Consider the following 48,155-nt stretch of genomic DNA (forward strand, 5'->3'; position numbering starts at 1 on the left):
ACGGCCTTCGTCGGCAGCGTCAGATGTGGAGAAGAGACAGGGCCGCGCCCGCCGCCCCGGCCGCGCCCACGACCGCCGTCCTGGCGCCCGTGGCCGGCGAGGTCGTCCCGCTCGCCGAGGTCGACGACCCGGTGTTCGCGTCGAAGGCGCTCGGCGAGGGCGTCGGCGTGGTCCCGGCGGACGGCGTGGTCGTGGCCCCGGTCGCCGGCGAGCTGCTCACGGTCGCCGACACCGGGCACGCGTTCGGGCTGAAGACCGCCGACGGCGTCGAGGTGCTCGTGCACGTCGGCATCGACACGGTGAAGCTGGCGGGCACCGGCTTCGAGGTCGCCGTCCGCAAGGGCGAGCACGTGGCGGCGGGGGACCGGCTGGTCACCGTGGACCTCGGCGTCGTCCGCGAGGCGGGTTACGACACCACGACGCTCGTCACGGTCGTCAACGCCCGGGCGCTCGCGCGCGTCGAGCCGCGGCCGGCCGGTACCGTCGCCCGGGGCGCGGTCGTCGTCGACGTCGAGCCCTGACCGTCCCCGCGGGGGCCGTGCCGGCGGCGCGGCCCCGCGGAGCGACGCACCCCGAACCCCGAGCCACCGGCGAGGAGCGACGTGGACATCCTCCGCGTGTTCAACAACAACCTGGTCCTCGCGCGCGACGACGACGGCTCCGAGGTGATCCTCACCGGCCGCGGCCTGGGCTTCCAGGCGCGGCCGGGCGACGCGGCGGACCCGGAGCGGATCGTCCGCGTGTTCCGCCCCGACGACGGCCGCGACCCGGACCACCTGGCGGGGCTGCTCGCCGGCATCCCGCCGGAGCACGTCCAGCTGGTGGGGGACGCGCTGGCCGAGGTCGGTCTCCAGGCGGTCGCCGCCCGCCCGGCGCTGGTCGTCGCGATGGCGGACCACGTCAGCTTCGCGCTGGCGCGGGCCGAGGCGGGGCAGGCGGTCGAGTACCCGCTGCTGGCCGAGGTCACCAACCTGTACGCCGACGAGCACGCGCAGGCCCTGCTGCTGCTCGACGCGATCAACGCGCGGGTGCGGACGCCGCTGCCGCCGACCGAGGCCGTCGGCCTGGCGCTGCACCTGGTCAACGCCGGGTTCGCGACCGGCGACCTCGCCTTCAGCTACACGATGACCGGGCTGATCCAGCAGTTCCTCGACGTCGTCGCCGGCGCGCACGGGGTCGCGCTCGAGGCGGGCGGGGTGAGCGTCGGGCGGTTCGTGACCCACTTGCGGTACCTGTTCGTGCGGGTGCACCAGCGCCGGCAGCTCGACGATGCGAAGCACTCGGCCGTGGGTGACGCGATCCGCGCGACCTACCCGGAGGCGGTCGACACGGCCGACCGGCTCGCGCGGCTCGTCGAGGTCCGGCTCCAGGCGTCGCTCACCCCGGACGAGGTCGCGTACCTGGCGCTGCACGTCGCGCGCGTGGTCCAGGACGCGCAGCAGCCGGCCTGACACCTCGCCCGTGAGTGGTGTCGAGTGGAGCGTTCTGCCCGGCACGCCGGGGCGTGTCGGGCAGAACGCTCCACCGGACCGGCTCCGGCGGCGCCGTCAGCGGGCCGCGGGGAGCTCCACGTCGTCCGGGAGCTCCGGGTGCGGGTCGTGCGGGGCCTCGTCGCCGCGCCGCGCCAGCAGCGGCCGCGTGACCGCGGCGACCGCGTACAGCCCTATCGCGAGCAGCACGATCGTCGCGCCCGGCGGGATGTCCTCCCAGTAGGTGATCGACAGCCCGACGACGCTGACCGCGACGCCGATGCCCGACGCCAGGGCCATGACCCGGGTGAACGAGCCGGCCACGAGCTGCGCGACCGCCACCGGGACGATCATCAGCGCGCTCACCAGCAGCAGCCCGACGACGCGCATCGCGATCGTCACCGTGAGCGCCGACATCGCGGCGACCACCATGTTGAGCGCGGTCACCGGCAGGCCCGAGCCGCGGGCGAACTCCTCGTCGTGGCTCACGGCGAACAGCACGTGCCGCAGGCCGAGCCCGACGAGCAGCACGCCCACGGCGAGCCCCGCGGTCCACCACAGGTCGCCGGTCGACACGGTCGAGATCGAGCCGAACAGGTAGGACACCAGGTTGGCGTTCGTGCCGCCGGCGAGCTTGATCAGCAGCACGCCGCCGGCGATGCCGCCGTAGAACATCAGCGCCAGCGCCAGGTCGCCGGAGGTGCGGCCGCGGGCGCGCACCCACTCGATCGCGACCGAGCCGATCAGCGCGGCGACCACGGCGCCCGGGATCGCGAGCGCGTCCTGGGGGACCAGGCCGGCCCAGGTGCCGACCAGCCAGCCGAGCGCGACGCCGGTGAGCGCGACGTGGCCGAGCCCGTCGCCCATCAGCGCGAGCCGGCGCTGCACGAGGAACGTGCCGACCACGGGCGCGGCGGCGCCGACCAGCACGGCGGCGATCAGCGCGCGCTGCATCAGCGGGGACGACAGCATCGCCCCGAGCGTCTCGAACCACGTCACGGCAGGACCTCCATGGACAGCCCGGTGCCCGGGTCCGGCGGGGGCGGGTCGGCGTGCGGGTGGGTGTGCTCGTGCTCGGGGCCGGCGTGCTCGCCGCGCGGGGTCGGCGGCGGGCCGTCGTAGACGACCCGGCCGTGCCGCAGCGCGACCGCGCGGTCGATCAGGCCCGCGAACGAGCCCAGCTCGTGCAGGATCACCAGGACGGTGCCGCCCTGCTCGTGCAGCCGGCGGACCGTGGCGACGAACGTCTCCTGGGTCGGGAGGTCGATCCCGGAGGTCGGCTCGTCGAGCACCAGCAGGTCGGGCTGCCGGACCAGCGCGCGGGCGATGAGCACCCGCTGCTGCTGGCCGCCGGACATCTGGAGCACCGAGCGGCGCGCGTGCCGGGCCATGCCGACCTCCTCCAGCGCGGCGAGCGCCCGCTTCCGGGCGTCGCGCGGCGGACGGAGCGTGCGGCCGTGCACCAGGCCGGACATCACGACCTCGAGCGCGGTCGCCGGGACGCCGCCGCCGGCGGGCAGCCGCTGCGGGACGTAGCCGACCCGCTCCCACGGCACGCCGTCACCGAGCGCGCCACCGAGGAGCCGGACCTCGCCCGCGGTGCGCGGCGCGATGCCGAGCAGGGCGCGGACCAGGGTGGACTTCCCGGAGCCGTTCGCGCCGAGCAGGGCGACGACCTCGCCGCGCTCGACCCGCAGGTCGACCCCCTGCAGGATCTGGTGCCCGCCGAGGACGACGTCGACCCCGGTGGCGAGGACGGCCGGCTCGGGCGCGGTGGTGTCGGTCACGAGCACGAGAGTGCCGTACGGAGCGTCTCGAGGTTGGCCCGGGCGACCGAGACGTAGTCCTGCGTGTCGTCCGTCAGGCCCTCCAGCGGGTCGAGCACCGCGGTGTCGACGCCCAGCTCGTCGGCGAGCGTCTCGGCGACCTTCGGGCTGGCCAGCGTCTCGAAGAAGATCGTGGACACGCCCTCGTCCTGCACGACCTTCCCGACCTCGGCCAGGCGCGCCGGCGACGGCTCGCCCTCGGGGTCGACGCCGGAGATCCCGACCTGCTCCAGGTCGTACCGCTCGGCCAGGTAGGAGAACGCCTCGTGCGTGGTGACGATCGTGCGGCTCTCGCACGACGCCAGTCCGGTGGTGTACTCGGCGTCGAGGTCGGCCATCTGCTGGGCGAACGCCTCGGCGTTGGCCTGGAACTCGTCGGCGTGGTCGGGGTCGATCTCGGCGAGCTGCGCGGCGACGTCGTCGGCGACGGACGGCAGGCGGGTCGGGTCGAGCCAGAAGTGCGGGTCGAGGGAGCCGTGGTCGTGGCCGTCGTCCTCGGCGTGCTCGCTGTCGGCCCCGTCCGCTCCGTCCTCGCCGTGCTCGGCGGCGTGCAGCTCGGTGTCCTGCGCCGCGTCCACGACGTGCGCCGGCGGGTTGGCGTCCACCGCGTCGTCCACGGCGGCCTGGAACTCCGACAGGTACACGACCAGGTCGGCGCGGCCCACCTCGTCCACCTGGGCGGGGGAGAGCTCGAGGTCGTGCGGCTCGGCCCCGGGGGGCGTCAGCGTGTCGACCTGCACGAGGTCGCCGCCGACCTGCTCCGCCACGTACTGCAGCGGGTAGAACGAGGCCAGCACCGCGATGCCGTCGCCGTCGCCGGAGCCGCCCGAGCCCGGGGAGGAGCAAGCGGACAGGGCGAGGACGACCCCCGCGGACACGGCGAGGGGCAGGGTGCGACGACGGGGCATGCCTCCATCATCGGACTGTTGAGAACGAGTGTCAAAACCGCGAGGCCGCCTGTCCGTCCGCGGTGCGGCGCCGCCGGTCACGGGAGGTCGCGGCCCGGTAGCCTGTCGGACGATCCCTCCCTCCGCGCCACCCAGGCGCGCAGGACCCCGGCACCAGGAGCACTCACCGTGGCAGCACCGTCCCGTCTCGACTCCGTCGTCTCCCTCGCCAAGCGGCGCGGCTTCGTCTTCCAGAGCGGCGAGATCTACGGCGGTTCCCGCTCCGCGTGGGACTACGGGCCCCTCGGCGTCGAGCTCAAGGAGAACATCAAGAAGCAGTGGTGGCGCACGGTCGTGCAGTCGCGCGACGACGTCGTCGGCCTCGACTCCGCCGTGATCCTGCCCCGCCAGGTGTGGGTCGCCTCGGGCCACGTCGGCGTGTTCACCGACCCGCTGACGGAGTGCCTGCACTGCCACAAGCGGTTCCGCGAGGACCACATGCTCGAGGAGTACGAGGAGAAGAAGGGCCGCGCGCCCGAGAACGGCCTCGCCGACATCGCCTGCCCGAACTGCGGCACCCGCGGCCAGTGGACCGAGCCCCGCGACTTCAACATGATGCTGAAGACGTACCTCGGCCCGGTCGAGGACGAGTCCGGCCTGCACTACCTGCGGCCCGAGACCGCCCAGGGCATCTTCGTGAACTTCGCCAACGTGCTGACCACGGCCCGCAAGAAGCCGCCGTTCGGCATCGGCCAGATCGGCAAGTCGTTCCGCAACGAGATCACCCCCGGCAACTTCATCTTCCGGACCCGCGAGTTCGAGCAGATGGAGATGGAGTTCTTCGTCGAGCCCGGCACCGACGAGACCTGGCACCAGTACTGGATCGACCAGCGGACCGACTGGTACGTGGACCTGGGCATCTCCCGGGAGAACCTGCGGCACTACGAGCACCCGGCCGAGAAGCTGTCGCACTACTCGAAGCGCACCGTCGACATCGAGTACAAGTTCGGCTTCAGCGGCTCCGAGTGGGGCGAGCTCGAGGGCATCGCGAACCGCACCGACTTCGACCTGTCGACGCACAGCAAGCACTCCGGCCAGGACCTGTCGTACTTCGACCAGACCAAGGACGAGCGCTGGGTGCCGTACGTCATCGAGCCGGCCGCCGGCCTGACCCGGTCGCTGATGGCGTTCCTCATCGAGTCCTACGCCGAGGACGAGGCGCCGAACGCCAAGGGCGGCGTCGACAAGCGCACCGTGCTGAAGCTCGACCCGCGCCTCGCGCCGGTCAAGGCCGCCGTGCTGCCGCTGTCCCGCAACGAGGCCCTGTCGCCCAAGGCGCGCGACCTCGCCGCGGAGCTCCGGAAGTCGTGGAACGTCGACTTCGACGACGCCGGCGCCATCGGCCGCCGGTACCGCCGCCAGGACGAGATCGGCACGCCGTTCTGCATCACGGTCGACTTCGACACCCTCGAGGACCAGGCCGTGACGATCCGGCACCGTGACGACATGACCCAGGAGCGGGTCGCGCTCGACCAGGTGACCGGCTACCTCGCGCAGCGGCTCGTCGGGGCCTGACCCCTGGGCCTGGAGCACGGCCACGCGCACGGCGCGGGTCCCGCCGACGTCACTGTCGGGCGGCGGGCCCGCGCCGTCGTCGTCGTGCTGCTCGGCGTCGCGCTGCTGGCGACCGTGGCCGGCCTCGTGGCGCTCTGGCCCCGCGAGGACGCGCCGACGCTGCAGACCACGCCCGACGGGTCGTCGTACGTCGAGGTGACCGCCACCGACGTCGACCTCCTCGCGGACGCGGAGACCGGGCCGGCGCTGCTCGCGGAGACCGACGACGGCGAGTCGATCACCGTGCAGGTCGCCCCCGAGTACCTCGACGTGATCGAGGCGGGCGACCGGATCCGCGTGCTCACGCTCCCGCAGGCCGGGGGTGCGGCGCCCTACGTGTTCGTCGACCTGGTGCGCGGGCCGCCGATGGCCCTGCTCGCCGCCGTCATGGGCGTCCTGGTGCTGGCGGTGGCGCGGCTGCGCGGGCTGGGCGCGCTGGCCGGCCTGGTGGTGTCGGTCGGCGGGGTGCTGTGGTTCACGGTGCCCGCGCTGCTGACGGGCGGCCCGCCGCTGCCGATCGCCCTCGTGACGGCATCGGCGCTCATGTTCGTGCTGCTGTACCTCGCGCACGGGGTGTCGATCCGGACGTCGACCGCGCTGCTCGGGACCCTCGGCGGGCTGCTGGCGACGGGCGCGCTCGCCGCCTGGGCCACCGGGGCCACGCACCTCACCTTCCTGAGCGGCGAGTACGCGCTCGACCTGCGCGCCAACGCCCCGCTGGCGGACCTCCAGGGGATCCTGCTGTGCGGCATCGTGCTGGCCGGGCTCGGTGTGCTCAACGACGTGACCATCACGCAGGTGTCGGCGGTGTGGGAGATCCGCGCGCTGTCGCCGGCCGCCTCCCGGCGGGACCTGTTCCGCGGCGGCATGCGGATCGGGCGGGACCACATCGCGTCGACCGTCTACACCGTGGCGTTCGCGTACCTCGGGGCGGCGCTGCCGCTGATCCTGCTCGTGGCGATGTCCGACCGCACGCTGCTCGACACGCTGACGTCCGGGGAGATCGCGGAGGAGGTCGTGCGGACGCTCGTCGGCTCGATCGGCCTGGTGCTCGCGATCCCGCTGACGACCGCGATCGCGGCGGCCCTGGCCCCGGCCCCGGCGGTGGCTGGGGAGCCGGCGAGCGACCAGGACACCGCCGCCGCCCCGACGGCCTGACTCCGACGGCCTGACTCCGACGGCCTGACCCCGACGGCCTGACCCCGACGGCCTGACTCCGACGGCCTGACCCCGACGGCCTGACTCCGACGGCCTGACCCCGACGGCCTGACCTGGCCCTCCCGGCCCGCGCCCGCTCTTCGCCGAGACGGCAGCTCTCGGCTGTGCGAGGCGCCCCGGTCACAGCCGAGAGCTGCCATCTCGCTGGATGTGGTCCTGGACGATAACTCTGGTGGTGCTAGTAGTTGATCTGTTACGGTACTCGACATGACACAGGCACTCGATCGCTCGGCCGCGGGGTCGGACGCGTTCGCCGCCGACCTGCTGCGAGGGCACACCGACACGATCGTGCTCGGGGTGCTGCGCCGCACCGACCGGTACGGCTTCGAGGTCTACAAGGCGATCCGCGACGCCACCGGCGGTCAGCACGAGATCAAGGAGGCGACGCTGTACGCCTCGTTCCGGCGGCTCGCCCGCGACGGCCTCGTCGAGGCCTACTGGGGCGACGAGTCCCAGGGCGGACGGCGCAAGTACTACCGGATCACCGACGCCGGCCGCGCCGTGTACCGCCGCAACGTGGCCGACTGGCGCGCCACCCAGCAGATCATCAACACGCTCCTGGACCTCGAGGAGGGCCCGCGATGAGCACCACCGTCGACACGAGCATCCACCGCGCGCTGGACCGCGCGTTCGCCGCGGCGCCGGCCTCCGCCGAGGCGCAGGATCTCAAGGAGGAGGTGCGCGCCAGCCTCATGGCCCGCGCCGCCGACCTCGAGGCCGCCGGCGCGGCCCCCGCGGAGGCGGCCCGCACGGCCCTGGCCGAGATCGGCGACCTGAGCGACGTCGTCGCCGCGGTGTCCGACGCCCCGGCGGACGACGCGGGCCACGCCGCGCTGCTGTCCGCGCACCGGGTCCGGCCGCAGCCCGCGTTCGTCGTGCGGGTCACGCTCGCCGCCGTCGTGCTGGCGGGTGCGGCGGCTCTGGTCGCGCTGGTCGCGACCGGGGTGCTGGCGTGGTCGGCCGGGGCGGGCGCGGCGCTCGCCGTGGTCGCCGGGCTCGCGGCCGGGGTCGTCGTCGCCGACGCGCTGCGCCAGGAGACGACGCAGAACTACCTGCTGCCGGGCGGGCGCGCGCTGGGCTTCGGCGCCGCGAGCGCGGCCGTGGTGACGGCGCTCGGGCTCGGCGGGCTGTTCGCGGCCGACCTCGGCCGCGTCTGGCTCGCGGTCGCGGCGGGGGTGCTGCTCGTCGCCGGCGTGCTCGGGTTCGTGGTCCTCGGCGTGACGCAGACCAACCGGCACAAGCCGTGGACCGTCGAGCTCGGGCGGCAGGCCGTGGGGCAGGACCGGTTCACGCGGGAGCCGGAGGCGGCCGCGCGGTTCGGGATCTACTCCGCGGCGCTCGGGCTCGTCGCGGTCCTGGCGTTCGTGGTGCTGACGATGACGGTCGGGCTGGCGTGGTCGTGGCTCGCCCTGGCCGCGGCGGTCCCGCTGTACTTCCTCCTCCTGGCCCGCATGCTCTTCCCGGCGCGCGCCGGCGCGCGCGGCTCCGCCACCTGACGTCGAGGTAGGACCTCCGCGGCGAGGTAGGACCGTCTGCGGCCCTACCTCGCGCGGGCGGTCCTACTTCGGCGGGTGGAGCGGGTCCGGGGCGTCAGCGGCCGTGACCGCGTGGACGTGGGCGTGGGCGTGGGTGTCCGCCGCCGCGTGCCGGGCGGGGGCCGCGCCCGCGCGGGTGACCACCAGCGCGGCGATGCCGGTGGTCAGGGGGATCGCCAGCACCAGGCCGATCGACGACACCATGGTCCGCACGATCTCCTCGGCGAACTCCCCGGAGGTCAGCGTCGGGCCGAGCGGCAGCCCGTACAGCTCGAGCAGCAGCAGCACCGGCAGCGCGGCCCCGGTGTAGGCGAACGCGATCGTGTACACGGTCGACGCGATGTGGTCCCGGCCGATCCGCATGCCGCCGCGGAACAGCTCGCCGCGCGACGCGGCGGGGGAGACGGCGCGCAGCTCCCACACCGCCGAGGCCTGGGTGATCGTCACGTCGTTGAGCACGCCGAGGCCGGCCAGCACGAGGCCGCACAGGAACAGCCCGCGCAGGGAGGTCGCCCCGCTCTCGCCCAGCAGCTGCGCCAGCCGGTAGGAGTCCTCGCTGCTCACGCCGGACAGCCGCGCCCACTCCGCGCCGAGGATGCCGAGCCCCGTGGTCGCCGCGAGGCCGGCCAGCGTGCCGAGCAGCGCGGCCGACGTCCGCAGCGACAGCCCGTGGGCGAGGTACAGCACGACGGCCATGATCAGCGTCGACGCGCTCAGCGCCACGACCACCGGGTTTTCCCCGCGGACCAGCGCCGGCAGCACGTACACGCCGATGACCGCGAACGCGATGAGCAGGCCGACCAGCGCGCGCAGCCCGCGGCCGCGGGCCACCAGGATGATCGCGAGCGCGAACACGAGCGCGATCGACACCAGCGGGAGCGTCCGGTCGTAGTCGTGCCAGGCCCAGACCTCGTCGTCGGAGCCGGTCGCCGGGTAGTGCTCGACCAGGATGCGGGTGCCGGCCGGCACCTGGTCGGCGGTGGTGGACGCCGTGGCCCACACCTGGACGTCGCGCCCCTGCTCCGGCCCGCTCGTGACGGTGGCGTGCACCCGGAGGCAGGCCACCTCGTCGGGGATCGTGCCGTCGGGCAGCCGGTCCTCGACGGTGCCCTGGCACTGCTCGACCGAGGTGCCGGTGACGGTCGCCGTCGGGTAGTCGATCGCGACGTCGCTGATCTGCCGGGCGGTCGACGGCTCGCCGTGCGGCCAGGTCAGCGCCATGCCGACGGCGGCGGCCAGCACGAGCGGCAGCAGGATCGCGGCGATGACACGGCGGGTGCGCAGGGCGGCGGGGGAGGGCACGGGGGCGATTCTGCCCGGTGCGGCCGGGTCCCGCCGCGGTGACGCCACGGCCCGGTGCCCGTCCCCGACGCGAGGTCCGCGCGCGTCGTGGGGGACAATCGAGGCATGACCGCTCCCTCCGCCGTCGACCCGGCCGCCCCCGCGGCCGAGGGGCACGTGCTCCCGCCGCTGCGCATCGGACCGCTCACGATCGACACGCCCGTGGTGCTCGCGCCCATGGCCGGCGTGACGAACGCGGCGTTCCGCCGGCTGTGCCGCGAGTCGGGCGCCGGGCTGTACGTGGCGGAGATGGTGACCTCGCGGGCGCTGGTCGAGCGCGGCGAGGAGTCGATGCGGATCATCTCGCACGCCCCCGACGAGAAGCCGCGCTCCGTGCAGGTCTACGGCGTCGACCCGGCGACGGTGGGCGCCGCCGTGCACCTCATCGCGTCCGAGGACCGCGCCGACCACGTCGACCTCAACTTCGGCTGCCCGGTGCCCAAGGTCACCCGGCGCGGTGGCGGCTCCGCGCTGCCGTGGAAGCGCGAGCTGTTCGAGTCGATCCTGAAGGCGGCCGTCGACGCCGCGCGGCCGTACGGGGTGCCGGTCACGGTCAAGATGCGCAAGGGCATCGACGACGACCACCTGACCTACCTCGAGGCCGGCCTGGTCGCGCAGGACCTCGGCGTCGCCGCGGTCGCGCTGCACGCCCGCACCGCCGAGCAGTACTACTCCGGCACCGCGGAATGGTCGGCGATCGCGCGGCTCAAGGAGACCGTCACCGACATCCCCGTGCTCGGCAACGGCGACATCTGGTCCGCCGAGGACGCGGTGCGCATGGTCCGGGAGACCGGTTGCGACGGCGTCGTCGTGGGGCGCGGCTGCCAGGGGCGGCCGTGGCTGTTCGCCGACCTCGCGGCCGCGTTCGCGGGCTCGTCCGAGCGGATCACGCCGGGCGCCCGGTACGTCGCGCAGGTCATCCGCCGGCACGCCGAGCTGATGGTCGAGGCGTTCGGCGACGAGGGCAAGGCGCTGCGCGAGCTCCGCAAGCACATGGCCTGGTACTGGAAGGGCTACGTGGTCGGCGGCGAGCAGCGCGCGGCGCTCGGCCTGGTGTCGAGCCTCGCGGAGCTGGACGACCGGCTCGCGGCGCTCGACCTCGACCAGCCGTACCCGGGCGAGGCCGCCGAGGGTCAGCGCGGCCGCGCCGGGAGCCCGAAGCGCCCGCACCTCCCGGACGGCTGGCTGGACAGCCGGGACCTCTCGGAGGACTTCCGCCGCGGCCTGGCCGAGGCGGAGCTGAGCGTCAGCGGCGGCTGACCCGCACCCGCCCCGCCAGCCCCGCCACCGCGTCCCGGGTCGCGTGCGGGGCGCCCAGGGACTCCGTCCCGACCGCCAGGGCGCCCGCCGCGGACGCCCACGCCAGGGCCTCCGGCGTCGGTCGGCCGTCCAGAGTCGCCGCGAGCAGGCCCGCGAGGAACGCGTCGCCCGCGCCGTTCGTGTCGACGATCTCCCCGGCCCCCGCCGCGCCGACCTCCCACAACCCGCCCGCGTCCAGCGCCAGCGCCCCGCGCGCGCCGCGGGTGCAGACCGCCAGGCGCGCCCCACCGGCGACCCGCGCCCGCAGGTACGCCACCGGGTCCGCGAGCCGCGCCTCGGACACCAGCAGCACGTCGGCCCCGTCGGCGAACGGTCGCTGGAACGCCGCCACCCCGTCGTCGTCGTGCACGTCGCACCAGACCGGCACCCCGGCCTCCCGCGCGGCGGCCAGCACCGGGACCGACAGCTCCGCGAGGTCGACGACGGCGGCCCGAGCCCCGGCGAGCCCCGCCGTCGCGTCCACGGGCCCGCCCGGCGACGGCAGCGTCAGGTACACCGACACCCGCCCGCCGTCCGCCGCCATGAGGTTGACGTGCCGCTCGGTCCGCCCGTCCCGTGCCGGCACCGCGTCGAGCGCGATCCGCGGGTGCGCCAGCGCGCCCCGCACCAGGTCGCCGAGCGCGTCCGCGCCCAGCACGGTCCGCAGCCGCACGTCGACCCCGAGCGCCGCGAGCGTGACGGCCTTGCCCGCGGACGTCCCGCCGAGCCCGTCGTGGTGCCCGGAGGCGAACAGCGTCTGCGACCGCGCCTCGGGCAGCGCGTCGAGGCGGACCAGGGTGTTCCAGGAGGCGGGCCCCGCGACGACGACGGGGCCGCCCCCGTGCGTGGGGACGGCCCCGTCGGGGTGCGTCATCGGGTCAGCGGGCCCGGAGCCAGACGGTGGTGTCGCCGGGCAGCTCGGCGCCGACCGGGGCGTCGCCCGGCAGGCCGGAGGCCAGCAGCACCTCAGCACCGGCGGGCAGCGCGACCGGGGAGGAGCCCAGGTTCGCGACGACGACGACCGAGCCGTTGCGCACGGCGATGACGTCCTCGTCGTCCTGGAACTCCGGCTCCCAGGACGCCCCGCCGAGGCCGAGCTTCTCGGCCCGGCGCAGGCGCAGCGCGGCGCGGTACAGCTCGAGCGTCGAGCCCTCGACGCCGTCCTGCGCGTCGGCGGCGAACGCGGCCCACTCCGCGGGCTGCGGCAGCCACGTCTTCCCGTTCGGCGAGTAGCCGAAGCCCGGCGCGTCGGCCTCCCAGGGCAGCGGGACGCGGCAGCCGTCGCGGCCCTTCTCGGCGCCCTGGGTGCGGAAGAAGGCCGGGTCCTCGCGGACCTCGTCGGCGAGCGCGGTGTGCTCGGGCAGGCCGAGCTCCTCGCCCTGGTAGACGTACGCGGAGCCCGGCAGGCCGAGCATGAGCAGCGACGCGGCGCGGGCGCGGCGCAGGCCGAGCTCGGCGTCGGGCTGCTCGTCCTCGGCGCCGATCCCGTTCGGGCGGGACGACGGGTCGGCGAGGCCCAGGCGGGAGGCGTGCCGGACGACGTCGTGGTTCGACATCACCCAGGTGGTGGGCGCGCCGACCGTGTCGTTGACCTGGTAGGACGCGGCGATGACCTTCTTCAGCGCGGGGGCGTCCCAGCCGGTGGCCAGGAACGCGAAGTTGAACGCCTGGTGCATCTCGTCCGGGCGGACGTACCGGGCCAGCCGGCTGAGCGGCTCGACCCAGGCCTCGGCGACGAGCATGCGGTCGCCGTCGTACTCGTCGAGGACCTTGCGCCACGCGCGGTAGATCTCGTGCACGCCGTCCTGGTCGAACATCGGGCCCTGGTTGCCGGACCCGGAGACGGCGTCGCTGTCGTCGGCCCCCTCGATCATCGACACGTGGCCGTCCCAGTCGGGCAGCCCCTCGGCCTTGACCATGCCGTGCGCGACGTCGACCCGGAACCCGTCGACCCCGCGGTCCAGCCAGAACCGCAGCACGTCCTCGAACTCGCGGCGGACCTCGGGGTTCGACCAGTCGAGGTCGGGCTGCTTGGAGTCGAACAGGTGCAGGTACCACTGGCCGTCGTCGACGCCGTGCTGCTCCGGGGTGAGCCGGGTCCAGGCCGGGCCGCCGAAGATGGAGCCCCAGTTGTTCGGCGGCTCGGTGCCGTCGACGCCCCGGCCCTCGCGGAAGAGGTACCGCGCGCGCTCGGGGGAGCCGGGCGGCGTCTTGAGTGCCTCCTGGAACCACACGTGCTCGTCGGAGGAGTGGTTCGGGACCAGGTCGACGACGACCTTCAGGCCCAGCTCGTGCGCGCGGCCGAGCAGGGCGTCGAAGTCGGCGAGCGTGCCGAACAGCGGGTCGACGTCGCGGTAGTCGGCGACGTCGTAGCCCGCGTCCGCCTGGGGGGACTTGTAGAACGGGGACAGCCAGACGGCGTCCACGCCCAGCGCCGCCAGGTGGTCCAGCCGCGCGGTGATGCCCGGCAGGTCCCCGATGCCGTCGCCGTCCGCGTCCGCGAAGGACCGCGGGTACACCTGGTAGATGACCGCGTCCCGCCACCACGGGCCGTCGACGGGGCCGGGCTCGTGCACCACCTCCGGGGCGGGGCGGGAGATCGGCTGCTGGTCGAGCTGGGTCACGCTGGTCCTCCGGGAGAAGCGGGTGCAGAGCTGGTGGAGCCGCGCACGATGAGCTCCGGGTGGAACAGGAGCTCGGTGCGCGACGTGGGGGTGCCGTTGATCTCCGCCATGAGCGCGGAGACGGCGGCCTGGCCCATCGCCTGGACGGGCTGGCGCACCGTCGTCAGCGGCGGGTCGGTGAAGCCGATCAGCGGCGAGTCGTCGAAGCCGACGACCGACACGTCCTCCGGGACGCGCAGGCCGCGGGACCGCGCGGCGCGGATCACGCCGAGGGCCATGAGGTCGGACCCGCAGATGATCGCGGTGTGGCCCGAGTCGATGAGCTCGTGCGCCGCGGTGGCGCCGCCCTCGACCGTGAACAGGGTGGTGTTGACGTGCGGCGCGGCGTCCTCGACGCCGAGCTGCGCGCGGAGCTGGTCCGCGAACGCCTGCCGCTTGCGGGCGGCCGGCACGAACCGCTCGGGGCCGATCGCGAGGCCGATGCGCCGGTGGCCGAGCGCGACCAGGTGCCGCACGGACAGCTCGATCGCGACGGAGTCGTCGGTCGCGATGCTCGGGGCGTCGACCGCCTCGGCCCGGCCGTTGACGAGCACGATCGGCAGCCCGCGCCCGCGCAGCGCGTGGTAGCGCTCCACCGACGCCTGCGTGTCCGCGTGCAGGCCCGAGACGAACAGGATCCCGGCCACGTCGTGGTCGAGCAGGATCTCGACGTACTGGTCCTCGGTGGTGCCGCCCGGCTGCTGCGCGCAGAGCAGCGGGGTGTACCCGCGCTGGGTCAGCATGGACTCCATCGCCTGCGCCATCGCCGGGAACACCGGGTTCGACAGCTCGGGCACGACGAGGCCGACGAGGCCCGCGGGACGGGTGCGGAGCTTCTCGGGCCGCTCGTAGCCCAGCACGTCGAGGGCGGCCAGCACGGCCTGCCTCGCCTGCGAGGAGACGCCGGGCTTGCCGTTGAGGACCCGCGAGACGGTCGCGGTGGAGACGCCGGCCTGCTCGGCCAGGTCGGTGAGGCGTGTGCGCACGGTCGCGAGCGTAGAGGGCACCGTCGCCTCCTCGTCGTCGTTGTCGTCATCCGATCGGGGCAGCTTCGTCCCCTCGGGTCGGAGAGCACTGTAACCGATGCCTGAAAGTTACCGTAACGGCTTGCAACGAGGCCCGGACGTTGATTACCGTCCGGGTCATCGAGCCAGCGCCGGCGGTGCCGGGGTCTGCTCGCACCGCCCCTTCTGACGCTGGGAGACACCCTGATGCGACGGAGCATCCCCGCCCTCGCCACGACGGCCGTCCTCGCGCTCGCCCTCGCGGCCTGCTCGAGCTCGGACTCGCCGTCCGACGCCACCTCCGACAGCCCCGCCGCCGACTCCGGCGCCGAGGGCACCCTGACGATGTGGGTCGACGACACCCGCATCGACTCCATGCGCCCTGTCGTCGAGGCCTTCACCGAGGAGTCCGGCGTCGAGGTCGACCTGGTCCAGAAGGCCACGGGCGACATCGGCCCCGACTTCGTGACCCAGGTCCCGACCGGCGAGGGCCCGGACATCATCGTCTCGGCCCACGACGGCCTCGGCGAGTGGGTCAACAACGGCGTGGTCGCGCCGATCGAGCTCGGCGACAAGGCCGACGCGTTCGCCGACTCCGCGGTCCAGGCCATGGCCTACGACGGCCAGACCTACGGCGTGCCGATCTCGATCGAGAACATCGCGCTGGTGCGCAACAACGCGCTGCTGGCCGACACCCCGGCCACCACGTTCGACGAGCTCGTCGCGCAGGCCCAGACCGCGGGCACCGACTTCTCCGTGCTGATCCAGCAGGGCGAGGAGTCCGACCCGTACCACCTGTACCCGCTGCAGACCTCGTTCGGCGCCCCGGTGTTCGAGCAGGCCGCGGACGGCTCCTACACCGACACCCTGGCGCTGGGCGGCGACGCCGGCCACGCGTACGCGCAGTACCTCGCCAAGCTCGGCCAGGAGAAGGTCCTCGACCTGTCGGTCGACGGCGACAAGGCCAAGCAGGCGTTCCTCGACGGCCAGGCGCCGTACATCGTCACCGGCCCGTGGAACACCTCGGCGTTCGAGGAGGCCGGCATGGACATCTCGGTCCTCCCGGTCCCCTCGGCCGGCGGCCAGCCCGCGCAGCCGTTCGTGGGCGTGCAGGGCGTGTTCATCTCGGCGAAGTCGGCCAACCCGGTCCTCGCCAACGAGTTCGTGGTCAACTACCTGACCACCGAGGACGCGCAGGACGCGCTGTACGAGGCCGGCGGCCGCCTGCCGGCGCTGACCGCCTCGGCGGACAAGGTCGACGACCCGGTCCTCCAGGGCTTCAACGAGGCGGGTGCCACCGGCGCGCCGATGCCCGCCATCCCCGCGATGAGCTCGGTGTGGTCCTTCTGGGGCGCGACCGAGGCGCAGATCGTCGGCGGCCAGACGGCCGACCCGGCCGGCGCGTGGGACGCGATGGTCCAGAACATCCAGGACGCCATCGACGGCTGACCTCCTCCGCGACCGCCGGGGTGCCCACGAGGCGCCCCGGCGGTCGCGCCGCTCGTCCCACCCCCATCCGCAGCACCAGCACCGCCGCGCCGCCCGGAGGCACCCGCATGACCGACCAGTCGACCGTCCAGGAGGTCGCGCCCGACGACCCCGGGACCGCACGCCAGCCCCGCCGCCGGCGCGTGCCCCGCGGCACCACGTCGCACGCCCGCTCCTTCTCCCCGGGCTTCATCGCCAAGCTGATCCTCATCGGCACGGTCGACGCGCTCGGCGTGTACGGGATCCTGTCCGCCTGGGCCGTGTCCCAGTGGGGGATCCTCGCGTTCCTGGTCGTGGCGCTGGCCGTCGCGAACTGGGCCTACTTCTCCCGCCGGATGCTGCCGGCGAAGTACCTGGTGCCCGGCCTGGTGTTCCTGGTCGTCTACCAGCTGTTCGCGATGGCCTACACCGGCTACGTCGCGTTCACGAACTACGGCGACGGGCACAACTCGACCAAGGCCGACGCGATCACGCAGATCGCCGCTCAGAACGAGCGCCGCGTCGAGGGCTCGCCCGCGCTGCCGCTCACGGTCGTGCAGAACGGCGACGAGCTCGGCTTCGCGGTCGTGACCGAGGACGGCGACGCCCAGGTCGGCACCGCCGATCAGCCGTTCGAGGATGTCGACGCCACCGTCGAGTCCGGCCGCATCACCGAGGTCCCCGGCTGGGAGGTGCTCGGCTTCGCGCAGGTCGCCGCCGACCAGGAGGCCATCACCTCGCTGCGGGTGCCGTTCTCCGACGACCCCGCCGACGGCTCGGTCCGCACCCAGGACGGCTCGACCGGCTACGTCTTCCAGTCGACGCTCGAGTACGACGCGGCGAGCGACACGTTCACCGACGCCGAGACCGGCACCGTCTACACGCCCGGCGAGGGCGGCAACTTCGTCTCCGAGGACGGCCAGCGGCTGACCCCGGGCTGGCGGGTCGGCGTCGGCTTCGACAACTTCACCGCGATGGTCACCGACTCCCGGATGGCCGGGCCGTTCGCGCAGATCTTCGTCTGGACGTTCGCGTTCGCGTTCCTGTCCGTGGTGACGACGTTCGCGCTCGGCCTGTTCCTCGCGATCACGTTCAACGAGCCCCGGGTGCGCGGCAGGAAGGTCTACCGCTCGCTGCTGATCCTCCCGTACGCGTTCCCCGGCTTCCTGTCGGCCCTGGTGTGGCGCGGCATGCTGAACGAGCGGTTCGGCCTCATCAACGAGGTGCTGCTCGGCGGGGCGTCGATCCCGTGGCTCAGCGACCCGTGGCTGGCGAAGGCCGCGATCATCGGCGTGAACCTGTGGCTCGGCTTCCCGTACATGTTCCTCATCTGCACGGGCGCGCTGCAGTCCATCCCGCACGACATGACGGAGGCCGCGCGGATCGACGGCGCCGGCCGCTGGCGGATCTTCCGGTCGCTCACGCTGCCGCTGCTGATGGTGTCGGTCGCGCCGCTGCTGATCTCGAGCTTCGCCTTCAACTTCAACAACTTCTCGCTGATCTACATGCTGACCGGCGGCGGCCCCAACTTCGTGGGCACCCCGTACGTCGTGGGCCACACGGACATCCTCATCTCGATGGTCTACTCCGTGGCCTTCGAGTCCGGGGTCAAGCAGTACGGCGTCGCCAGCGCGCTGTCGATCGTCATCTTCCTGATCGTCGGGGTCATCTCCTACCTCGGCTTCCGTCGCACCCGCACCCTCGAGGAGATCTGAGATGGCCCGCTCGCCCGAGCTGCACACCGCCGTGCGCGGCCGCCGCTGGTGGTCCGAGATCGGCTGGCGGCACGTCGTCGGCGTCGTGATGATCGCGATCTGCCTGCTGCCGCTGCTGTACGTCCTGTCCGCGTCGCTCAACCCGGGCGGCACGCTCACGGGCTCGAACCAGCTGTTCCGCACGTTCAGCCTCGAGAACTACACCGAGCTGGGCTCGCGCGGCTACTACAACTGGGCCGTCAACTCGCTCGTGGTGTCCACCGCGACCGCCGTCGGCACCGTGCTCATGGGCGCCGCCGCGGCCTACGCGTTCTCGCGGTTCCGGTTCCGCGGCCGCCGCTCGGGCCTGACGACGCTGCTGCTGGTGCAGATGTTCCCGCAGATGCTCGCGTTCGTGGCCCTGTTCCTGGTGCTGCTGTCGCTGTCCGAGGTGTTCCCGGCCATCGGGCTCAACACCCAGCTCGGCCTGATCTGCGTCTACCTCGGCGGCGCGCTCGGCGTGAACACGTTCCTCATGTACGGGTTCTTCAACACCGTCCCGCGTGAGATCGACGAGGCCGCCAAGATCGACGGCGCGTCCCACGCGCAGATCTTCTGGACGATCATCCTGCGCCTGGTGGCGCCGATCCTCGCCGTCGTCGGCCTGCTGTCGTTCATCTCGTCCTACGGCGAGTTCATCATCGCCAAGGTCGTGCTGCAGCGGCCCGAGCGGTTCACGCTCGCGCTCGGCCTGTACAACTGGGCGTCCGACGAGCGGAACGCGCGCTGGGGCATCTTCGCCGCCGGCGCCGTGCTCGCCGCGATCCCGGTCGTGCTGCTGTTCCTGTTCCTGCAGAAGTACATCGTCGGTGGTCTGACCGCCGGCTCGGTGAAGGGCTGAGGCGCTTGTCCGACCCGACGACGCGGGGCCGGCACGCCGCCGGCCCCGCCGCGTCCGACACCGTCCCGGTGCCGCTCGGCGCCCACCACGACGGCTCCGCCCTCTACGTCCCGGGTGGGACGCCGTCGCTCGGCGACGTGGTGCCCGTCCGGGTGCGGGTGCCCGCCGGTGCCGGGCGGGACCCCGAGGTGTGGCTCCGGGTCGTCGAGGACGGCGAGCCCCGGGTGTACCCGGCGCGGGCCGACGGCGGCGACGCCCACGAGCGCTGGTTCACCGCCGACGTGCCGGTGACGAACCCGGTGACGTCGTACCGGTTCCTGCTGGCCGGTCCGGGGCGCCCCGGCGGCCAGGAGTGGCTGAACGGCGAGGGCACGATCGCCCGGGACGTGCCGGACACCTCCGACTTCCGGCTCTCGACCACGCCGCCGGGGCCGGACTGGGCGCGGGACGCCGTGGTCTACCAGGTGTTCCCGGACCGGTTCGCGCGGTCTTCGGGCCGGCACGACGGCCCGCCCGAGGGCGACCTGCCCGACTGGGCGCTGCCCGCGGCGTGGGGCGACGAGCCCATCGGCGGCGGGCCGGGCACCGGGACGCAGCTGTACGGCGGCGACCTCGGCGGCATCGAGCAGCGGCTCGACCACCTGCAGCGGCTCGGCGTCGACACCCTGTACCTGACCCCGGTGTTCCCCGGCCGGTCGAACCACCGCTACGACGCGCGCACCTTCGACCACGTGGACCCGGTCCTGGGCGGCGACGACGCGTTCGCCTCGCTGTCCCGGGCGCTGCACGGCCGCGGGATGCGGCTGGTCGGCGACCTCACGACCAACCACACCGGCGACGCGCACGACTGGTTCCGGCGGGCGCTCGGGGACCCGGCGTCGGAGGAGCGCTCCTTCTACTACTGGCAGGATGCCGAGCCCGGCTACGTCGGCTGGCTGGGTCACGCCTCGCTGCCGAAGCTCGACCACCACGCGCCCGCGCTGGCCGCGCGGATGTTCGGCGGGCCGTCGTCGATCGTCGGCCGCTACCTGTCCCAGCCGTTCGGCATGGACGGCTGGCGGGTGGACGTCGCGAACATGACCGGCCGGCAGGGCGCGGACGACCTGACGCACGAGGTCGCCGAGCGGATGCGCGCGGCCATGGCCGAGATCAACCCGGACGCCGTCCTGATCGCGGAGCACTTCCACGACGCCGGCGCCGACCTCCGGGCCGCCGGCGGCTGGCACGGCACGATGAACTACTCGGCGTTCACCCGGCCGGTGTGGACCTGGCTCACCGACCCGGCGTCCGAGGCGGCGGCGGGCCTGCGGTACGTCGAGCTGCCCGTCGGGATCCCGCGCCGGCCCGGCACCGCGGCCGTGGCGGCCATGCGCGAGTTCGGCGCGGCCGTGCCGTGGAGCGTGACCACCCACCAGTGGAACCTGCTCGGCTCGCACGACACCGCGCGGTTCCGGACGATCGCGGGCTCGCGCGACCTGGTCGAGGTCGGCGTCGGCCTGCTGATGACCTACCCCGGCACGCCCGTGCTGTTCGCGGGCGACGAGGGCGGGCTGGTCGGGCGCAACGGCGAGAACTCGCGCGTCCCGATGCCGTGGGCGCAGATCGACGCCGGCGGCGGGCCCGCGTGGGACGCCGGGCTGTTCGACGCCTACCGGTCGCTGATCGCGCTGCGCCGGTCGTCCCGCGCGCTCCGCGAGGGCGGCCTGCGCTGGGTGCTCGTCCGGGACGACGCGATCGCGTACCTGCGGGAGACCGCCGAGGAGCGGGTGCTGGTGCTCGCGGCGCGGGCGCCGTGGGGCGGGGCGCTGCTGCCGGGGCACCTGCTGGCGGCGGGGGAGCAGCCGGAGAACCTGCACGGCGGGGCGGCGCTGGGCGTGGAGCCCGGCGGGCTGCGGCTGCCGGGTGACGGGCCGGGGGTGCAGGTGTGGCGGCTGGCGTGACCGCCGGGTCGGCCGCCCGCCACCTAAACTGGGGCCCGTGACCAGCGAGCACCCCGACGGCTACGTCGACGCCGACCGGGAGCGCTGGGTCGCCGAGGCGCCCAAGTCGCGCTCCCGGACCCCGTTCGAGCGCGACCGCGCGCGCCTGGTGCACTCCTCGGCGCTGCGCCGGCTCGGCGCCAAGACGCAGGTGCTCGGCCCGTCGACCGACGACTTCGTCCGCACCCGGCTGACGCACACCCTGGAGGTCGCGCAGGTCGGCCGCGAGATCGGCAAGACCCTGGGCTGCGACCCGGACGTCGTCGACACGGCGTGCCTCGCGCACGACCTCGGCCACCCGCCGTTCGGCCACAACGGCGAGCGCGCGCTGGCCCACCTCTCCCGCGACATCGGCGGCTTCGAGGGCAACGCCCAGACGCTGCGGCTGCTGACCAGGCTGGAGCCGAAGGTCGTCGGCCCGGACGGCGTCGCGGTCGGGCTCAACCTCACCCGGGCCTCGCTCGACGCCTCGGTGAAGTACCCCTGGGGCGTGGGCGAGGGCCCGCTGTCCGCGACCGGCCGCCCGACGCACAAGTTCGGTGTCTACGCCGACGACCTGCCGGTGTTCACCTGGCTGCGCGACGGGTCGCCGACCGGGCGCAAGTGCCTGGAGGCCCAGGTCATGGACCTCGCCGACGACATCTCCTACTCCGTGCACGACGTCGAGGACGCGGTCGTCGGCGGCCGGTTCGACCTGTGGGTGCTCACGGTCCCGGACCAGCGCGCGCGGGTCGTCGAGGCGATCCAGACCTGGTACGGCGACGCGATCGACGCAGCCGGGCTCGAGGCCGCGATGGACCGCCTGGTCGCCGCCGAGCTGTGGCGCCCCGGGTTCGACGGCACCCGGCGGGCGCTCGCGGCGCTCAAGGACACGACCAGCCAGCTCATCGGCCGGTTCGCCCGAGCCGCGCAGGTCGCCACCCGCGAGCAGTACGGGCCCGGCCCGCTGACCCGGTACGCCGCGGACCTCATCGTCCCCGAGGAGACCCAGGCCGAGATCCTCGTGCTCAAGGGCCTCGCCGTCGCCTACGTCATGGCACCCCGCGAGCTCGAGCCGCTCTACCAGAGGCAGCGGGAGATCCTGGCCGACCTCGTGCACGTGCTGTCCGAGCGGGCGCCGCTCGCGCTGGAGCCGCCGTTCGCGGCGGACTGGCGCGCGGCGGCCGACGACGCGGCCCGGCTGCGGGTCGTGGTGGACCAGGTGGCGAGCCTGACCGACGTCAGCGCGGCCGCCTGGCACGCGCGCCTGGCGCCCCCGCCGAGGTACTGACGCAACCTTCGGGCCCCGCGGTGCGTGTACCGGGTGTGAGAGTCACCATCGCCGCCCCGGCCGAGGGGCCCGACGCGCCGGCGGAGCTGCTGCTCCCCGTGCAGCCCGACCGCGCTCCGGACCGCGGGGCGCGCCGCGAGCCCACCCGCCGGGCGACCGCCGACGAGGAGTTCGCCCTGTTCATGGGGGACGCCGCGCCAGCGCTCGCCCGGACCGCGTGGTTGCTGTGCGGCGACGTGCACCAGGCCGACGAGCTCGTGCAGCAGGCGCTCGTCCGCACCTACCTGGCGTGGCCGCGGGCGCGGGAGCGCGACCCGCTCGCCTACGCCCGACGCGTCCTGGCGAACCTGCGCATCGACACCTGGCGGCGTCGGCGCCGCGAGGTGCTGACCGACCCCGGTGACCTCCCGCACGACGCGGAGCCGTCCGGGGCGCAGCGGCACGCGGACCGCGACCAGCTGGTCCGGGCGCTCGCCACGCTCAGCACCCGGCAGCGACGCGTCGTCGTCCTGCGGCACCTGGAGGGCCTGTCCGAGGCCGAGGTCGCCGAGGACCTGGGCGTCACCGTCGGCACCGTGAAGTCCACCGCGTCGCGCGCGCTCGCGCGGCTGCGCGCCTCGCTCGGCGAGGACGCCGCCGCCGGCCCCGGCCGCCCCACCGACCCGAGGAGCACCCGATGAGCACCGACGACGAGTTCGCCCGCGACCTGCGCTCCCGCGTCGAGTCCGCCGCCCCGACGATCGACGTGCACCTGACGGGCATCGTGCCGCGCGCCCGGCGACGGCGGGCCTGGACCCGCGCGGCCGGGGCGGGCGCGGCCGGCGGGCTGGTACTGGCGGGGGTGCTGGTCGGGCAGGCCTGGGCGGGGGCGCCGTGGTCGACGCACACGCTGGCCGGGCCGGCGGGGACGGGGACGCCGGTGGCGACGGCCGAGCCGTCGGCGGACGCGTCTGCCTCGCCCGCGGAGGACCAGTCCGCCCAGGACGCCCGCGCCACGGCCGAGGCGGACGCGGCGCCGTACTGGTACACGAAATACACGAGCGCGTCCGGGGTCCACGAGACGTGGATCAGCCAGGACCGACCGGGTCTGCAGGTCTCCGACGGTGACCTCGCCTGGGCGGAGGTGATCGAGCCGTCGGACGTGATCGGACGGTTCCGCATCGACGGCGAGTGGGTCGAGATGCTGCGCGACCCTGCTCGGCTGCCCACGGACCCGACCGCACTCGAGGCCGTCTTCCGGGCCAGCATCGAGCCCGACCGCCGCTCCGGCACCGATGACGACAAGGTCTTCGGCATGGCCTACGACCTCCTCAACGACGGGAGCTGGCTGCCCTCGCCGCTGCTGCAGGCGGCGTGGCAGGTCGCTCGGTCGCTCCCGGGGTCCGAGGTGACCGCGGGGAGCGACGCCGCGGGGCGCCCGGGCGAGGTCCTCGTCTACACGCCCTCGGGAGTCGACGGCCCCATCCAGCTGGTCGCGGACCCGGCGACGGGCAGGCTCCTGCAGATCGACTCCCTCGCCGGAGCCGGTCCCGTCGTGATCGAGCACGCCCGCGTGGACGCGGTCCCGGTCCAGCCGTCCCTCGACGGCACCTTCTGCCGCTCGTGGGACGCCTGCTGACCCACCCCCACCCCCACCCCCGCGCCCGCGAGGTCGAGGGTTTCCCGCCAGGACGGCCCCGAAGACCCTCGACCTCGCCGGAACCCCTCGACCTCGCGGGGTGACCTGCGCCGCAGCGGAGGGAGCGGGGAGAGGGTGCACCTCCGGCGGGACCTAGGATCGTCACCGTGGCGGGACGGATCCGGCGGGAGGACGTGCAGACGGTCCGCGAGCGCGCCCGGATCGAGGACGTCGTCGGCGAGCACGTCGCGCTGAAGACCGCCGGCGTGGGCTCCATGAAGGGCCTGTGCCCGTTCCACGACGAGAAGTCGCCGTCGTTCCACGTCCGCCCGCAGGTCGGGCTCTACCACTGCTTCGGGTGCGGCGAGGGCGGCGACGTCATCGACTTCATCCAGAAGATCGACGGCCTGCCGTTCACCGAGGCGGTCGAGTACCTGGCCGGCCGCGCCGGCGTGACGCTGCGGTACGAGGAGGGCGGCGGCCCGCGTCCCGGGCACGAGCCCGGCAAGCGGCAGCGGCTGCTGGAGGCGCACCGGGTCGCGGCCGAGTACTTCGCCGAGCAGCTGCTCTCGCCGGAGGGCGCGACCGCGCGGCAGTTCCTCGCGGAGCGCGGGTTCGACCGCGCGGCCGCCGAGCAGTTCGGCATCGGGTATGCGCCCCAGGGCTGGGACCACCTGCTGCGGCACCTGCGCGGACGGTCGTTCACCGAGGCCGAGCTCACCGCGAGCGGCCTGATGAGCCAGGGCAACCGCGGGCTGTACGACCGGTTCCGCGGCCGGCTGGTGTGGCCGATCCGCGAGGTCACCGGCGACACCGTCGGGTTCGGCGCGCGCCGGCTGTACGACGACGACCAGGGGCCGAAGTACCTCAACACCCCGGAGACCCCCCTCTACAAGAAGTCCCAGGTGCTCTACGGCATCGACCTGGCCAAGCGCGAGATCGCGAAGAACAAGCAGGTCGTGGTCGTCGAGGGCTACACCGACGTCATGGCGATGCACCTGTCCGGCGTCGGCACCGCGGTCGCGACCTGCGGCACGGCGTTCGGCTCGGACCACGCGCGGATCGTGCGGCGGCTCATGGGCGCGGGCGGCGCCGGCTCCGGCATCCAGCTCGCGTCCGGGGAGTCCGTCGGCGGCGAGGTGGTGTTCACCTTCGACGGCGACTCCGCCGGGCAGAAAGCCGCGATGCGCGCGTTCGGCGAGGACCAGGCGTTCAGCGCCCAGACGTTCGTGGCGGTGGCCGACGGCGGCATGGACCCGTGCGACCTGCGCCAGGCGCAGGGCCCGGACGCGGTGCGCGCGCTGGTGAAGGCGCGGCAGCCGCTGTTCGAGTTCGTCATCCGCACGACCCTGCAGGGCTACGACCTGCACACCGCCGAGGGCCGGGTGGCCGCGCTGCGCGCCGCGGCGCCGATCCCCGGCGGCATCCGGGACGCCGCGCTGCGCCCCGAGTACACCCGCATGCTGGCGGGCTGGCTCGGCATGGACATCGAGACGGTGCAGCGCGCGGTGCAGCAGGCGAACCGCGGCGGGGGGCGCTCGTCGTCCGGCGGGGCAGGGCGAGGCGCGCCGTCGTCGGGCTACGGCCAGGGAAGCCAGGCGGGTACCGCGGGCCGCTCGGTCTTCGTGCCCCCGGGCCCGGAGGAGGGCGGTTGGCGCCGGGACGGCGGGCGCGGCGGCAAGGGCGGCGGTCGACCCGGCGGCGGGCAGGGCGGCGGGTCGCGCGGCGGCGGTGGCGGCGGTCGCTGGGACGACCGGCGCGGGGGCGACCGGTTCGGCCAGGGCGGCGGGCGCGGCCCGTCCAACCCGGGCCAGGGCTACGGCCAGCGGTTCGACGAGCCGCCACCGGAGCCGTACGACGACGCGCCCCCGCACGACCACCACCAGGCCGGCGGCGGCGCGCGCGACGGCGCGACCCCGCTGCCCGCGCCGCAGATGGCCATGCCCGACCCGCGCGACCCGGTCACCGCGACCGAGCGGCGGGCGCTCGAGGCCGTGCTGCAGATGCCGGACGCCGTGCCGCCGGAGTTCGACGACCTGCCGCCCGAGGCGTTCAGCGCGCCCGCGTACCGGGCCGTGCACGCCGCGATCCGCGCCGCGGGCGGGGCCGCCGCCGCGCGCGCCAAGGTCGCGGCCGAAGGCCCGGGCGGGGCGGTCGGCTGGGTGGAGGCGGTCCGCGAGGAGGCCGCGTCGCCGGTCGAGGGCCTGATCACCCGGCTCGCCGTCGCGCCGCTCCCCGAGGACCGGCCCGACCGGCTGCCCGGCTACGCGCGCGGGCTGGTCATGGCGCTGGTCGAGATGGAGCTCACCCGGCACATCGCCGACCTGCGGGGACGCCTGCAGCGGATGGACGCGCAGGCCGACCCGGACGGGTACCGCGACCTCGCGCGCGAGCTGTTCGAGCACGAGACCCGCCGGCGGGCCCTGCGCGAGAGCGCCTGAGCCGCCCGGCCGCCGCCCCGCCGGGCGCTGCGCGCCCCGGCGGTACGGTGCCCGCATGGAGCTGTGGGGCGCCGCGCTGTACGGGGAGCCGTGCACCGGGTGCGGGTACACCTGGGCCCGCACCCCGGAGGAGGCGGTGCACGCCGTGTCCGAGGTGCCCGGCCGGTTCGCCGCCGTGCTCGTCGGGGCGCCGGAGCCCCTGCGGCACCCGGACCTCGGCTGGTCGACCGCCGCGTACGTCCGGCACGTCGCCGACAACCTGGAGACCTGGGCCTACCGCCTGGACGCCGCGCGCTGCGACGGCCGCACGACCACGGCCGGCTACGACCCGGACGCCCTCGCGGCGGCGCGGGACTACGCGCACGCGACCGTCGGGGCGTCGCTCCTGGCGCTGCGGCGCGTCGTGCCGGGCTGGGTGGACGCCGTGTCCGCGGCGCTCGCGGAGGGCGTCGTCCTCGACCACGCCACCCGCGGGCCGCAGCGCGCCGAGGACGTCGCCCGGAACAACGCCCACGACGCCCTGCACCACCTGCACGACGTCCGGCGGATCGTGGAGCACGCGGCCGCCGTCACCGGGTCCTGACAGCCCCGCGAAACCTGGCGCACACGTCCGGCCGCTAGCCTGACCGGCATGACGACTGCGGAGGCCGCACCCGGCCAGGACCTGCCCGACGAGCGCGAGATCCTGGGCTGGGACGAGTTCGGCGAGGCGGCGCGCGACCTGGCCCGCGCGGTGGTGGCCTCCGGCTTCGAGCCCGACGTCGTGGTGGCGGTCGCCCGGGGCGGCCTGCTGCCCGCCGGCGCGCTGTCCTACGCGCTGGGCCTCAAGGCCTGCGGCACGCTGAACGTCGAGTTCTACACGGGCATCGACGCGCGGCTGCCCGAGCCGGTCGTGCTGCCGCCGCTGCTGGACAACGCGGCGCTGGTCGGCCGCCGGGCGCTCGTCGTCGACGACGTGGCGGACACGGGGGAGACCCTGGCGCTCGTGCAGCGGCTGGTCGCGGAGCACTGCGACGAGGCGCGCACGGCGGTGCTGTACGCGAAGTCGCACTCGATCGTCGCGCCGGACTTCGTGTGGCGCCGGACGGACCGGTGGATCACGTTCCCCTGGTCGGCGCAGCCGCCGGTCACGGACTGACGGCGGGGGCGGCCGCGTGCGGGGCCCGTCCGTGCTGCGGCTGCGCTGCGTGGCGGCCCGCGGCGCGTTCCTCCCCGCCGGCCGCCGACCACGCGGCACCAGCGAGGCGTCTGCGTACGCGGTGACGCCCGGACGCGCGTACGAGGCGGCGGGGGTCGTGGTGCTCGCCGACCACCTGAGCGTGCTGGTGCGCGACGACTGGGGCGGCCCGGCGTTCGTGCCCGCGGAGCTGTTCGCGGGCCTCGCGACGGTCGTGCCCGCGGGCTGGGCGTTCGCCCTGGACTCCGGGGCGCGGGCCGGATGCCGGACGCTCTGGGGCGAGCCGGTCGTCGCGGTCTGGGGCTACCCGACGCTCGTCGAGGAGGAGGGCCACGCGGCGGCGCTGCTCGCCGGGGACGCCCGGGCGGTGGCGCTGTTCGACGAGGCCTGCGGGACGTAGCCCCGAGGGCTGCGCGCCGAACCCCACCCGATCGTCGCGCAACCACCCGATCGATCGGGGTGCGGCGCGTCAATCGGGTGGGGATCAGGCCGGGGCCCCGCGCCTCAGCCCGTCGACGCCCCCGCGCCGCCCAGGCCCTCGGCCCGCGCCCGCACGATCGCCGCCGACCGGTCCGGCACCTCCAGCTTGGTGAGCACGTTCGCCACGTGGTTCCGGACCGTCTTCGCCGACAGCCCCAGCCGTCGCGCGATGACCACGTTGTCGTGCCCGCCGGCGACCAGGTCGAGCACCTCGCGCTCGCGGTCGGTCAGCCGCGGGAACGGCACCCGGACGGCCGAGCGCCCGCCGAGGACGTAGGCCATCGCCCGCTCCGCCACCGTCGGCCCGAGGATCATCTCCCCGGCGGCGACGGCGCGGACCGCGCGCTCGACCTGCTCGGGCGGGGCGGACTTCACCAGGTACCCCCGCGCCCCCGCCCGGACCGCGGCGACCACGGCGTCGTCGTCCTCGTGCATGCTCATGACGAGCACGGCGGTCCCCGGCCGCGCGGCGAGGACCTCCCGCGTGACGTCGATCCCCGACCCGTCGCCGAGGTCGAGGTCCATGACGACGACGTCCGCTCCGGGCGCGCCGTCGCGGATCAGGAGCGCACGCGCCTCCGTCGCCCCGGCCGCCGTCCCGACGACCTCGACACCCGCGAGGGAGCCCAGCAGCGCCGCCATGCCGATCCGGAACACCGGGTGGTCGTCCACGAGCGCCACCCGCAACGTCACGTCGGCACCGCCTCGGCGGCGTCGGACTCGGCGCCGACGCCCATCCCGGCGCGCACCCCGCCCGCTCCCGGCACCGGCGCCCCCGGCACCAGCGCCCCCGGCACCAGCGGCAGCACCGCACGCACGACCGTCCCCGGCGCCGCCTCGGCCACCTCGAACCGACCGCCCAGCTCCTCCGCCCGCTCCCGCATCGAGCGGGTGCCCACGCCGACGGCGTCGCCCGACCGCGCGGACCCGGCGGCCGGTCCCGGCCCGCGCCCCGCGTCCGTGCACCGCACGTCCAGCCGGTCCGCGGTCCGGCGCACGGCGATCCGGCAGCCGGCGGCCCCGGAGTGCCGCTGCGCGTTGCGCGCCGCCTCGCTGAGCACCCCGTACGCCGCGGCCGCCACGACGGGGTCGAGCGCCCCGGGGTCGTCCCCGGCGACCTCGACCGCGAACCCCTCGCGCCCGAGCCGCCGGACCAGGTCGTCGAGCGCCGGCCCGAGGCCCTGCTCGTCGAGGACCGGCGGCAGCAGCCCGCGGGCGAGGTCCCGGACGTCCTCGACCCGGCGCTCGGCCTCGTCCCGCAGCGCGGTGAGCGCGGCGCGTGCCGCCTCGACGTCGTCGGGTCGGCCGCCGTCGAGCAGGTTGACCGCCCCCTGAAGCCCGAGGCGCATCCCCGACAACCACGGGCCGAGCCCGTCGTGCAGCTCCCGCCGCACCGCGCGGCGCTCGCGCAGCCGGGCCGACGTCGCGGCGTCCCGGGCGCGCTCCAGGTCCCGGGCCCCGGTCGCGAGCGCCAGGCCGGCCGCGACGACGGGTGCGAGCTGGTCGAGGGCGGTGCGGCTCCGGGCGTCCAGCCGCTCGCCGGGCGGGGCGGTGACGGCCAGGTCGCCGACGAGGTCGCCGGCGCGCTCGACCGGCACGCGGACCGGCTCGGAGGTGGGCGCCCCCCAGGAGGCGGCGACCGGGTCGGCGCCCCGGGTCGCCAGGCGGACGGACTCCAGCCGGAGCGACTCGCCGACGGCCGCCGCCAGCCCGGCCAGGAGGTCGGCGGACCCGCCCGGCGTGGTCAGGCTCCGGCCCAGGAGCAGCGCCGCCCGCCCGGGGTCGGTGGCCTCGCCGTACACCAGGTGGCGCACGCGGGTCTGGAGCCAGCCGCGCACGGGCTGGAGCAGCAGCACGACTCCGACGGCCGCGGCCACCTGCGCGCCCGGGGTCGTGGTGCCCGCGAGCGCCGACACCCCCGCGGTGACCAGCGCGTACACGCCGGCGAGGGTGAGCGTCAGCAGCGCGGCGACCGTCGCCCGGCTGATCGCCAGGTCGAGCCCCCACAGGCGGTTGCGCAGCACCGTCACCAGCAGCGCCGCCGGGAACAGCGCCTGGCAGACCAGGTGGCTCACCGGCACGACGAGGAACGCCGCGGGCCCGGGGTCGGCGAGCAGCAGCGGCACGAACGACAGCGCCATGATCGCGGTGGCGGCGGCGAGCAGCCCCAGCCCGCGGCGCTCGGCAGCCGGCCCGCGGCGGTACCGCCACCACGTCGCGGCCGCGGTGAGCAGCCCGGCGACCACGACCAGCGCGATCGCCCCCCGCGCGTCCGACATCGGCGTGAGCAGCCGGGTCCCGGTGAGCAGCAGGGCCGAGCCGGTCCCCAGCGCGACGCCGGCCCAGGCCACCGGCCCGAGCCGCCGGTCGCGGGCCAGCCACGGCACCACCGTGAACAGCGCGACGGTGCCGGGCACCCACACCCAGCCGAAGGCGCCCGTCAGCCAGTCGAGGGCGGGGGCGCCGGGCCGGGTGGCCGCGAAGACCCCCCAGGCGCCGCCGACCGCCGACACCCCGCCCGCGACGCCCGTCAGCGCGACCAACCACCCGACGGGGTGCCGGCGCCGGGACAGGATGACCGCGCCGACGGTGCCGTAGACGGCCGCCACGGTGACGTCGACCGCGGTGAACAGCAGGTCCCCTGCGGTCATCCCGCCCTCGGCGGCGACGTGCAGCACGGCGGCGGTCCCGGCGAGCAGCCAGGCGACCAGGGCGATCGCGAGCGCCACCCGGGGCACCCCGTCGCGTCCCTGGTCGCGCGCGCCCGAACCCTCCCGGTCCATGGCGTCACCGTAGGGGCATACCACCGCAGAACGGGAGGGTTCGGGCACAAAGCCGATGATCACCGCCGGTCGCCCACCGCGAAGCCGATCGCCGTGACCAGCAGCCAGAGCGGCCCGGTGAACCCGGCCATGTACTGCAGCGGGGAGATGCCGAGCAGCAGCGTCAGCCCGCCGAGCACCGCGCCCACCCAGCCGAGCCAGCGCGGCGCCGCCGCGTGCCGGAGCGCCGCGACCGCCACCGCCACCCCGGACAGCCCCGCCCCGACCCACAGCCACGGGATGGTCGCGATCCAGTCGCTGAAGAACGCGCCCGACTCCGGGACGATCAGGTCGACGTCGGCGAACCCGAACATGAACTGCGTGTCCAGCCCGGACCCGAGCAGCCCGGCCACCGCCACCAGCAGCAGCCCCGCGCCCGCGACCGGCGGCAGCAGGCTCCCGGCGGGCGCCTGCTGGGACAGCCGCCGCGAGAGGCCGGCGGCGAACACGACCGCCAGAAGCGCCGAGACGATCGTCGCCGTGTGGAACACCAGGAGCGCGCCGGTACGCCCGGACAGGTCCGCGATGATCGCGTCCGCGTCGCCGGCGGTCTGCTCCCAGTTCACGCCCAGCGCCATGGAGGCCTGGATGCCGACCAGGCCGGTCAGCCCGGCGGCGATGCCGGCGAGCGCCCAGCCGCGTGGCTGGGGGCGCACCCGGGTGGCCGCGGCCGACGCCGGGGCCGTCGTGGGCGATGTGTCGTGCGTGGTCATGTCCAGCCCTTTCGTGAGGGGGAGGCCCGGTGCCTCCGCCGGGTACGACGCTCGGCCAGGGCACGTCCCGGGCGGAAGGGCGGGGAGCCCGGGTCGCCGGGCGATCGGGGTGGGCGTGCCCGGCGCGCGCGTGCGCGCCCTCCGCCTCCCGGCGCGTCCTCCCGGACTCCGTGTGGCGCCGGACGGACCGGTGGATCACGTTCCCCTGGTCGGCGCAGCCGCCGGTCACGGGCCGACTGCCGCCCTCGCGGGACCACCGAGGCGGCACCGATCCGGCCATTTGGGGGAGTCCGCGGCGGAAGGGGAGAGCCGCCGCACGCGCGCGGCTACCCTCAGGAGGCGCGCACGGGCAGACCGTCGCAGCGGTGTCGAGGCAGGAGTGCGCTGTGACGGCGTTCGGGGGTCACCGGGTCTACGTCCGCGCAGGCTGGGCGGCGAGGTGGGACGACCCCACGGCGCTCCTCGCGGCTGCGGAGGGGCTCCTGGGGGTCGTCGCGGACGTGCTGCCCGCTCTGTCCACATGGGCCAGGCCAGGCCGCGACCCAGGTTCGGGGATGTCTCCGAGCGAGATCGTCTCGGACGTCCTCGCCCACCGTCCTCAGGAACAGGCCTCGACATTCCGCCTCTCGGTGAACGCGGTCGGGCAGCTGGCTGCAGGACTGAGCGTGTCTGCCGCACCGCCGGGCGAGGGCGAGCCGCACGGTGGCGTCTCGCTCTGGTGGGAGCCGGGCGTCGGGTCCTGCCCGGATGAGACCGGAGAGATCGCCTCTCTGATCTTCTCCCGGATGATCGACGCGTGGTCCGCGGACTGGGTGGCAGCGTTTCCGCAAGAGATGGGCCGGTTGCAGCTCCCGGACTGGAGCAACTTCGTCGTCGGGGTGCTGACGTACGTCCGGGCGACGCTGGCCGACGTCCCCATCCCCGAGGGCGGATCGATGTCCCCGCACGCACGCGGGTCGGTCGTCGACCTCCGCGGGGTCGACGAGACCGACCTCGTGCGGAGTGCGGGACTGCTTCGGGGCGCCCTGGAGCGCTCGGGCGCTGCGCGCTTGATCGGCGCGCGAGAGGGAGGTGCCGTGACCGAGCACGAGGCCTACCTGGCGATGGCCGACTACCTCGCCTCGTACGCAGGCAGGGCGGGAAACGATCTTCGAGACCTCCTCGGCGACATGCAGCCGGCCGCGGACGGCAGGTCGACGGACCCGGCGGTGTGGCAGGACTGGCTCGAGTCCGTCGATCGGATCCGAGCCGGACACAGCCCGGGCTCGCCGGAGGGCAGCTAGGCGTCGTGTACCAGACCGCGGTGCGCACCCCGCTGCCTCGTGCCGACGCGGAGGCGTTGGTCAACCGTGAGCAGACGGGCATCTCCTCCGGCACGATCAGTACGGTGGAGAACGCGATCTCTCCCGGTGGCCGACATGCTCGGTGCGCGATCCCACGTGACGGAAGCACCGGGGGCAGCCTCTCGATCGTGACCAGCCGACGAGAGAAGTGGTCGTCGTCGCCCCGCCAGGCGACCCGGTCGAGATGAAGTTCCTCGTCTACGACGTCCCCCAGTAGGAGGGTGCGGACGCCGTCTCCGCGCTCGCAGGGCCGCGCGTACGACCACGAAGACGGTGGCGGCCGTCGACGACGGCGCAGGCGCCCGGCCCCCTGGTGCCGCCCTGCGCCGGCGCCGGGCGAGCGGGCGGTTGGCGCGGGCGAGGTGTCGTGCGTGGTCATGTCGCGCCCTCCGTGACGGGGAGGCCGTGCGCCTCGGCTGGCACGACGCTGGACCGGGCGGCGTCCCGCATGCAAGGCCGGAGAGCCCGGTTGCCCGGGCGATCCGGGCGCGTGCGGCGGGCGATGCCTGAGCGTGAGGGCGTCGGTTCGGCCCGGAAGGCGCGGCTTCTACCCCCGCGCCCCGTCGAGCGCCAATGTGACATCGATCACATGCGGCCGAACGAGGGGGTGAACTTCGAAACCCCGGACACCGCCTGTGCGTCCGCTGTACGTTCCCGCCACCGGGGCGTCGGGCGCCCCTCGTCCTAGGGGGAAGTGTGCGCTTGACCTGCTCCTTCGTGCCGTCTCGCCGTCTGGCGGCGCTCGCGGCCGTCGCGCTCGCGATCGGCCTGCTGCCGTCCGGAGCGGCCGTTGCGGATGTCGAGGGCCCGGCGCCCTCCGGCGTGGTCGACTGCGTCTCCGCGACGGACGCCGAGGCGGATGCCGCGGCGGTCGCGACCGCGTGCTCGTCCGAGGTCGAGGTACTCGACGCGCGCACGCCCTGGGACACCCTCATCGCGCAGGGTGACGGCACCATGCGGTGGGTCAGCTCCGCCACCGCGGTCCGTACCGAGGTCGGGGGTGAGTGGGCCGACATCGACAATGCCGTGGTCCCGGGCGAGGACGGGCTCGTCGTCGCCGCGCCGGTCACCGCGATGACGTTCAGCGACGGCACCGCCGGCGCGCCCCTGGCGCGCCTCGGCCGGGACGGTCACGAGCTCACGTTCGACGTCCCGGTCGAGCTGCCTGCCCCGACCGTGGACGGCGCCCGGATCACCTATGCGGACGTGCTGCCGGGGGTGGACCTGCTCGTGACCGTGAACGCCGACGCGACAGGCTTCTCCGAGGTCCTGAGGGTCGCGTCGCCGCAGGCCGCCGCCGACCCCCGGATCGCCGAGCTGACGTTCCCGGTCGAGGTGAGCGACGGGCTCGAGGTCGCTGCCGAGAGCGGCGGCTTCGTGGCCACCGACGGCTCCGGCCAGGTCATCTTCTCGAGCCCGACTCCCGCGATGTGGGACTCGTCCTCCGACGCGCCGGTCTCGCAGCCGTTCGCGCGGCGGGGCCTCGCCGATGCGTCGCTCCGTGGTGCGGCCCCCGCCGACGCGGCGGGCGTGACGAACACCGATCCGGTCGCCGGGCCGACCGCAGGCGACGCGGTGGCGTGGATGCCGGCCGAGGTGTCGGACGACGGCGTGACGATCGTTCCCGATGCGGAGCTCCTCACCGGTGCCGACACCGTGTGGCCGGTGTACATCGACCCGTCGGTCACGGGGTCGCGCAACCAGTGGACCGCGGTCCGCGACGTCTTCGGCGCGAAGTACGCGTTCGCGCCGGACGAGGGAGTCGGGCTCTGCAACCGGGCTACGTCGACGACCTGTTCGGCCACGTTCAAGAGCCGGCTCCTGTGGACCTTCACCGGCCTCGGGACCATCGGCTCCCTGAACGCGAACCAGATCGTGTCGGCGACGTTCACGGCGGTGGCGACGCACTCGTACGACTGCACGGCGCGCCCGGTCACGCTGTACCGGACGGGGGACTTCAGCTCCGGGACCGGGTGGCCGGGCGGCTCGCTCTGGGAGCCGATGAGCACGCAGACGTTCGCGGCCAAGTCGAGCTGTGCCGGTCAGCCGGTGCGGCGCATCGAGTTCGACGCCACGCCGCAGGCGCGGGCGATCGCCGACGCCAACACGGCCCAGGGGTCGGTCGGCCTGGCGGCGGACGAGTCGTCGATGGCCTACTGGAAGCGGTTCCAGAACGACGCGGAGTTCTGGGTCGTCTACAACCGTCCGCCGACCACGCCGACGACGCTGCGTGTCACCGCCGGTTCCGTGACGAAGGCCTGCGGGAGCACGGTCGTCTGGATGAACTCGGCGACGCCGACCCTCCGTGCGGTGGTCGCGGATCCCGATGGCGGCAACGTGCAGGCGAACTTCGACCTGTACTCCGGCGCGACCGCCGTCTTCAACCCCGGCCTCACGACTGCCAAGGCGTCGGGGGCGGAGCACACGCAGGCCGTCACCGTCACGCTCTCGAAGAACGCCACGTACCAGATGCGCGTGAATGCGCAGGATCCGCAGGGTCTCACGAGCGCGGTCGCGTCCTGCAGCTTCGGGGTGGATACGACGGCCCCGGACGCACCGACAGTCGCCCCGGTGAGGGCCACGGCGTCGTACCCGGCGGTCTACCCCGAGGGCGCCTGGTCCGGCGGCATCGGCCAGGCGGGTGCCTTCACGTTCGCGAGCGCCTCGACGGACGTCCTCAGCTACAAGTACTCGTTCAACAACACCGCGCTCGCCCAGACCGCGAGCGGGGCGGCGCCCACGGTCGCGTTCACGCCGACGGGCACGGGCACGCAGACGCTGCGGCTCCAGGCGGTCGACCGAGCCGGAAACGTCAGCGGCGTCACGCTGTACACCTTCAACGTCACGATCCCCACGGCGAACGCCCGGTGGTCGCTCGACGACGGTGAGGGGATCGTCGCGACCGACTCGAGCGGGTTCGGCAACCGGTACCCGCTCGCGATGACCGGGACCACCGGGTGGACGGACGGTCCGCTCGTGGACTTCGACCCGACGAGCACCGACAGGGCGCTGCTGCTCGACTCGCCCGAGGACGGCGCTGCCTCCAGCGGGCCGGTGCTCGCGACGCAGATGGGCTTCACCGTCGGCGCCACGGTCCGGCTGGACCAGAGCCCCGCCGGGTCGCGCGCGACCATCGTGAGCCAGGACGGCGCCGCGGCGAGCGGGTTCGAGCTCGGCTACCGCGCCGACGGCGGCTGCGAGGACGGGGCGGCCGAGTGCTGGTCCTTCTCGATGCGCGCGACGGGCGCGGCGAACGCGGCGGAGACCAAGGTGACCTCGTCCGCCCTGACCGGCGTCGGTGACTGGGTGTACGTGGCCGGTGTGTACGACGAGCGCGGGAGCACGATCGGGCTGTACGTCTGCTCGCTCGACGGCGCCACGGAGGTCGACCGTCTCGACGGAGCCGCGTTCCGGGCGGAGTGGAACTCGGCCGGCGCCCTGCGCGTCGGCCAGAGCCAGCAGCTCGGATCTGCCCCGTGGGCCGGTGCGGTCGCGGACGTGCAGGTGCTCGACGGTCCCGCGGACGCGAACCAGCTGCGCCGTGCCTGCCACCGCACGTTCGACGACACCGTCGTGGTGACGCCGTGATCGGTCGGCGCGCAGCCCACGCCCCGCTGGGAAGAGGTCCGTCCATGATCGTTGCGCGTCCGTCGGCGCTGGGTCGCCGTGCCACCGTCGCCGTCGCCGTGCTCACGCTGCTGGCCAGCGGGATGCCGGCCGCCCAGGCGGCGGGGGAGACGCTCCCGAGCGACGACGAGCGACGCGCGCAGAGCGCCGAGGCCGCACCCGAGCGGGAGGCGACCGATCCGCTCGCCAGCGTGGAGCTCGAGCCGGACGAGGGGCAGTCACCCCCGATGGAGGCCGTGGCTCCGGCCGATGTCGCGTGGCCGGAGCCCTCCACCGTGTCGGTGGACCGCTCGGCCACGGGCCGGTTGTCGCGCGGTTGGGCCCGGACGTCGGAGGGGACGGTCCGGGCGCGCGCGGCCGAGGCCGTCGGGTCGAGGTCCTCCTCCTCGAAGGCCTCCGCGGTCGACGTGGAGGTCCTCGGCCAGGACGCCGCTGCCGCGGTGGGGTTGACGGGAGTGCTCCTGCAGGTCGGTGACGCGGACCAGCGCTCCGGTGACGGCGCCGTGGACCTGACCGTCGACTACGCGGACTTCGCGGGGGCCTTCGGCGGCGACTGGTCGTCCCGCCTGCGGCTCGTGCGTCTTCCCGACTGCGCCGTGACGACCCCGGACGTAGCGCGGTGCCGCACGCAGACGCCCGTCGAGTCGACGAACGACCCGGTCGCGGACACCGTGAGCGCAAGGGTGGCGCCGACCTCGTTCGGCGTCATGGCGGTCACGGCCGCGGCCCAGGGGTCGACGGGGAACTGGTCGGCGACCCCGCTGTCGCCGTCGGCGAGCTGGCAGGTGTCCGAGCAGACCGGCGACTTCGCGTGGTCGTACCCGCTGCGGGTGCCCCCGGTCGCCGCCGGCCCCGCGCCGGACCTCGCGCTCAGCTACTCCTCGGGCTCGCTCGACGGCCGGGTGGCGTCGACCAACAACCAGACGTCCTGGATCGGTGACGGCTGGGACATGAGCCCGGGCTTCGTCGAGCGCACGTACGTGCCCTGCTCGCAGGACATGTCCGGAGGCAACAACGCGACGCGGAAGACCGGCGACCTCTGCTGGTCGACCGACAACGCCACGCTGGTGCTCGGGGGGTCGGCGTCGGCTCTCGTCAAGGACGCCGCCACCGGCGGCTGGCGGCTGAAGCAGGACGACGGCACGCGCGTCGAGCGGTTGACCGGCGGCTGGAACGGCGACAACGACGGCGAGTACTGGAAGGTCACCGCGACCGACGGCACCCAGTACGTGTTCGGCCGCGGCCGTCGCTCGGCGACGGACACCACGGCGCTCAACTCCGCGTGGACCGTCCCGGTGTTCGGCAACCACCCGACGGACCCGTGCTACGCCACGGCGTTCGCGTCGTCCTGGTGCAACCAGGCGTGGCGGTGGAACCTCGAGTACGTCGTGGACACCTCCGGCAACTCGATGACGTACTTCTACGCCGCCGAGACGAACAGCTACGGCCGCAACCTCAACACCGCGGTGTCCACGTACACCCGCGGCGGCTACCTCGCGCGGATCGACTACGGCCAGCGCGCCGGCTCGGAGACCGCGTCGGCCGCGCCGCAGCGCGTGGACTTCGCCGTGGCCGAGCGCTGCCTCCCGTCCGGGTCGATCACGTGCGACCCGGGGCAGCTCACCAAGGCCAACGCGAAGTCGTGGCCCGACGTGCCGTTCGACCTCATCTGCACGTCGACGACGACGTGCCCCACGCAGATGTCGCCCGCGTTCTTCACCCGCAAGCGCCTCACCACGGTCACGACCCGCGTCCTGACGACGGGCACCACCTACCAGAACGTCGACGCCTGGACCCTGACGCAGACGTTCCCGGACCCGGGCGACGCGACCAACGCCGCGCTCTGGCTGTCGCGGATCGGGCACAAGGGCACGGTCGGCACCGCGATCACGCTCCCGGACGTCGTGATCCGCGGCGTGCAGATGGCGAACCGCGTCGACCGGACCGGCGACGCCGGCCCGCCCATGAACCGGTACCGGATCAGCTCCATCGACAGCGAGTCGGGCTCCACGACGTCGGTCAACTACACGCCGCAGGACTGCACCACCGCCTCGCTGCCGGCGTCGGCGGACAGCAACACCCGGCGCTGCTTCCCCGTCACCTGGTACCCGGAGGGGACGGGTGGCCCCATCACGGAGTACTTCCACAAGTACCTGGTGGAGTCGGTGGTCGCCGACGCGAAGGACACGCTGTCCGCGGCGACGGAGACGCACTACTCGTACGTCGGCGACCCGGCGTGGCGGTACGACGACAACCCGCTGGTGCCCGCCGGGCAGCGGACGTGGAACCAGTGGCGCGGCTACGGCACGGTGGACGTCATCACCGGTGCCCCGAGCGAGCCGCGCCGGTCGCTGACCCGGTACCGGTACTTCCGCGGCATGGACGGCGACCGCGCCCCGGGTGGCGGTACCCGCAGCGTCCAGGTGGACGGCATCGCCGACCAGGACCACCTCAACGGCTTCGTCCGCGAGGAGATCACCTACGACGGCGTGGGCGGCGCGGAGGTCTCCGGTGCGCTCACCTCGCCCTGGGTCTCCGGCCCTACGGCCACGGGCGCGGACGGCAGGACCGCGCGGTTCGTCGGCGTGCAGACGAGCGAGGCGCGGGTCGCGGCGCCCGAGCTGCCGGGCGACCGGCGCACGACGCGAACCGTCACCACGTTCGACCCGACGTACGGCGTGCCGACGCAGGTCGACGACCAGGGCGACGTCACGACGGCGGCGGACGACCGGTGCACCCGCACCGAGTACGTCCGGAACGCGACGGCGAACCTCGTCGCCACCGTGAAGCGCGTCGAGACGGTCGGTGTCGCCTGCGGCGCCACCACGTCACGTCCCGGCGACGTCCTCAGCGACGTGCGGACGTCGTATGACGGTGGCGTCTACGGCGTCGCCCCGACGCGCGGCCTGGTCACCACGACTCAGGCCGTCGCCTCCTACGACGGCGCCACGCCCGTCTACGTCACGCAGTCGCGCGCGACGTACGACGCCCAGGGTCGGCCGCTGACCTCCACGGACGCCCTCAACCGGACGACCACGACGGCCTACACGCCGACGACCGGCGGCCCCCTGACGAAGACCGTCGTCACCACCCCGGACCCGGACGGCTCCGGGTCGGCGACCCCGCTGACGACCACGACGACCGTCAACCCCGCCTGGGGTGCGGCGACGCAGGAGACCGACCCGAACGGCAAGGTCACCTCGGCGACCTACGACGCCCTCGGGCGGACGACGGCCGTCTGGCTCCCGGGTCGGCCGCAGGCGACCCAGACCGCCAACCGGACGTACGCGTACACGGTGTCCGCGACGGCAGTCGACGCGATCACGACCGCGTCCCTGACGGCGACCGGGACGTACGCGACCACTGTCGAGCTGTTCGACGGCCTCGGCCGGTCCCGGCAGACGCAGTCGCCCTCGCTGGCCCGCGATACCGCGGGCCGGGTCGTGACCGACACGGTCTACGACAGCCGCGGCCTGGTCGCGTTCAGCAACGGGCAGTGGTTCACCACCGGCGCGCCGGCCGCCACGCTCGTGGCGCCGACCGAGGCCGTGCCGTCGCGCACCCGGTTCGTCTACGACGGTGCGGGGCGGCAGACCGTCCAGATCACCGACGTCGGCGAGCAGGAGCGGTGGCGCACGACCACGAGCTACGGCGGTGACCGGGTCACGGTCGTGCCACCGCAGGGAGGCGTCCCGCGCACGACGATCAGCGACGCTCGGGGGCAGACCACCGAGCTGCGCCAGTACCTCGCGGACAGCGCGACGGGAACGTTCGAGGCGACGACCTACGCCTACGACGGCGCGGGTCGGCTGACGACGGTCCGCGACGCCGCGGGCAACGCGTGGACGTCGACGTACGACCTGCGAGGGAGGAAGACGGGATCCGTCGACCCCGACAAGGGCGCGACCACCAGCACCTACGACGACGCGGGCCAGCTCCTGTCCACGACCGACGCGCGAGGGGTGACGCTGACGTACGCGTACGACGCGCTCGGGCGGAAGCGGTCGGAGCGTCAGAACTCGACGACCGGTCCGCTGCTCGCCGAGTGGACCTACGACACCCTCGCGAAGGGTCAGCTCACGTCGTCGACCCGGTACGTCGGGACCGCCGCGTACGTCACGGCCGTCACGGGGTACGACGACGGCTACCGGCCGCTGGGCAGGTCGGTCACGCTGCCGTCGGCCGAGGGTGGTCTCGCCGGCACGTACACCACGGGGTACACCTACGCCGTCGACGGCCAGCCCGTCGGGGTGAAGCTGCCGGCGGCAGGCAACCTCACGGCGGAGACGGTCACCACCCACTACGACGCGGCCAACCAGCCCGAGTGGATGACGGGCGGTGCCGGCTGGGGCGTCTACGTCGCGGGCACTCTCTACTCGTCGTACGGCCAGCTCCTGCAGCAGGACCTGGGCAACGCGTCGGCGAACTACCTCAACTACGACTACGAGTACGGCACGCAGCGCCTGTCGAGGACGTGGCTCGTCCACCAGGGCGTCGACGGCAACGCCATGGACCTGACGTACTCCTACGACGCGGCGGGTAACACGCTGTCGACGGTCGACCGACCGACGAACGACGCCATCGACGCCCAGTGCTACGCGTACGACGGCCTCAATCGTCTGGCGTCGGCCTGGACACCCGCGGACGCCAACTGCGCCGTGGCGCCGACGGTCGAGGCGCTCGGCGGCGCGGCGCCGTACTGGACGGACTACACCTTCGACCTGGCGGGCAACCGGGCGACCGACGTCCAGCACACCGCCGAGGGGTCCACCACCCGCACGTTCACCTACCCGACCGCCGGCGCGGCGCTGCCGCACGCGGTGCAGTCGATCACGGCGTCGGCGCCCGACGGGACCACGGCGACCTCGACGTACGACTACGACGCCACGGGAAGCACGACGTCGCGGGCGCTCGCGGGAGAGGCGGAGCAGACGCTCGAGTGGGACGCCGAGGGGCGGCTGACCGGCGTGGCGGTCGACGGCGAGCAATCGTCATATGTGTATACGGCCGACGGCGAGCGGCTCGTCCGCAGGCAGAACGGAACCGTGACTGTCTACCTGCCCGGTGGACAGGAGGTCACGCTCACGGCCGCGACTAGCGCCGTCACCGCGATGCGGTACTACTCGTTCCGGGGGCAGACCGTGGCGGTGCGCACGGGCAAGCTGGCGTCGACGGTATCGAGCCTGGTGAACGACCCCCACGGGACAGCCGAGCTGTCGATCGCGAACGCCACCGCGGTGGTCACGAAGCGACGCTTCGACCCGTACGGCACCACCCGTGGGCCGGGTTCAGACACGTGGTCCGGCGACCATGGATTCCTCGACAGGCCCGTCGACTCGACAGGGCTGCTATCGGTCGGCGCGCGGATGTACGAACCGGACACCGGTCGATTTGTCTCGGTCGATCCTGTCATGGAGCTAGGAGAGCCGCAGCAGTGGGCCGCGTACTCCTATGGCAATAACAATCCTGTCAAGTACTCCGATCCCACTGGGCTTGCAAGCAACCAGGCCGGTGACTGGGGCAATAAGCGGCGATCCTCCGCCTATCCCGCGAACTGGCGGCCGGGTGTGTCGGGTGGGGAGGATTCGAAAGTCACGTTTGCAAATCCGGCGCGCATGCCCAAGTCTCGTCCTCGGTACGCGACGCAGGCGGCAAAATCGACGTATCGCCTCATGGATAGATGGATGTCCAGCCCCGACGGCCAGACCTTTTCCAGGGTCGGAAGATCGAACCCGAGTCTCTTGAACGACATGACCACGCAGGCCATGGCGGTTCAGAGTGGAGATTACGTACACGGCTTCGGGCTCGCATGGAATGTGGGAACGAGTTTCGAAGGTGGCGGAGTTGCTTCGATGCTGCTTCGCATGAGAGCTCTTTTTGAGCCACGGTCCACGTGGGACGCGAAAGAGTACCTCAGGGTTGAGTTCGATGTGCAATCCGAAAAGCATGGGTGGTTTGAGACCGACGCCGGGGAAGAGGTCTACTACGACGTCTTCGGCAACATCGCCTACGGAGCGATGGCTCACAATTTCGGGCTGTCGCTCGAAAACGCCACCGCGGCGGCAAACCAGCCGGGATCTGGCGCAAAGGCAACGGCTGACGACATCGCGACACGCCTTGGCTATGAACTCGTCGACTCCTATCCTCAAGGCATGACCCAGGATCAGTTTGTCTCGTGGTTCAACAGCGACGCGGTCCAGAGCGAGCTGCGGGCAGCGGGTCGCGTTCGATGAGGCGAAGGGTGCGAGTCATCTGCTGCGCGGCGTCGCTCGCAGCCCTCGCCGGGTGCACGACGGGAACGGGTGAGCCCGACTGGACGCTGCCGCTGACCTGGCAGAAGGACGGCACATCCCTCACTCTCGACGAGGACGGTCGCGCCGAGGTGACCGACATGCTCGTGGGCGACGTCTCCTGCGACACGGGTGTGCCCGAGGGTGAACGGCTGTCGGGACGAGCGCAGTGGGAGTGGGACGGCTACGCGAGCTTCGTCGTGACCATCGAGGAGGACGAGATCGGAGTGGACGCGGCCTACTACCTCGGGGAGCCCGACTGGACCCGGCTGCTGATCGATCCGTGCCCGGATGACCCGGACGTCCTCCCGATCGAGCTGTTCCTCACGGGACCGTTCTCGGCAGTCGGCGAGTGATCAGCAGGCGCGACGACGCGCCGCTCGATCGCAACCGGGCCGTGCGGGAGAGCGGCTGCGCACCCCCTGGACGCCCTCGCTACACTCGTCCCCACAGGCACCGATCCGGCCATCACCGGGGAGCCTCCGGAAGAACAGGGCGAGCCGCAGCACGCACGCGACGCGCCCCCAGTAGACCCGGACGGGGCAGGCCCGTCACAGCCGCAGCGAAGAGTGGTCGCGCGCCGACCCCGCCCCCGGCGGGACCCGGCGATCGGCAAGCGGGGTGGTACCGCGGTGCGCACCGGGCGAGAGCCGGGCGGGCGTCGTCCCCGTGGATCCGCCACCGCACCGCGAGCCCCCGGGCCCGCCGACCACCAGGAGCGCCATCCGCCATGGCCTATCCGCTGCACCGCACCCCGAGCGGCAAGCACGCCGCCCCCGTCGCGCCCGGCGCGTCCTTCGGCCTGCCCGCGTCCCCGGACCTGCCGGCGCTGGAGAAGGACGTCCTCGCGTACTGGGAGTCCGACGGCACGTTCCAGGCGTCGATCGACGCCCGTGACGCCGGCACCGACGGCGCCAACGAGTTCGTGTTCTACGACGGGCCGCCGTTCGCGAACGGGCTGCCGCACTACGGCCACCTGCTGACCGGGTACGCCAAGGACATCGTCGGCCGGTACCAGACGCAGCGGGGCCGCCGCGTCGAGCGCCGGTTCGGCTGGGACACGCACGGCCTGCCGGCGGAGCTCGAGGCGGAGCGGATCCTCGGCATCACCGACAAGGCGCAGATCGAGGAGATGGGCATCAAGGCGTTCAACGACGCCTGCCGGACGTCGGTGCTGCGGTACACCGACGAGTGGCAGGTGTACGTGACGCGCCAGGCGCGCTGGGTGGACTTCGAGCACGACTACAAGACGCTCGACCCGACGTTCATGGAGTCGGTGATCTGGGCGTTCAAGCAGCTCTACGACAAGGGCTGGGCGTACGAGGGCTACCGCGTGCTGCCGTACTGCTGGAACGACCAGACGCCGCTGTCGAACCACGAGCTGCGGATGGACGACGACGTCTACAAGGACGTCCAGGACCAGACGGTGACCGTCACGTTCCCGCTGACCGGCGAGCGTACGGCCGAGCTCGGCCTCGACGGCGTCGCCGCCCTCGCCTGGACGACCACGCCCTGGACCCTGCCGACCAACTCGGCGCTCGCGGTCGGCCCCGAGGTCACCTACGCGGTGGTCCCGGCGGGCCCGAACGGCACCAGCGCCACCGCCGGCGCGTTCCTGCTCGCCCGCGACCTCGTCAAGGGCTACGCCAAGGACCTCGGCTACGACTCCGCCGACGACGCGCTCGCCGCCGTGACCCGCGAGGTGCGCGGCGCCGACCTGGCCGGCGTCCGGTACGAGCGGCTGTTCGACTACCTGGCGGACCAGCCGGGCATGGCCGAGCACGGCTTCCAGATCCTGCTCGCCGACTACGTCACGACCGAGGACGGCACCGGTGTGGTGCACCAGGCCCCGGCGTACGGCGAGGTCGACCAGGAGACCTGCGAGGCCGTCGGCATCCCGACGGTGCTGAGCGTCGACGAGGGCGGGAAGTTCACGTCCCTCGTGCCCGACTTCGAGGGCCAGCAGGTCTTCGAGGCGAACAAGCCGATCACCCAGCGGCTGCGCGCCGACGGCCGGCTGCTGCGCCAGGCGTCGTACGTGCACTCGTACCCGCACTGCTGGCGCTGCCGGAACCCGCTGATCTACAAGGCCGTGTCGTCCTGGTTCGTGAAGGTGACCGCGTTCCGGGACCGGATGGTGGAGCTCAACCAGGACATCTCCTGGGTGCCGGAGCACATCCAGGACGGCCAGTTCGGCAACTGGCTCGCGAACGCCCGCGACTGGTCGGTGTCCCGGAACCGGTACTGGGGCACGCCGATCCCGGTGTGGGTGAGTGACGACCCGGCGCACCCGCGCATCGACGTCTACGGCTCGTTCGCCGAGCTGGAGGCCGACTTCGGCCGGCTGCCGCTGAACGACGCCGGCGAGCCCGACCTGCACCGGCCGTTCATCGACGAGCTGACCCGCCCGAACCCGGACGACCCGACCGGGCAGAGCACCATGCGCCGGATCCCGGACGTGCTGGACGTGTGGTTCGACTCCGGGTCGATGCCGTTCGCCCAGGTGCACTACCCGTTCGAGAACGCCGACTGGTTCGAGCACCACTACCCGGGCGACTTCATCACCGAGTACATCGGGCAGACCCGCGGCTGGTTCTACCTGCTGCACGTGCTGGCGACGGCGCTGTTCGACCGCCCGGCGTTCCGCACGTCCGTCTCGCACGGCATCGTGCTGGGCTCGGACGGCCGGAAGATGAGCAAGTCGCTGCGGAACTACCCGGACGTGAACGAGGTGTTCGACCGCGACGGCTCGGACGCGATGCGCTGGTTCCTCATGGCGTCGCCGATCCTGCGCGGCGGCAACCTGGTCGTCACCGAGGAGGGCATCCGCTCGGAGGTCCGCCAGGTGCTGCTCCCGCTGTGGAGCACCTGGTACTTCTTCGCGCTGTACGCCAACGCGGCGAACGACGGGACCGGCCTCACCGCCGGCCGGGTCACGCCCGACACCCCGGTCACCACCATGGACCGGTACGTGCTCGCCCGGACCCGGAAGCTCGTCGAGACCGTGACCGCGCAGCTCGACGCGTACGACGTGCCGGGCGCCTGCGAGACCGTCCGGGTGCACCTGGACCTGCTGACCAACTGGTACGTCCGCACGCAGCGCGACCGGTTCTGGTCGGAGGACGCCGCGGCGTTCGACACGCTGTGGACCTCGCTCGAGACGCTGACCCGCGTCATGGCGCCGCTGGCCCCGCTGCTCTCCGAGGAGGTGTGGCGCGGCCTGACCGGCGACCGCTCGGTGCACCTGACCGACTGGCCGACCCTGGGTGACGGCTCGGCGGACGACCGGGCGCTCGCGGCCGACGACGACCTGGTCGCCGCGGTCGACGGCGTCCGGGAGGCGGTGTCGGCGGCGCTGGCGCTGCGCAAGGCCAACGGCCTGCGCGTCCGCCAGCCGCTGAACGAGCTGCGGGTCGCCACGGCGACGCCCGGGGCGCTGGCCCCGTTCGCGGACCTGCTCGCGGCCGAGCTCAACGTCAAGCACGTCGCGCTCTCGACGGTCGAGGAGGCCGCCGCCGGCGGCGTCGCGGTCCGGAGCAACCTCGCGGTGAACGCCCGCGCCGCCGGCCCGCGCCTGGGCCGGGGCGTCCAGGCGGTGATCCGCGCCGCGAAGGCCGGGGACTGGTCGACCGACGCCGAGGGCACGGTGGTCGTGCGCACCGACGACGGCGACGTCCCGATGCAGCCGTCTGAGTACGAGCTGACGACCACGATCGACGTCACGACGGCCGAGGGCGAGGCCCCGACGCTGGCGGCGGGCGTGCTGCCCTCGGGCGGGTTCGTGGTCCTCGACCTGGCGCTGGACGAGGCGCTGCTCGCCGAGGGCTACGCCCGCGACGTGGTCCGCGCGGTGCAGGACGCCCGCAAGGCGGCCGACCTCGTGGTCACCGACCGGATCCGGCTCACGCTGGGCGTCCCGGCGGAGCACCGCGCGGCGGTCGACGCGCACCGGGAGTTCATCGCGCGGGAGACGCTGGCCACGGAGGTGGTCGTCGAGGACTCGGGCTCCGAGCTCACCGTCGGCGTCGAGCGGGTGGCCGCCTGATGGCCGCCGCGAAGGGCCGCGGGGGAGCGGACCACCAGCGCGACGAGGCCGCCGCGGCGGCCCGCCGCGCCGCCGACGAGGTGTACGCCGGCATCCTCGAGCGCGCGCCCGAGCACGACATCGACCCGACCCTCGACCGGGTCGCGGCGGTGTGCGAGCTGCTCGGGGACCCGCAGAAGGCGTACCGGGTCGTGCACCTCACGGGCACGAACGGCAAGACGTCGACCGCGCGCATGGTCGAGCGGCTGGTGCGCGAGCACGGGCTGCGCACGGGCCGGTTCACCAGCCCGCACCTGCACCGGGTGACCGAGCGCATCGCCATCGACGGGGAGCCGATCTCCGACGAGGCGTTCGTCGCCACCTGGCAGGACGTCGCGCCGTACGTGCACATGGTCGACGTCCGGGAGCAGGAGGCCGGCCGGCCGCGGCTGAGCTTCTTCGAGGTGTTCACGGTCATGGCGTTCGCGGCGTTCGCGGACGCGCCGGTGGACGTCGCGGTGGTCGAGGTCGGCATGGGCGGACGCTGGGACGCGACGAACGTCGCCGACGGCGAGGTCGCGGTCATCACGCCGGTCGCCTACGACCACGAGCGGTGGCTCGGGCACACTCTCGTCGAGATCGCGGGGGAGAAGTCCGGGATCGTCAAGGACGGCGCCACCCTCGTGCTGTCGACGCAGCAGGAGGACGCCGAGGGCGTCATCCTGCACGCCGCGGCCGAGCACGGGGCGCGGGTGGTCCGCGAGGGCGTCGACATCGACGTGGTGGACCGGCAGGTCGCGGTGGGCGGGCAGCTGCTCACGCTGCGCGGCACCGGCGGCGTCTACACGGACGTGTTCCTGCCGCTGCACGGGGAGCACCAGGCGCACAACGCGCTCGCGGCGCTCGCGGCCGTCGAGGCGCTGATCGCGGGCGGCGGGGCGCTGGACGGGTCGGTCGTCGAGGTGGCGTTCGCCGACGTCGACTCGCCGGGCCGCCTGGAGCTGGTCCGGTCCAGCCCGACCGTCCTGGTCGACGGCGCGCACAACCCCGCGGGCGCGGAGGCGCTGGTCGCGGCGGTCGAGGAGGCGTTCGCGTTCCAGCGGATCGTCGGCGTCGTCGGCGCGATGGCGGACAAGGACCCCGAGGCGATCCTCGCGGTGCTGGAGCCGTACCTGGCCGAGGTCGTCGTGACGCGGGCGTCCAACCCGCGGGCGATGGAGGTCGACGACCTGGCCGAGATCGCCGTCGACGTGTTCGGCGAGGACCGGGTGCACGTCCGGGAGCGGCTGGACGAGGCCGTGACCCTGGCGGCCGACCTCGCCGAGCGCGAGGTGGAGCGCGGCGCGGCCGTCCTCGTGACCGGGTCGATCTACCTGGTGGCCGAGGCGCGGGTGCTCACGGGCCGCGCCTGACGGGTCCGGGGGGGGGGGGGGGGGGGGGGGGGGGGGGCGCG

Annotated in this window: 34 protein-coding genes; 24 read left to right on the plus strand and 10 right to left on the minus strand. The window is 74.1% G+C overall.

Features of this window, described 5'->3' with window-relative positions; translation table 11 throughout:
* Both AC3WUG_RS12760 and AC3WUG_RS12765 read left to right on the plus strand, forming a co-directional pair.
* The coding region (locus AC3WUG_RS12760; RefSeq protein WP_492328005.1) for a PTS sugar transporter subunit IIA at positions 1-521 on the plus strand (521 nt) is incomplete at its 5' end.
* Between the two features lie 81 nt (positions 522-602).
* Positions 603-1,451 (plus strand): PRD domain-containing protein, encoded by an 849-nt coding sequence (locus tag AC3WUG_RS12765; protein WP_492328006.1) that lies wholly within the window; start codon positions 603-605, stop codon positions 1,449-1,451.
* A gap of 96 nt (positions 1,452-1,547) precedes the next feature.
* Here AC3WUG_RS12765 and AC3WUG_RS12770 read toward each other — a convergent pair whose 3' ends face one another.
* The 3 genes from AC3WUG_RS12770 to AC3WUG_RS12780 are packed head-to-tail and all read right to left on the minus strand — an operon-like array spanning position 1,548 to position 4,203.
* Entirely contained in the window at positions 1,548-2,441 is an 894-nt protein-coding gene (locus AC3WUG_RS12770) for a metal ABC transporter permease (protein WP_218706896.1), read from the minus strand.
* A gap of 23 nt (positions 2,442-2,464) precedes the next feature.
* Positions 2,465-3,256, minus strand: coding sequence for a metal ABC transporter ATP-binding protein (locus tag AC3WUG_RS12775; protein WP_492328007.1), 792 nt, complete (start codon positions 3,254-3,256; stop codon positions 2,465-2,467).
* Positions 3,253-4,203 carry a metal ABC transporter substrate-binding protein gene (locus tag AC3WUG_RS12780; protein WP_492328008.1) on the minus strand — a complete coding sequence of 317 codons (951 nt, stop codon included), beginning with the start codon at positions 4,201-4,203 and terminating at the stop codon, positions 3,253-3,255. Before AC3WUG_RS12780 ends, AC3WUG_RS12775 begins: the two co-directional genes overlap by 4 nt.
* Positions 4,204-4,371: 168 nt before the next feature.
* On the opposite strand from AC3WUG_RS12780, the gene AC3WUG_RS12785 reads away from it, so the two are divergent.
* The 4 genes from AC3WUG_RS12785 to AC3WUG_RS12800 all read left to right on the plus strand — a co-directional run bounded on the left by AC3WUG_RS12785 (position 4,372) and on the right by AC3WUG_RS12800 (position 8,510).
* On the plus strand, positions 4,372-5,757 hold the full coding sequence (locus AC3WUG_RS12785; protein WP_147793914.1) for a glycine--tRNA ligase: 1,386 nt from the start codon (positions 4,372-4,374) through the stop codon (positions 5,755-5,757).
* An 84-nt stretch (positions 5,758-5,841) separates the two neighbouring features.
* Positions 5,842-6,954, plus strand: coding sequence for a YibE/F family protein (locus AC3WUG_RS12790; RefSeq protein ID WP_492328009.1), 1,113 nt, complete (start codon positions 5,842-5,844; stop codon positions 6,952-6,954).
* Between the two features lie 267 nt (positions 6,955-7,221).
* Positions 7,222-7,599 (plus strand): PadR family transcriptional regulator, encoded by a 378-nt coding sequence (locus tag AC3WUG_RS12795; RefSeq protein ID WP_492328010.1) that lies wholly within the window; start codon positions 7,222-7,224, stop codon positions 7,597-7,599.
* Complete coding sequence (locus AC3WUG_RS12800; RefSeq protein ID WP_492328011.1) at positions 7,596-8,510, plus strand: permease prefix domain 1-containing protein; 915 nt, start codon at positions 7,596-7,598, stop codon at positions 8,508-8,510. The genes AC3WUG_RS12795 and AC3WUG_RS12800 overlap by 4 nt, the downstream gene beginning before the upstream one ends.
* A gap of 63 nt (positions 8,511-8,573) precedes the next feature.
* Here the strand turns inward: AC3WUG_RS12800 and AC3WUG_RS12805 are convergent, their stop codons facing one another.
* Entirely contained in the window at positions 8,574-9,851 is a 1,278-nt protein-coding gene (locus AC3WUG_RS12805) for a YibE/F family protein (RefSeq protein ID WP_492328012.1), read from the minus strand.
* A 105-nt stretch (positions 9,852-9,956) separates the two neighbouring features.
* Here AC3WUG_RS12805 and dusB point away from each other — a divergent pair, with 105 nt between their 5' ends.
* Positions 9,957-11,150 carry a tRNA dihydrouridine synthase DusB gene (gene dusB, locus AC3WUG_RS12810; protein WP_492328013.1) on the plus strand — a complete coding sequence of 398 codons (1,194 nt, stop codon included), beginning with the start codon at positions 9,957-9,959 and terminating at the stop codon, positions 11,148-11,150.
* Here the strand turns inward: dusB and AC3WUG_RS12815 are convergent.
* From AC3WUG_RS12815 to AC3WUG_RS12825, 3 genes are read right to left on the minus strand one after another with little or no spacing between them, the layout of a single operon-like run.
* Positions 11,137-12,063: a carbohydrate kinase family protein gene (locus tag AC3WUG_RS12815; protein ID WP_492328014.1), complete on the minus strand. Its 927-nt coding sequence runs from the start codon at positions 12,061-12,063 to the stop codon at positions 11,137-11,139. The two genes, dusB and AC3WUG_RS12815, sit on opposite strands and share 14 nt — an antisense overlap.
* Before the next feature lie 4 nt (positions 12,064-12,067).
* Positions 12,068-13,813, minus strand: coding sequence for a glycoside hydrolase family 13 protein (locus AC3WUG_RS12820; RefSeq protein ID WP_492328015.1), 1,746 nt, complete (start codon positions 13,811-13,813; stop codon positions 12,068-12,070).
* Positions 13,810-14,838, minus strand: a complete 1,029-nt coding sequence (locus tag AC3WUG_RS12825; RefSeq protein ID WP_492328016.1) for a LacI family DNA-binding transcriptional regulator — start codon at positions 14,836-14,838, stop codon at positions 13,810-13,812. Before AC3WUG_RS12825 ends, AC3WUG_RS12820 begins: the two co-directional genes overlap by 4 nt.
* Positions 14,839-15,063: 225 nt before the next feature.
* Here AC3WUG_RS12825 and AC3WUG_RS12830 point away from each other — a divergent pair, with 225 nt between their 5' ends.
* From AC3WUG_RS12830 to AC3WUG_RS12880, 11 genes are all read left to right on the plus strand, one after another.
* Positions 15,064-16,305, plus strand: coding sequence for a sugar ABC transporter substrate-binding protein (locus AC3WUG_RS12830; protein WP_492328017.1), 1,242 nt, complete (start codon positions 15,064-15,066; stop codon positions 16,303-16,305).
* A 107-nt stretch (positions 16,306-16,412) separates the two neighbouring features.
* Positions 16,413-18,038: an ABC transporter permease subunit gene (locus AC3WUG_RS12835; RefSeq protein ID WP_492328018.1), complete on the plus strand. Its 1,626-nt coding sequence runs from the start codon at positions 16,413-16,415 to the stop codon at positions 18,036-18,038.
* A 1-nt stretch (position 18,039) separates the two neighbouring features.
* Entirely contained in the window at positions 18,040-18,918 is an 879-nt protein-coding gene (locus AC3WUG_RS12840) for a sugar ABC transporter permease (protein ID WP_147793907.1), read from the plus strand.
* A 5-nt stretch (positions 18,919-18,923) separates the two neighbouring features.
* Positions 18,924-20,858, plus strand: a complete 1,935-nt coding sequence (locus AC3WUG_RS12845) for a glycoside hydrolase family 13 protein (protein WP_492328019.1) — start codon at positions 18,924-18,926, stop codon at positions 20,856-20,858.
* Positions 20,859-20,895: 37 nt separating this feature from the next.
* Positions 20,896-22,167, plus strand: coding sequence for a deoxyguanosinetriphosphate triphosphohydrolase (locus AC3WUG_RS12850; RefSeq protein ID WP_492328020.1), 1,272 nt, complete (start codon positions 20,896-20,898; stop codon positions 22,165-22,167).
* Between the two features lie 182 nt (positions 22,168-22,349).
* On the plus strand, positions 22,350-22,847 hold the full coding sequence (locus AC3WUG_RS12855) for a SigE family RNA polymerase sigma factor (protein WP_492328035.1): 498 nt from the start codon (positions 22,350-22,352) through the stop codon (positions 22,845-22,847).
* The gene (locus AC3WUG_RS12860; RefSeq protein WP_492328021.1) at positions 22,844-23,785 is read left to right on the plus strand and encodes a hypothetical protein; all 942 of its coding nucleotides are present in this window, start codon (positions 22,844-22,846) and stop codon (positions 23,783-23,785) included. The genes AC3WUG_RS12855 and AC3WUG_RS12860 overlap by 4 nt, the downstream gene beginning before the upstream one ends.
* 167 nt (positions 23,786-23,952) lie before the next feature.
* A complete protein-coding gene (dnaG, locus tag AC3WUG_RS12865; RefSeq protein ID WP_492328022.1) occupies positions 23,953-26,226 on the plus strand; it encodes a DNA primase in 2,274 nt (757 codons plus the stop codon).
* Between the two features lie 55 nt (positions 26,227-26,281).
* The gene (locus AC3WUG_RS12870; protein WP_492328023.1) at positions 26,282-26,809 is read left to right on the plus strand and encodes a DinB family protein; all 528 of its coding nucleotides are present in this window, start codon (positions 26,282-26,284) and stop codon (positions 26,807-26,809) included.
* Positions 26,810-26,857: 48 nt separating this feature from the next.
* Positions 26,858-27,364 (plus strand): phosphoribosyltransferase, encoded by a 507-nt coding sequence (locus AC3WUG_RS12875; protein WP_492328024.1) that lies wholly within the window; start codon positions 26,858-26,860, stop codon positions 27,362-27,364.
* A 16-nt stretch (positions 27,365-27,380) separates the two neighbouring features.
* Entirely contained in the window at positions 27,381-27,803 is a 423-nt protein-coding gene (locus AC3WUG_RS12880) for a hypothetical protein (protein ID WP_492328025.1), read from the plus strand.
* Between the two features lie 104 nt (positions 27,804-27,907).
* On the opposite strand, the gene AC3WUG_RS12885 is transcribed toward AC3WUG_RS12880, so the two are convergent.
* The 3 genes from AC3WUG_RS12885 to AC3WUG_RS12895 are packed head-to-tail and all read right to left on the minus strand — an operon-like array spanning position 27,908 to position 31,418.
* Positions 27,908-28,576 (minus strand): response regulator transcription factor, encoded by a 669-nt coding sequence (locus AC3WUG_RS12885; protein WP_492328026.1) that lies wholly within the window; start codon positions 28,574-28,576, stop codon positions 27,908-27,910.
* Entirely contained in the window at positions 28,573-30,666 is a 2,094-nt protein-coding gene (locus AC3WUG_RS12890) for a sensor histidine kinase (RefSeq protein WP_492328027.1), read from the minus strand. The genes AC3WUG_RS12885 and AC3WUG_RS12890 overlap by 4 nt, the downstream gene beginning before the upstream one ends.
* Positions 30,667-30,725: 59 nt before the next feature.
* Complete coding sequence (locus AC3WUG_RS12895) at positions 30,726-31,418, minus strand: hypothetical protein (RefSeq protein ID WP_492328028.1); 693 nt, start codon at positions 31,416-31,418, stop codon at positions 30,726-30,728.
* Positions 31,419-31,972: 554 nt separating this feature from the next.
* On the opposite strand from AC3WUG_RS12895, the gene AC3WUG_RS12900 reads away from it, so the two are divergent.
* The 6 genes from AC3WUG_RS12900 (at position 31,973) to AC3WUG_RS12925 (ending at position 48,114) form a co-directional block, all read left to right on the plus strand.
* Entirely contained in the window at positions 31,973-32,701 is a 729-nt protein-coding gene (locus AC3WUG_RS12900; RefSeq protein ID WP_492328029.1) for a hypothetical protein, read from the plus strand.
* A gap of 777 nt (positions 32,702-33,478) precedes the next feature.
* The gene (locus tag AC3WUG_RS12905) at positions 33,479-36,349 is read left to right on the plus strand and encodes a LamG-like jellyroll fold domain-containing protein (RefSeq protein WP_492328030.1); all 2,871 of its coding nucleotides are present in this window, start codon (positions 33,479-33,481) and stop codon (positions 36,347-36,349) included.
* 44 nt (positions 36,350-36,393) lie between these two features.
* The gene (locus AC3WUG_RS12910) at positions 36,394-42,621 is read left to right on the plus strand and encodes an RHS repeat-associated core domain-containing protein (RefSeq protein ID WP_492328031.1); all 6,228 of its coding nucleotides are present in this window, start codon (positions 36,394-36,396) and stop codon (positions 42,619-42,621) included.
* An 8-nt stretch (positions 42,622-42,629) separates the two neighbouring features.
* Positions 42,630-43,034, plus strand: coding sequence for a hypothetical protein (locus tag AC3WUG_RS12915; RefSeq protein ID WP_492328032.1), 405 nt, complete (start codon positions 42,630-42,632; stop codon positions 43,032-43,034).
* A 374-nt stretch (positions 43,035-43,408) separates the two neighbouring features.
* The gene (ileS, locus tag AC3WUG_RS12920; protein WP_492328033.1) at positions 43,409-46,723 is read left to right on the plus strand and encodes an isoleucine--tRNA ligase; all 3,315 of its coding nucleotides are present in this window, start codon (positions 43,409-43,411) and stop codon (positions 46,721-46,723) included.
* Entirely contained in the window at positions 46,723-48,114 is a 1,392-nt protein-coding gene (locus AC3WUG_RS12925) for a bifunctional folylpolyglutamate synthase/dihydrofolate synthase (protein ID WP_492328034.1), read from the plus strand. Before ileS ends, AC3WUG_RS12925 begins: the two co-directional genes overlap by 1 nt.
* Positions 48,115-48,155 lie beyond the last annotated feature (41 nt).

Source organism: Cellulomonas sp. EB106-03-03-XG116, assembly GCF_058792015.1.

Bases quoted from the DNA above. Each gene is read 5' to 3' on its own strand.
- AC3WUG_RS12770 (WP_218706896.1), bottom strand. From the start codon at position 2,441: ATGCTGTCGTCCCCGCTGATGCAGCGCGCGCTGATCGCCGCCGTGCTG.
- AC3WUG_RS12780 (WP_492328008.1), bottom strand. From the start codon at position 4,203: ATGCCCCGTCGTCGCACCCTGCCCCTCGCCGTGTCCGCGGGGGTCGTC.
- AC3WUG_RS12795 (WP_492328010.1), top strand. From the start codon at position 7,222: ATGACACAGGCACTCGATCGCTCGGCCGCGGGGTCGGACGCGTTCGCC.
- AC3WUG_RS12800 (WP_492328011.1), top strand. From the start codon at position 7,596: ATGAGCACCACCGTCGACACGAGCATCCACCGCGCGCTGGACCGCGCG.
- dusB (WP_492328013.1), top strand. From the start codon at position 9,957: ATGACCGCTCCCTCCGCCGTCGACCCGGCCGCCCCCGCGGCCGAGGGG.
- AC3WUG_RS12815 (WP_492328014.1), bottom strand. From the start codon at position 12,063: ATGACGCACCCCGACGGGGCCGTCCCCACGCACGGGGGCGGCCCCGTC.
- AC3WUG_RS12830 (WP_492328017.1), top strand. From the start codon at position 15,064: ATGCGACGGAGCATCCCCGCCCTCGCCACGACGGCCGTCCTCGCGCTC.
- AC3WUG_RS12835 (WP_492328018.1), top strand. From the start codon at position 16,413: ATGACCGACCAGTCGACCGTCCAGGAGGTCGCGCCCGACGACCCCGGG.
- AC3WUG_RS12840 (WP_147793907.1), top strand. From the start codon at position 18,040: ATGGCCCGCTCGCCCGAGCTGCACACCGCCGTGCGCGGCCGCCGCTGG.
- AC3WUG_RS12855 (WP_492328035.1), top strand. From the start codon at position 22,350: ATGGGGGACGCCGCGCCAGCGCTCGCCCGGACCGCGTGGTTGCTGTGC.
- AC3WUG_RS12860 (WP_492328021.1), top strand. From the start codon at position 22,844: ATGAGCACCGACGACGAGTTCGCCCGCGACCTGCGCTCCCGCGTCGAG.
- AC3WUG_RS12870 (WP_492328023.1), top strand. From the start codon at position 26,282: ATGGAGCTGTGGGGCGCCGCGCTGTACGGGGAGCCGTGCACCGGGTGC.
- AC3WUG_RS12875 (WP_492328024.1), top strand. From the start codon at position 26,858: ATGACGACTGCGGAGGCCGCACCCGGCCAGGACCTGCCCGACGAGCGC.
- AC3WUG_RS12890 (WP_492328027.1), bottom strand. From the start codon at position 30,666: ATGGACCGGGAGGGTTCGGGCGCGCGCGACCAGGGACGCGACGGGGTG.
- AC3WUG_RS12895 (WP_492328028.1), bottom strand. From the start codon at position 31,418: ATGACCACGCACGACACATCGCCCACGACGGCCCCGGCGTCGGCCGCG.
- AC3WUG_RS12900 (WP_492328029.1), top strand. From the start codon at position 31,973: ATGTCTCCGAGCGAGATCGTCTCGGACGTCCTCGCCCACCGTCCTCAG.
- AC3WUG_RS12910 (WP_492328031.1), top strand. From the start codon at position 36,394: ATGATCGTTGCGCGTCCGTCGGCGCTGGGTCGCCGTGCCACCGTCGCC.
- ileS (WP_492328033.1), top strand. From the start codon at position 43,409: ATGGCCTATCCGCTGCACCGCACCCCGAGCGGCAAGCACGCCGCCCCC.
- AC3WUG_RS12925 (WP_492328034.1), top strand. From the start codon at position 46,723: ATGGCCGCCGCGAAGGGCCGCGGGGGAGCGGACCACCAGCGCGACGAG.